General features: G+C 37.3%; 53 protein-coding genes, 3 pseudogenes and 1 other annotated feature (1 of these 57 only partly in view). Of the genes and pseudogenes, 44 read left to right on the top strand and 12 right to left on the bottom strand.

The genetic code is table 11. The features are described from left to right. The 11 genes from uvrA to AC1RNS_RS14015 form a co-directional block, all read left to right on the top strand. Nucleotides 1-2,301, top strand: the 3' portion of a protein-coding gene (uvrA, locus tag AC1RNS_RS13965) for an excinuclease ABC subunit UvrA (protein ID WP_492993489.1). The gene continues 564 nt to the left of window position 1, outside the view; the window shows 2,301 of its 2,865 coding nt (coding positions 565-2,865); its start codon lies beyond the left edge, outside the window; it ends in the stop codon at nt 2,299-2,301. Nucleotides 2,302-2,479: 178 nt separating this feature from the next. Continuing rightward, nucleotides 2,480-3,667, top strand: a complete 1,188-nt coding sequence (locus AC1RNS_RS13970; RefSeq protein ID WP_492993491.1) for a DUF4097 family beta strand repeat-containing protein — start codon at nt 2,480-2,482, stop codon at nt 3,665-3,667. A 260-nt stretch (nt 3,668-3,927) separates the two neighbouring features. Continuing rightward, entirely contained in the window at nt 3,928-4,614 is a 687-nt protein-coding gene (gene ftsE / locus AC1RNS_RS13975) for a cell division ATP-binding protein FtsE (protein WP_492993493.1), read from the top strand. Then, nucleotides 4,604-5,488 carry a permease-like cell division protein FtsX gene (ftsX, locus tag AC1RNS_RS13980; RefSeq protein WP_492993494.1) on the top strand — a complete coding sequence of 295 codons (885 nt, stop codon included), beginning with the start codon at nt 4,604-4,606 and terminating at the stop codon, nt 5,486-5,488. The genes ftsE and ftsX overlap by 11 nt, the downstream gene beginning before the upstream one ends. 69 nt (nt 5,489-5,557) lie before the next feature. Beyond that, on the top strand, nt 5,558-6,856 hold the full coding sequence (locus AC1RNS_RS13985; protein WP_492993495.1) for a murein hydrolase activator EnvC family protein: 1,299 nt from the start codon (nt 5,558-5,560) through the stop codon (nt 6,854-6,856). A 266-nt stretch (nt 6,857-7,122) separates the two neighbouring features. Next, nucleotides 7,123-7,755, top strand: coding sequence for a hypothetical protein (locus AC1RNS_RS13990; protein ID WP_492993497.1), 633 nt, complete (start codon nt 7,123-7,125; stop codon nt 7,753-7,755). A gap of 37 nt (nt 7,756-7,792) precedes the next feature. Next, nucleotides 7,793-8,383 (top strand): peroxiredoxin family protein, encoded by a 591-nt coding sequence (locus AC1RNS_RS13995; RefSeq protein WP_492993498.1) that lies wholly within the window; start codon nt 7,793-7,795, stop codon nt 8,381-8,383. A 50-nt stretch (nt 8,384-8,433) separates the two neighbouring features. Then, complete coding sequence (locus AC1RNS_RS14000; protein WP_492993499.1) at nt 8,434-8,583, top strand: hypothetical protein; 150 nt, start codon at nt 8,434-8,436, stop codon at nt 8,581-8,583. Then, nucleotides 8,546-9,997, top strand: coding sequence for a S41 family peptidase (locus tag AC1RNS_RS14005; protein ID WP_492993500.1), 1,452 nt, complete (start codon nt 8,546-8,548; stop codon nt 9,995-9,997). Before AC1RNS_RS14000 ends, AC1RNS_RS14005 begins: the two co-directional genes overlap by 38 nt. A gap of 142 nt (nt 9,998-10,139) precedes the next feature. Next, entirely contained in the window at nt 10,140-11,321 is a 1,182-nt protein-coding gene (locus tag AC1RNS_RS14010; protein WP_492993501.1) for a PDZ domain-containing protein, read from the top strand. Continuing rightward, on the top strand, nt 11,321-11,557 hold the full coding sequence (locus tag AC1RNS_RS14015) for a DUF2198 family protein (protein ID WP_492993503.1): 237 nt from the start codon (nt 11,321-11,323) through the stop codon (nt 11,555-11,557). The genes AC1RNS_RS14010 and AC1RNS_RS14015 overlap by 1 nt, the downstream gene beginning before the upstream one ends. A gap of 53 nt (nt 11,558-11,610) precedes the next feature. Here the strand turns inward: AC1RNS_RS14015 and AC1RNS_RS14020 are convergent, their stop codons facing one another. Next, on the bottom strand, nt 11,611-11,937 hold the full coding sequence (locus tag AC1RNS_RS14020; protein WP_492993505.1) for an AzlD domain-containing protein: 327 nt from the start codon (nt 11,935-11,937) through the stop codon (nt 11,611-11,613). Then, nucleotides 11,934-12,665, bottom strand: coding sequence for an AzlC family ABC transporter permease (locus tag AC1RNS_RS14025; protein WP_492993507.1), 732 nt, complete (start codon nt 12,663-12,665; stop codon nt 11,934-11,936). Before AC1RNS_RS14025 ends, AC1RNS_RS14020 begins: the two co-directional genes overlap by 4 nt. Before the next feature lie 124 nt (nt 12,666-12,789). Between AC1RNS_RS14025 and AC1RNS_RS14030 the strand changes: the two genes are divergently transcribed. From AC1RNS_RS14030 to AC1RNS_RS14080, 11 genes and pseudogenes are all read left to right on the top strand, one after another. Then, nucleotides 12,790-13,341, top strand: a complete 552-nt coding sequence (locus AC1RNS_RS14030; RefSeq protein WP_492993509.1) for a helix-turn-helix domain-containing protein — start codon at nt 12,790-12,792, stop codon at nt 13,339-13,341. Between the two features lie 11 nt (nt 13,342-13,352). Then, nucleotides 13,353-13,976, top strand: coding sequence for a TVP38/TMEM64 family protein (locus AC1RNS_RS14035; protein ID WP_492993511.1), 624 nt, complete (start codon nt 13,353-13,355; stop codon nt 13,974-13,976). A 580-nt stretch (nt 13,977-14,556) separates the two neighbouring features. Further along, nucleotides 14,557-14,730, top strand: coding sequence for a hypothetical protein (locus tag AC1RNS_RS14040; protein ID WP_492993512.1), 174 nt, complete (start codon nt 14,557-14,559; stop codon nt 14,728-14,730). Nucleotides 14,731-14,813: 83 nt separating this feature from the next. After that, nucleotides 14,814-18,323, top strand: coding sequence for a helicase-exonuclease AddAB subunit AddB (addB, locus tag AC1RNS_RS14045; RefSeq protein WP_492993514.1), 3,510 nt, complete (start codon nt 14,814-14,816; stop codon nt 18,321-18,323). A gap of 1 nt (nt 18,324) precedes the next feature. Beyond that, nucleotides 18,325-19,587 (top strand): annotated as a pseudogene (locus AC1RNS_RS14050) (UvrD-helicase domain-containing protein); the annotation flags it as partial. A 789-nt stretch (nt 19,588-20,376) separates the two neighbouring features. Further along, nucleotides 20,377-22,176: pseudogene (gene ltrA, locus AC1RNS_RS14055) on the top strand (group II intron reverse transcriptase/maturase). Between the two features lie 100 nt (nt 22,177-22,276). Beyond that, nucleotides 22,277-24,736, top strand: a pseudogene (gene addA / locus AC1RNS_RS14060) (helicase-exonuclease AddAB subunit AddA); the annotation flags it as partial. 73 nt (nt 24,737-24,809) lie between these two features. Then, a complete protein-coding gene (locus AC1RNS_RS14065) occupies nt 24,810-25,976 on the top strand; it encodes a DUF418 domain-containing protein (protein WP_492993515.1) in 1,167 nt (388 codons plus the stop codon). Between the two features lie 125 nt (nt 25,977-26,101). After that, nucleotides 26,102-27,004 (top strand): fumarylacetoacetate hydrolase family protein, encoded by a 903-nt coding sequence (locus AC1RNS_RS14070; RefSeq protein ID WP_492993517.1) that lies wholly within the window; start codon nt 26,102-26,104, stop codon nt 27,002-27,004. 136 nt (nt 27,005-27,140) lie between these two features. Continuing rightward, entirely contained in the window at nt 27,141-27,506 is a 366-nt protein-coding gene (locus AC1RNS_RS14075) for a YisL family protein (RefSeq protein ID WP_427538623.1), read from the top strand. Between the two features lie 458 nt (nt 27,507-27,964). After that, complete coding sequence (locus tag AC1RNS_RS14080) at nt 27,965-29,434, top strand: alpha-amylase family glycosyl hydrolase (protein ID WP_492993557.1); 1,470 nt, start codon at nt 27,965-27,967, stop codon at nt 29,432-29,434. 53 nt (nt 29,435-29,487) lie between these two features. On the opposite strand, the gene AC1RNS_RS14085 is transcribed toward AC1RNS_RS14080, so the two are convergent. Both AC1RNS_RS14085 and AC1RNS_RS14090 read right to left on the bottom strand, forming a co-directional pair. Beyond that, complete coding sequence (locus AC1RNS_RS14085) at nt 29,488-30,345, bottom strand: DegV family protein (protein WP_492993519.1); 858 nt, start codon at nt 30,343-30,345, stop codon at nt 29,488-29,490. A 138-nt stretch (nt 30,346-30,483) separates the two neighbouring features. Beyond that, nucleotides 30,484-31,293, bottom strand: coding sequence for a Cof-type HAD-IIB family hydrolase (locus AC1RNS_RS14090; protein ID WP_492993520.1), 810 nt, complete (start codon nt 31,291-31,293; stop codon nt 30,484-30,486). A gap of 121 nt (nt 31,294-31,414) precedes the next feature. On the opposite strand from AC1RNS_RS14090, the gene AC1RNS_RS14095 reads away from it, so the two are divergent. Continuing rightward, nucleotides 31,415-32,179, top strand: a complete 765-nt coding sequence (locus tag AC1RNS_RS14095; RefSeq protein ID WP_492993522.1) for a prolyl oligopeptidase family serine peptidase — start codon at nt 31,415-31,417, stop codon at nt 32,177-32,179. 52 nt (nt 32,180-32,231) lie between these two features. After that, nucleotides 32,232-32,540, top strand: coding sequence for a metal-sulfur cluster assembly factor (locus AC1RNS_RS14100; RefSeq protein WP_427538611.1), 309 nt, complete (start codon nt 32,232-32,234; stop codon nt 32,538-32,540). A gap of 52 nt (nt 32,541-32,592) precedes the next feature. On the opposite strand, the gene AC1RNS_RS14105 is transcribed toward AC1RNS_RS14100, so the two are convergent. After that, nucleotides 32,593-33,279 carry a Crp/Fnr family transcriptional regulator gene (locus AC1RNS_RS14105; protein WP_492993558.1) on the bottom strand — a complete coding sequence of 229 codons (687 nt, stop codon included), beginning with the start codon at nt 33,277-33,279 and terminating at the stop codon, nt 32,593-32,595. Between the two features lie 253 nt (nt 33,280-33,532). Here AC1RNS_RS14105 and AC1RNS_RS14110 point away from each other — a divergent pair, with 253 nt between their 5' ends. Further along, nucleotides 33,533-35,656 carry an ATP-dependent Clp protease ATP-binding subunit gene (locus AC1RNS_RS14110; protein WP_492993523.1) on the top strand — a complete coding sequence of 708 codons (2,124 nt, stop codon included), beginning with the start codon at nt 33,533-33,535 and terminating at the stop codon, nt 35,654-35,656. Nucleotides 35,657-35,707: 51 nt separating this feature from the next. On the opposite strand, the gene AC1RNS_RS14115 is transcribed toward AC1RNS_RS14110, so the two are convergent. Then, on the bottom strand, nt 35,708-35,902 hold the full coding sequence (locus AC1RNS_RS14115; protein ID WP_427538605.1) for a YjzD family protein: 195 nt from the start codon (nt 35,900-35,902) through the stop codon (nt 35,708-35,710). 516 nt (nt 35,903-36,418) lie between these two features. Between AC1RNS_RS14115 and AC1RNS_RS14120 the strand changes: the two genes are divergently transcribed. The 3 genes from AC1RNS_RS14120 (at nt 36,419) to AC1RNS_RS14130 (ending at nt 38,966) form a co-directional block, all read left to right on the top strand. Continuing rightward, entirely contained in the window at nt 36,419-37,357 is a 939-nt protein-coding gene (locus AC1RNS_RS14120) for a beta-ketoacyl-ACP synthase III (protein ID WP_492993524.1), read from the top strand. Nucleotides 37,358-37,387: 30 nt separating this feature from the next. Beyond that, the gene (fabF, locus tag AC1RNS_RS14125; RefSeq protein WP_492993526.1) at nt 37,388-38,629 is read left to right on the top strand and encodes a beta-ketoacyl-ACP synthase II; all 1,242 of its coding nucleotides are present in this window, start codon (nt 37,388-37,390) and stop codon (nt 38,627-38,629) included. 106 nt (nt 38,630-38,735) lie between these two features. Beyond that, nucleotides 38,736-38,966 carry a YuzI family membrane protein gene (locus AC1RNS_RS14130; protein ID WP_492993527.1) on the top strand — a complete coding sequence of 77 codons (231 nt, stop codon included), beginning with the start codon at nt 38,736-38,738 and terminating at the stop codon, nt 38,964-38,966. 44 nt (nt 38,967-39,010) lie between these two features. On the opposite strand, the gene trpS is transcribed toward AC1RNS_RS14130, so the two are convergent. Continuing rightward, nucleotides 39,011-40,000, bottom strand: a complete 990-nt coding sequence (trpS, locus tag AC1RNS_RS14135; protein WP_492993528.1) for a tryptophan--tRNA ligase — start codon at nt 39,998-40,000, stop codon at nt 39,011-39,013. Between the two features lie 117 nt (nt 40,001-40,117). Then, nucleotides 40,118-40,342: a binding site (T-box leader), on the bottom strand. Between the two features lie 498 nt (nt 40,343-40,840). Between trpS and spxA the strand changes: the two genes are divergently transcribed. From spxA to pepF, 4 genes are all read left to right on the top strand, one after another. After that, complete coding sequence (spxA, locus tag AC1RNS_RS14140) at nt 40,841-41,236, top strand: transcriptional regulator SpxA (RefSeq protein WP_427538889.1); 396 nt, start codon at nt 40,841-40,843, stop codon at nt 41,234-41,236. 424 nt (nt 41,237-41,660) lie between these two features. Continuing rightward, entirely contained in the window at nt 41,661-42,329 is a 669-nt protein-coding gene (gene mecA / locus AC1RNS_RS14145; protein WP_492993529.1) for an adaptor protein MecA, read from the top strand. A 153-nt stretch (nt 42,330-42,482) separates the two neighbouring features. Next, a complete protein-coding gene (locus AC1RNS_RS14150; RefSeq protein ID WP_492993530.1) occupies nt 42,483-43,604 on the top strand; it encodes a competence protein CoiA in 1,122 nt (373 codons plus the stop codon). Between the two features lie 50 nt (nt 43,605-43,654). Beyond that, nucleotides 43,655-45,466 (top strand): oligoendopeptidase F, encoded by a 1,812-nt coding sequence (pepF, locus tag AC1RNS_RS14155; protein ID WP_492993531.1) that lies wholly within the window; start codon nt 43,655-43,657, stop codon nt 45,464-45,466. Nucleotides 45,467-45,877: 411 nt separating this feature from the next. Here the strand turns inward: pepF and AC1RNS_RS14160 are convergent, their stop codons facing one another. The 4 genes from AC1RNS_RS14160 to AC1RNS_RS14175 form a co-directional block, all read right to left on the bottom strand. Beyond that, entirely contained in the window at nt 45,878-46,687 is an 810-nt protein-coding gene (locus AC1RNS_RS14160) for a DsbA family protein (RefSeq protein ID WP_492993532.1), read from the bottom strand. Next, a complete protein-coding gene (locus tag AC1RNS_RS14165; RefSeq protein ID WP_492993534.1) occupies nt 46,680-47,087 on the bottom strand; it encodes a globin domain-containing protein in 408 nt (135 codons plus the stop codon). Before AC1RNS_RS14165 ends, AC1RNS_RS14160 begins: the two co-directional genes overlap by 8 nt. Nucleotides 47,088-47,392: 305 nt before the next feature. Further along, entirely contained in the window at nt 47,393-48,142 is a 750-nt protein-coding gene (locus tag AC1RNS_RS14170) for a lytic transglycosylase domain-containing protein (protein ID WP_492993535.1), read from the bottom strand. 31 nt (nt 48,143-48,173) lie between these two features. Then, nucleotides 48,174-48,773, bottom strand: coding sequence for a CYTH domain-containing protein (locus tag AC1RNS_RS14175; protein ID WP_492993537.1), 600 nt, complete (start codon nt 48,771-48,773; stop codon nt 48,174-48,176). Nucleotides 48,774-48,965: 192 nt separating this feature from the next. Between AC1RNS_RS14175 and AC1RNS_RS14180 the strand changes: the two genes are divergently transcribed. The 6 genes from AC1RNS_RS14180 to AC1RNS_RS14205 all read left to right on the top strand — a co-directional run bounded on the left by AC1RNS_RS14180 (nt 48,966) and on the right by AC1RNS_RS14205 (nt 53,980). Further along, nucleotides 48,966-49,349: a UPF0738 family protein gene (locus AC1RNS_RS14180; RefSeq protein ID WP_492993538.1), complete on the top strand. Its 384-nt coding sequence runs from the start codon at nt 48,966-48,968 to the stop codon at nt 49,347-49,349. A gap of 62 nt (nt 49,350-49,411) precedes the next feature. Continuing rightward, complete coding sequence (gene yjbM, locus AC1RNS_RS14185) at nt 49,412-50,083, top strand: GTP diphosphokinase (protein ID WP_492993539.1); 672 nt, start codon at nt 49,412-49,414, stop codon at nt 50,081-50,083. Further along, nucleotides 50,080-50,874 carry an NAD kinase gene (locus AC1RNS_RS14190; RefSeq protein WP_427538567.1) on the top strand — a complete coding sequence of 265 codons (795 nt, stop codon included), beginning with the start codon at nt 50,080-50,082 and terminating at the stop codon, nt 50,872-50,874. The genes yjbM and AC1RNS_RS14190 overlap by 4 nt, the downstream gene beginning before the upstream one ends. Nucleotide 50,875: 1 nt before the next feature. After that, nucleotides 50,876-51,784, top strand: a complete 909-nt coding sequence (locus AC1RNS_RS14195) for an RluA family pseudouridine synthase (RefSeq protein ID WP_492993559.1) — start codon at nt 50,876-50,878, stop codon at nt 51,782-51,784. A gap of 364 nt (nt 51,785-52,148) precedes the next feature. Then, a complete protein-coding gene (gene mgtE / locus AC1RNS_RS14200) occupies nt 52,149-53,525 on the top strand; it encodes a magnesium transporter (RefSeq protein WP_492993541.1) in 1,377 nt (458 codons plus the stop codon). A gap of 53 nt (nt 53,526-53,578) precedes the next feature. After that, nucleotides 53,579-53,980, top strand: coding sequence for a hypothetical protein (locus AC1RNS_RS14205; RefSeq protein WP_492993543.1), 402 nt, complete (start codon nt 53,579-53,581; stop codon nt 53,978-53,980). A 64-nt stretch (nt 53,981-54,044) separates the two neighbouring features. Here the strand turns inward: AC1RNS_RS14205 and AC1RNS_RS14210 are convergent, their stop codons facing one another. After that, nucleotides 54,045-54,569 (bottom strand): CotY/CotZ family spore coat protein, encoded by a 525-nt coding sequence (locus tag AC1RNS_RS14210; RefSeq protein WP_427538558.1) that lies wholly within the window; start codon nt 54,567-54,569, stop codon nt 54,045-54,047. Between the two features lie 133 nt (nt 54,570-54,702). Between AC1RNS_RS14210 and AC1RNS_RS14215 the strand changes: the two genes are divergently transcribed. From AC1RNS_RS14215 to AC1RNS_RS14240, 6 genes are all read left to right on the top strand, one after another. After that, nucleotides 54,703-55,104: a YhcN/YlaJ family sporulation lipoprotein gene (locus AC1RNS_RS14215; RefSeq protein ID WP_492993545.1), complete on the top strand. Its 402-nt coding sequence runs from the start codon at nt 54,703-54,705 to the stop codon at nt 55,102-55,104. Further along, complete coding sequence (gene spoVAC, locus AC1RNS_RS14220; protein ID WP_492993546.1) at nt 55,105-55,560, top strand: stage V sporulation protein AC; 456 nt, start codon at nt 55,105-55,107, stop codon at nt 55,558-55,560. Then, nucleotides 55,554-56,549: a stage V sporulation protein AD gene (locus tag AC1RNS_RS14225; RefSeq protein WP_492993547.1), complete on the top strand. Its 996-nt coding sequence runs from the start codon at nt 55,554-55,556 to the stop codon at nt 56,547-56,549. Before spoVAC ends, AC1RNS_RS14225 begins: the two co-directional genes overlap by 7 nt. A gap of 16 nt (nt 56,550-56,565) precedes the next feature. Next, a complete protein-coding gene (spoVAE, locus tag AC1RNS_RS14230; RefSeq protein ID WP_492444422.1) occupies nt 56,566-56,925 on the top strand; it encodes a stage V sporulation protein AE in 360 nt (119 codons plus the stop codon). Nucleotides 56,926-56,990: 65 nt separating this feature from the next. Next, nucleotides 56,991-57,182 (top strand): YjcZ family sporulation protein, encoded by a 192-nt coding sequence (locus tag AC1RNS_RS14235; RefSeq protein WP_427538546.1) that lies wholly within the window; start codon nt 56,991-56,993, stop codon nt 57,180-57,182. 133 nt (nt 57,183-57,315) lie between these two features. Then, nucleotides 57,316-57,564 carry a stage VI sporulation protein F gene (locus AC1RNS_RS14240; protein WP_492993549.1) on the top strand — a complete coding sequence of 83 codons (249 nt, stop codon included), beginning with the start codon at nt 57,316-57,318 and terminating at the stop codon, nt 57,562-57,564. The last annotated feature ends 107 nt before the right edge of the window (nt 57,565-57,671 follow it).

A 57,671-nucleotide genomic window follows, 5' to 3' on the forward strand; every position in this document is an offset into this window, starting at 1 on the left:
GATGATGCCATCGAACTTGATAAAAACAAGAAGCATTCCATTGAAGTTGTAGTGGATCGTGTTGTGATGAAAGAAGGCATTGCAGCACGTCTTAGTGATTCCTTAGAAACAGCGTTACGTTTAGCGGATGGACGTGTTCTTGTTGATGTCATGAAGCATGAGGAGCTATTATTCAGTGAGCATCATGCCTGTCCATTATGTGGGTTTTCTATTGGGGAGCTAGAGCCACGCATGTTTTCATTTAATAGTCCTTTTGGTGCCTGTCCAAGCTGTGATGGGCTAGGTTCAACACAAGAGGTCGATTTAGATTTAATAGTACCAGATTGGGATCGTACATTATTAGGACATGCCATAGCTTCATGGGAACCAACAAGCTCTCAGTATTATCCACAGCTGCTAAAGGCAGTATGTGATCACTATGATATTCCGATGGATGTTCCTGTAAAGGATATTCCAAAAGAAAAAATGGATAAAATTTTATATGGTTCTGGTAAAGATAAAATTCATTTTCATTATGAAAATGAGTTTGGTAATGTCCGAGATCAAATGATTGAATTTGAGGGCGTTGTACGCAATGTGGAACGACGCTTTAAAGAGACAACATCTGATTATGTCCGTGAACAAATGGAGAAATATATGGCTCAGCAGGCTTGTCCTTCTTGTAAAGGCTATCGCCTAAAGCCAGAAACATTAGCTGTGAAAATTGCTGGTCAGCATATTGGAGAAGTGACACAGTATTCTATTCAGGAGGCAGATACATTTTTCAAAGAGTTGGATTTATCAGAAAAGGATATGAAAATTGCTCGACTTGTCTTACGTGAAATTGAAGAACGTCTTGGCTTCCTTGTAAATGTGGGTTTAGATTATTTAACATTAAGTCGAGCAGCAGGTACACTTTCAGGAGGAGAAGCTCAACGTATTCGACTTGCGACACAAATCGGCTCTCGATTAACAGGCGTTCTCTATATTTTAGATGAGCCATCTATCGGCTTGCATCAACGAGACAATGATCGTCTTATCAGTACATTGCATAACATGCGTGATATTGGTAATACGCTTATTGTAGTGGAACATGATGAAGACACAATGCTAGCAGCAGACTATCTTATTGATGTTGGGCCTGGTGCGGGAGTTCATGGAGGTCAAATTGTGGCGGCAGGTACCCCACAGGAGGTCATGGATAATGACAAATCTTTGACTGGACAATACTTAAGCGGCAAAAAGTTCATTCCATTACCAATTGAGCGACGTCAGCCAAATGGTCGTAAACTATCCATTAAAGGTGCCAAGGAAAATAATCTGCGCAATGTAAAAATTGATGTACCACTTGGCCTGTTCGTAGCAGTGACAGGGGTTTCTGGCTCTGGGAAATCGACGCTTATTAACGAAATTTTATATAAATCATTGGCACAAAAGCTAAATCGATCAAAGGTTAAGCCTGGTGAGCATAAAGAAGTGACAGGAATGGAGGAGCTTGAAAAGGTTATTGATATTGACCAATCTCCAATCGGTCGTACACCTCGTTCTAACCCTGCGACTTATACAGGTGTCTTTGATGATATTCGTGATGTTTTTGCGACAACAAATGAGGCAAAGGTACGTGGATATAAAAAAGGGCGTTTTAGCTTTAATGTTAAAGGTGGCCGCTGTGAGGCGTGTCGCGGTGATGGGATTATTAAAATAGAGATGCATTTCCTACCAGATGTTTACGTACCTTGTGAAGTCTGTCATGGTAAACGTTACAATCGTGAAACATTAGAAGTGAAGTATAAAGATAAGAGTATTGCAGATATTTTAGATATGACTATTGAAAATGCAGTAGTATTCTTCGAAAATATTCCAAAAATCCAACGTAAGCTACAAACAATTGTGGATGTTGGATTAGGCTATATGAAATTAGGACAGCCTGCTACGACCTTATCTGGTGGTGAGGCACAGCGTGTGAAATTAGCTTCTGAATTGCATCGTCGTTCTACAGGGAAATCGTTCTACATTTTAGATGAACCCACAACAGGTTTACATGCAGATGATATTGCACGCCTGCTTGTTGTTTTACAGCGTTTGGTAGAAAATGGTGATTCAGTTTTAGTGATTGAACATAATTTGGACGTTATTAAAACAGCAGATTACATTATCGATTTAGGACCAGAGGGTGGTGACAAAGGTGGCACAATTGTAGCAACAGGAACACCTGAAGAGGTCGTAGAGGTAAATGGTTCTTATACTGGTAAATACTTAAAACCAATATTAGAGCGTGATCGTATGCGTATGGAAGCTGCTTTAGCAAAGGCTTCCCAATAAAGTAAAATCCAAAAATCGCAACTTTCCTTTCTAAGTGATCGTTGCGATTTTTTTCTTATAAGTGTGCTTCAAAAAGTTCCTAGAAGCTTTAGCCCCAATTTTTTCATTTCTCTGGTGAAACTTTTCACAAAATGAATCGTATAAATAATATAACGAACTGAGGGAGGCTATTTTATTTATGCAAAATGAACGTCAACGAATTTTAGAACTTGTGGAAAAAGGAACAATTTCAGCGCAAGAGGCGATTACATTATTAGAAGCATTGGAGCAACCTAGCAAGTCTACTCAAAATGTTATGAATGATGTATCAAAAGAGGGGCAGCAATCCTCAACAGAAAAAGAGTCACTTTTCAATGAACAAACTAAAGAACAGCAGAAAAAAGATACTGATTTTACGAAATATTTCCAAGATGAGATGCAGGATTTCCGTAAGGATTTAACACAGATTGGCTCACTCTTTATGGATATGATGAATACAGCCGTGAAAAAAGTAAAGGAATTTGATGTATCTTCTCCGTTTGGTGATAAAGTAGAATTTACGCATACGGAAGAAGTGACAGCTGAACATGTGGACAGTGTAATTGCTGAATTACCGAATGGTAATTTTTCTTTAGAAGCTACTGAAGGAGACAGCTTCCAAGTCATATGTAAGGTGAAGGCACCACTTATTAATGATAGTGAAGAAGAAACACGTAACCATTTCTTAGAGCAATTCGTAGTAAAAGAAGATGAAGGTTCGTTAAGAATTTTAAGTCAATTAAAGCTTGTTCAAGTGAATGTTAAAGTCCTTGTACCGAAGGAGCAGTTGGAAAAATTATCAGTTCGTTTAATGAACGGTAGTGTATCTTTACAAGATATAGGTTTTGACCATTTAAAAGTGAAAACATTAAACGGTGCCATTAAGGGCTCTAAGTTTAATTTTGAAAAAGCTAAAGTAGATTCTTCGAATGGATCGATTGAATTGACGAATGTTCGTGGTAAAGATTTAGAGGCTGAAACATTAAATGGTCGTGTCTATTTAGATGGGGCATTGGATGAGATTGAAGCAAAATCGGTCAATGGACATGTAGTTGTAACAACTTGCTCTACAAACTCATCGAAAATCAAAGCACAAACAGTTGCAGGTTCTGTGGAATTGTATATACCACGTACCATTTCATTAAGCGGCAAAATTGTAACAAATTTTGGGAAAGTAGATGTAGGCATTCAAGATGCATCAAAGATTGAATCTCAGGATCAATTCTTATCAAAAGTAATACGATTTGATAAAGAAGTAGAGAATGCGAATCGTCTCTTTATCGAAGGTGAATCTAAAACAGGTTCGGTTTTAGTACGCTATACAACAACTGACGAGCAGCATATTTAAGCTTAAAAAAGCATTCAAGCTATGCACAAACATACGCTTGCATGCTTTTTTTGTCTCATTTTCTGGCAATCGAAGGTCGATTTTCTGCTTTCTTTGATGTCGAGTTTTACAATAAATACGAGATGACAATGGTAATGAAAGAACGAAATAGTAGGAACTGGCACGGAATGAAATGAAACTGTAATAAAAAAACAGAAATAGAGTGCTATAATAGTAAGAGAATACTTCTTACATAGGTAAGAGATTTAGGTGGTTTAAATATGATAGAAATGAAGAATGTGACAAAGAAGTACCCAAATGGCGTTGTAGCGACAAATGGGATTTCCGTTAACATAAAGCAGGGAGAATTTGTTTATGTTGTTGGCCCAAGTGGTGCTGGTAAATCAACATTTATAAAATTAATGTATCGTGAAGAAAAAGCAACTTCCGGTGAAATTACGGTGAATGGTATAGATTTAGCAAGTTTGAAAAATAAGAAGGTACCCTTTTTGCGCAGACAACTTGGTGTTGTTTTCCAAGATTTCAAGCTTTTACCTCGATTGAATGTCTATGAGAACGTTGCGTTTGCTTTAGAGGTAATTGAAGAAGAGCCAGTGGAAATTCGTCGTCGGGTGATGGAAGTATTAGAGCTTGTCGGGCTAAAACATAAGGCAAGAATGTTTCCGAATGAACTATCAGGGGGCGAGCAGCAACGTGTTTCAATTGCACGCTCAATCGTCAATGTTCCGAAGGTTGTAATTGCAGATGAACCTACTGGAAATCTTGATCCAGAAACTTCATGGGAGATTATGAATTTATTTGAGGAAATTAATGCACGTGGTACAACGATTGTAATGGCAACCCATAACCGTGAAATCGTGAATACGATTCGACGTCGAGTGATAGCGATTGAGGGCGGCATGATTGTCCGTGATGAGCACGGAGGTGAATACGGTTATGAAATTTAATACGGTAAAACGTCACTTCCGAGAAAGTATTAAGTCGCTTGGCCGTAATAGCTGGATGACCATTGCTTCTGTGAGTGCAGTAACTGTTACATTAATTTTAGTAGGCGTTTTTGCGCTTATTATGATGAATTTGAATAAAGTCGCATCTGATTTAGAGAATGATGTTGAAATTAAAGTATTGATTGATGAAACGGCAGATGAGGCTGCTGAAAAGGCGCTAATTGAAAAAATAAAAAAATTGCCAGATATTGCTGAAATGACCTATTCCACGAAGGAAGAAGAGTTAACCAAATTAGTAAAGGATTTTGGGGAAGATTTTAAACTATTTGAGCAAAGTAATCCTTTACGAAATGTTGTTTACGTGAAAGCTTCAAATCCGCAGCAAACAGCTACTGTTGCAAAAAAAATTGATAAATTTGAGTATACATACGACGTTATGTATGGAGAGGGCAAGGTAGAAAAGCTTTTCAACTTCTTAAATATTAGCCGTAATGTTGGACTAGTGTTGATTTTAGGATTATTATTTACAGCTATTTTCTTAATTTCTAATACGATCCGTATTACCATTATAGCCCGTCGTGATGAAATAGAAATTATGAAGCTTGTTGGTGCAACGAATTCATTCGTTCGTATCCCATTTTTACTGGAAGGAATGTGGCTCGGGATTTTAGGTTCTATTATTCCGATTGCGGTTGTCGCAACCCTTTATCACAATGTATATAAAATTATAGCGCCTCGTTTAAAAGGCGAGCTTGTACAAGTACTTGATTTTTCACCTCTTGTGTACCAAGTAAGCGGTCTACTATTACTAATTGGTGTACTAATCGGTATTTGGGGAAGCTTCATGTCAGTGCGTAAGTTTTTGAAAATATAGGTAGATGATTGATAGCTCAAACGACATCAATCTACATTACAAAAAAATAGTCGAAGGGGAGTTCAGTCGGTGAAAAGTAAGGCGAAAAACTCAATGAAAACACTTGCGGTAGTATCTGCACTATTTCTTTTTATCCAAACTCCATCAGCGTATGCAACTAGTTTATCGGATTTAAAAGATGAAAAAAAACAAGTGGAAACAAAGAAAAATGAATTAAATTCATCCATTAAAAACAAGACAAATGCAATTACTGCAAATGAAGACAAGCAACAAAAGCTATTAGATCAAATTCAAACGTTGAACGCTGAAATCGACAAAACAAATAGTAATATCAAAAATGTACTTGCAGACGTGCACGCTACTAATGAAGAAATAAAAGCATTAGAGGATTCAATAGCAGAGCTTCTGCGTAAAATTGAAGAGCGTGATTTATTGTTGCAGGACCGTGCTCGTGCAATTCAAGCGGGTGGATCTGTTAGCTATTTAGACGTACTACTAGGTTCTAATAGCTTCGTAGATTTTATCGATCGATTCTCTGCTGTTAATGCTTTACTCGATGCGGATCGTCAAATTATTCGTGATCAAAAAGAGGACAAGCAAACTTTAGAGGAGCAAAAGAAGGTGTTAGAAAATAAACGCCAAAAGCTTGAGGAAAAACAAGCTGAACTTGAACGTTTAAAAGCATCTTTAGATGGACAAAAAACAGAGAAAAATAAATTAGTAGATCAATTAGAAAAAGAGCAGGAAAAGCTCAAATCTGAAAAAGTATTGCTAGAAAAAGAATATTCTGAAGCACTAGAAATTAGTGACGAATTACAACAAAAAATTATTGATGAACAAAATCGTTTAGCGGAAATTGCCCGTCAGCAGGAAGCAAAACGCAAGGCAGCCGCTGCAGCAGCAGCGAATGCAGGCAATCATGGGGGTGGCTCATCAACTGTTAATGCGCCACAATCTGATGGTACATGGATTACACCTACAAATGGTCGTTTAACATCACCATATGGCTGGCGTAATATTGGCGCAGGTCCTGAATTCCACTATGGTGTGGATCTTGCTAATAAGACAGGAACACCAATATGGGCAGCGGCTGATGGTGTTGTATCCTATGCGGCACCACTTAGCACATATGGCAATGTAGTCATTATTACACACTCTATTGACGGTCAAATTTATACGACAGTATATGCACACTTAAATTCCTTCAATGTAAGTGTGGGTGCAGAGGTCTCTCAAGGTCAGCAAATTGCGACGATGGGTAGCACTGGTCGCGTAACAGGACCACATTTACACTTTGAGGTGCATATTGGTGCTTGGCGTGGACAAGCAGTTGGTAGTGTCAATCCATTGAAATATATTCCACTTTAAAAAATAGTGAAGCTATACATTAGCATAGTCTAATGTATAGCTTTTTTTATGTTTCAACAAAGGTGAGGAAGTGCTAGTTATTATACAAATTGATTATTTAATGTTACAATTTATGAATACCTATAGGGGTATATCGTGAGTTCATTTACAGAAAGTCCATGATTTAAATAGGCTTTCTGAAGATTTTCTGAAAACAGTGTGAAATAACGGTTCACATTAAGAATATATGCTATGCTAAAAATATCTTTTTTTGTGGAGGATTTTGGGTGATTAATACGGAGTGGTTCTCTATTCGGACTTTAACATTGCCAGCAACCGCTGTTGCTCTTCTAATGGCTTTTGTCATTGTATGGCTAGTATTACGAATGCAATTCCCGAAAAAGTGGTCTGGGGTATATGGAGATGTCATTTTGACCTTTATACTTGTTTGGAAGTTTAGTGTCATTGTCACTGATACTAAAACTGTTATAGCTCAACCGTTTGCATTGCTCTATTTCAATGGAGGTACAATAGGTCTCTTTTTAGCTGTTATAGCAGTATCATTTCAGCTTCTTTGGAAGAAACAAAAAATACAGTTTGATGTAACAGGAGCAAGTGCCTATAGCTGGGCAATTATCTTAACACAATCCATTTATCAATGGCTAGTCGTATTACTGAATGATAATCCGACTAATAGCGAAATTATTACTTTAACTGTGCTAAGTGCACTAACAATCCTCATATTATGGAAAGTATCTACTATCAATTATGCTTTACTCGTCTATACAAGTGGATTGATTATTGTAGCTAACTTTCAGCCACTTGGGTTATGGCAACCGGCTGTAGGGATCAGCGTTATATTACTTATAATAGGTTTACTATTGCAACGCTTTGTAAAGAATTTTGAAACGAAAGATTGATATTAAAAGAGAAAGAGAAGATTATTGGAGGGAAATAATGAAGAAGAAAAATGTTGGGCTACTAATTGTCGTATTGTTAGTAGTTGCCATGGTTGGTACATATGTTAGACAGCAAATTGATAAGGAGCGAGAAATTGAAACGGCTTCACTAGGAAAGGAGATGGAGGAGCGTAATATTGGGTTGAAAAATGGAGACACGCCACCAGATTTTACACTCACAAGTCTAGATGGAGAAGATGTCACCTTGAGTAGTCTTCGTGGAAAAAAGGTTGTATTAAATTTTTGGGCGACTTGGTGTCCGCCATGTAAGGCTGAAATGCCACATATGCAAAGCTATTATGAACAATATGCCAAAGAAGATAATGTAGAAATTGTAGCTGTCAATTTAACCTCGGCTGAACGTGATGTGACGGCTGACGCTAAAATTGATACGGTAATGACCTTTAGAGATAGCTTCGAATTAACTTTTCCAATTGTTCTTGACCCAGAAAATTCAGTTGGCTCAGAATATCAAATATTAACAATACCTACAACATATTTTATTGATTCTAACGGCTATATTCAACGAGCTATAAGAGGCCCGATGGATGCTGATATGTTAAAAACTTATGTGGATGCATTAGACTAAATCTACGCAAAAATCTGCTCGTTTTCTATTAAAAGCGCAGCAGTTTTTTTATGGAAACTATTGCAATGAAAGTATCAGGCATTCAATTAATTATTTTGAAGCGTAATCTTGTATGTTTGAAAATTAAAAGTCATACAGTAAAAGAGACGGAGGAGGGAAGATTTGCGCAAAATAATGGCTGGTGTCGGAGTACTGGCTAGTAGCTTATTGCTAGGTAGTGGATTTTATTTTGACTGGTTTAATTTAGGGGCAGGGAATAAAAAGGAGCCAGTCGTCACAGAGGTTGAATCAATCAATGAAGCCATGAACTTGATTGAGGAGAAATCTGTATACAATACAAAAAAGGAATCGTTGGTGGAGGGGGCACTGCGTGGTATGGCAGATGCAATTAAGGACCCTTATAGTACCTATTATTCGAAGGAAGAGGCAGAGCAGCATCGACAAATGTTAGCTGAAGAAAGAGTGGGTATTGGTATTGAGCTAACTGAAAATAACGGAAAGTTTATTGTTGTATCTCCTGTTCGTTCATCCCCAGCGGAGAAGGCAGGCATGCGATCACTCGACGAAATTGTACAAGTTGATGGAGTTCGAGTAGATGGGAAAAAGATGAGTGAATTAATGCAATTAATTCAAGGGGAAAAGGGCACGAAAGTTACCATTGTCGTTTATCGACCTAGTGAGGATAAGCATATAAAAATGACAATGGAACGAGCTGCAATATCGAATAAAACGGTATCAAGTGAAATAATCAAGGTAGAAGATACGTCGATTGGCTATGTGGAAATCTCTATCTTCGGTGAAAAAACAGCAAATGAATGGGTTGCTGAAACGAGTAAATTACTGAGAAAAGACATCGAGGGACTTGTTATTGATGTAAGGGATAATCCAGGTGGTTATTTACATAGCGTCGCAGCGCTACTGAGCACGGTATTAGAGAATGGCAAAGTATTTGCGTATATGCAAAATGCTGAAGGTGCTATGGAACCATTAAAAACAGAAGCAAAAAGCTTTGACGAGAAATATTTACAAACGATGTATAAAATTCCGATTGTAATTTTACAAAATGAAGGCAGTGCATCAGCTAGTGAGGTACTTAGTGGTGCATTAAAAGGATGGGGGCGTGCATCCATCGTTGGAGTTAAGAGCTTTGGTAAAGGAACTGTACAGGAATCCTGGGCTTTATCAAATGGTGGAGAACTAAAACTATCTACAAATAAATGGCTGACACCAAAGCGTGAATGGATTCATGGGCAAGGAATAGAAGCGAATTTAGTGATTGAGCAAAATGAATTATTCGCCTTCCAGATGCACCCATTGTCTGGCAAATTTAAAGTTGGTGATATGAGTGAGGAAATTTCGTATACCCAAAATGCTTTAAAAAAGCTTGGTTATAAAATTGATAGACTAGATGGTTATTTGGATGAAAAGACAGAGGAAGCTGTTATGCAATACCGAGATGAGAAAAAATTGAAGCAGGCAGAAGATAATATTTATCTAGATTCAACATTCTTTAATAGCTTAAATGACACATTGAAGCAATATAAACAAGATCGTCAAAATGATTTACAGTTCCAAATGGCGACAAGCTTTTTATTGCACAATATAGAACAGTAGATAATAGAAATTTGATTTGTAAAAATGACATCCGCTGAATATAGTTAAGTAATGACAATATCTTTAGTTTGTACTACGCAAGTGTGTAGTCGTTTGATACAATAAATTCATAGTATTTAAGACAGAAACGGCGGGTGTTCGTATGGTTAGTGATATATTAATAGAAATTGTAACAGCGATTGGCCGCTTTTTACTCAACCCATTACTGTATATTGCTATTATTTTTGCAATTTTTTTAGGGTATCGTCGCGTAAAGCAGGAACGTAAATTTTTTAATAGACGCATTATTTGGGGATGGACAGAACTAGTTGGGCAGTGGAAGCATGGTTGGCTATATGCCCTTATAATTTCACTATTAAGTGTTGGTGCAGGTTTAACAGTACCTAAAGATTTTTTATTATTGCTAATAGCTATTTCAGCTTTGGCACTAATCCTGTTTTTCATAAACGCACTTTCTCCTATTTATACGATGGGTCTTGCTGCTTTCATGATATGGGGAATGTTTCATTATCATTGGACTTTTGCATGGTGGAAGTTTTCAGTGGAAGGTGTAAATTTATTAGAAGGTTCTATTGTAACCATTACTATTTTAGCAGGTCTATGTGTAATTGCTGAGGGTATATTAATTCGTCGAACAGCTCTAAAGGTAACAACGCCTTGTGTGGAAAAAACCAAGCGTGGTATGCAGGCCATTGTATATCGTTCAAGAAATGTTTGGCTATTACCAATCTTCTTTGTAATGCCTGGTGATATTATTCCATCAGCATTGCCCTATTGGCCACAATTCACATTAGGTGACAATCATTTTGCACTTGTCCTATTTCCGATAGTCATAGGATTTTCAAAGCTTGCAAGAAAAGAATTACCAGCCTTGAAGCTACCCAAAATAGGGAAATCAGTGCTTATACTAGGACAGCTTATTTTAATCGGTGGACTGGCAGCATATTTGGAGCCACTAATCGGTTTTATAACCTTAGCAGTAGGTGTAGTCATCCGTGTCATTATTTCTATTTTTTATGCAATGCAAGATAAAACTGATATTTATGCAGTTGCACAAAGCACGAAAGGAGCCATTATTGCAGCAGTACTACCGGATTCGCCTGCTGAAAAAATGGGTTTGCTTGTAGGAGAGTGTATTCGTAAAGTAAATGGACGCCCCGTTTTTACTGAGGCTGAATTATATGAAGCATTACAATTAAACGCAGCGCATTGTCGTTTAGAGGTATTAGACCTTAATAACGAGATACGCCTAACACAGCATGTAATTTATAGCAATGACCATTATCGAATTGGTTTATTGCTAGCTGAGCAGAGGGATATCTAATGGATGTTTTCGGGAAAATGGTGTTAGCGTTATTTGTACCTGCATTACTTGTATTATTGTTTACTAGAATTACGTTTAATCGCTATGTTGCTTTGATTTTGGCAATTGCACTTATTGCGGCATCTGTCTATGCAGGGTATACTTCTCCACCTCTTATCTTTGTAATTGATGCATTTTCGTTAACAGTGGGTTTTTGGTTAGCCAGTAAAATGAAGCATAAAAAAGAATCCATTTAAACCTTAATCCAATAAAAGGTCAGTCCAAAGTGTATCGCTTTGGACTGACCTTTTTACATGAAAAATCGTACAGCTGCCATAATAATCACGCCAGCTACAACTGTAATAGATAAGCTTTTTGTGAGAAGCGCTATGATTAAAGTTGGCACAAATGTAAGAAATACGGGCCAATCCAGTGTAACAACTTTCCCACTGTCAGTATCCAATAAATTTTCAATAACAAGAGCACTCAAAATACAAACGGGAATAAAACTTAACCATTTTAGGACAACTTCTGGAAGCTTTACATTGCGAACAAAAATAAATGGAATAACACGTGGTAACCAAGTTACAAGTGCGCAGCCAATGATTAGCCATACCATATAAGCAGTTGTTGTCATTTATCCGTCACCACCCCAATTGTCGCCACAATAACTGTTGCAAGAAGAACAGCCACATGTGAAGGGACAAAATAAGAAAGACCATACATGATGACAATCATATAGCCGATCAACATGAGATAATGCATAATTTTATTTTTCCCAACACTGCTAAGCTGAAGGACAAGCAAGGCAACGAACATAGCTATTAAGGCAAAATCTAAACCCCATTTCTCTGGATTTGCCACCCATTTGCCTAAAAATGCGCCAGCAACACAGGAGAGAATCCAAAACAAATAGGCAGTGATGTTTAATCCGTCCATCCATTTTCCATACAACTTTCCTGTCTGCATTTGCTTTGTTACAGCTACACCAAAAGTTTCATCTGTTAGCAATGTACCAAAACCAACATTACGGAGCATGGAATAGTGCGTAAAATGTGGAGCTATTGTTAAACTCATTAATAAATGACGTAAATTTACGACGAAAATGGTTACAATGATAGCAGAAGCTGGGCTATTTGTTAAAAGGAGTGCACAAAAGATAAATTGTGCAGAGCCTGCATAAATCAAAATAGTTAAAAGTGCAATTTCGAGTACTGATAAGCCAGAAGCGGAACCTACAACTCCGAAAGCAAGTCCTATACTAATATAACCGAGTAATGTTGGGATACAATCTTTTACGCCTTGTATAAAGCTGTCATTTGGTGAGTGAGTTGCTTCATTTCGAAGCTCTGTTGTACTTGTCATAAATAGGTCATCCCTTCTGAAAAATTTCCATGTATACTAATGATGGAATAGTTTGATAGTTCTTGATGTTTATTAAAGTATACATATGTCTGATAAAATAAACAATAGAAAATGGTGAATAATAATGGAACAAATGAGCCGAAATTTAGCATTTCAATTAAAGAAGATTCGTCAGCAGCGTCATTTAAGCTTAGATGATGTTTCCAAAGCTACAGGTGTAAGTAAGGCGCAACTTGCACAGATTGAAAAGGGAGAAGCGAATCCAACTGTATCAACCATTTGGAAAATTGCTGCAGGGATGCGCATTTCTTTTTCCTCTTTATTACAGCCACCAACAGCTCATTTCATGAAATATAGCAGTGATGATGCACCACATGTAGATGAAGATGAGGGGCGCTATCGCGTATATTCGATTATTCCTTATAATCCGGAGCGTGGTTGGGAGTTTTACAAGATCGAAATGGAGCCAGGAGCCTTCAGTAGGAGTGAAGCACATACAGAAGGGGTAGAAGAAACTGTAATTGTTATACAGGGACAAGCTGTTATTTCTGCTGGTGATATGCATGAATTGATTAAGGAAGGGGATACATTGGTATTCTCAGGTCATCAGCCTCATGAATATAAAAATACTTCGGAAACATTAACGATTTTACATTTAATTTTGCAGTATAAATAGAGGTGTCGAATTTGAATGAATGGTTTACTGTAGAAAATATTGAACATGTGGCAGCACAATATCGAACGCTTGGCCCAGTCATTGGATTGCTATTACCTTTTATAGAAGCATTTTTACCATTTTTACCTTTGGTTGTTTTCGTTGTGGCCAATGCAAGCGCTTTTGGATTATGGCTTGGTTTCTTACTATCATGGCTAGGCTCTGTAGCTGGGTCATATGCAGTGTTTTTACTAGTTCGACATTTTGGCAAGCACCCGAAGCTGCGATTTGTCACAGGGAGTAGCAAGGTCAAGAAGCTAATTAAATGGGTAGATATGAATGGTATTAGCCCACTGTTTGTGTTACTTTGTTTTCCATTTACACCTTCTGTAATTGTCAACATAGTAGCCGGGCTCTCCCATATTCATAAAAAATTTTATTTAGTGGTGTTGTTAGCGGGTAAGTTTGTCATGATTTTAGGAATGAGCGTGCTTGGCTATGATTTAAAATCGTTACTGACAAGCCCTGTAAGACTAATTATTGCAGCAATTGCCATTGTCTTACTTTGGTGGATCGGCAAGCTTATAGAGAAGCGATTAAACGCACGTGTGGAGAGAGATCTAAAGCAAGCGCGAAAATTGACGAAACATCATTAAGTATGGAAGTTGAATATACACATCTAGCCCCTTGTATCATGTAAAATGAGAGAAGGGGTTTTTAACTTGTTCTAAGGAAAGGAAGTCAATGCTCAGATAGAATGGAAAAGTGCTTTGGGACAACTGTGAGTGCTCGGGTTATGTAGAAAAGTGCTCCGATTTCAGTGAGAAGTGCCAGGGTTAAAGAGGAAACTGCTCTGCCCCAAGTGAGAAGAGCTCAGGTTGAGGGGAAAACTGCTCCGATTCTAGTGCGAAGAGCTCGGGTTGTGTAGGAAACTGCTCTGCCCCAAGAGGAAAGTGCTCCGCTCCAAAAGGAAACTGCTCGGGTTGCGTAGAAAAGTGCTCCGCTCCAAGTGAGAAGCGCTCGGGTTGAAAAGGAAACTGCTCCGCTCCAAGTGAGAAGAACTCGGGTTGAAGAGGAAAGTGCTCTGCTCCAAGTGAGAAGCGCTCGGGTTGAAGAGAAAACTGCTCCATTTCAAATGGAAAGTGTTCGGGTGAAGAGAAAAGTGCTCCGCTCCAAGTAAGAAAAGCTCGGGTTGAAGAGGAAACTGCTCCGCTCCAAGTGAGAAGAGCTCGGGTTGTGAAGAAAAGTGCTCCGCCCCAAGAGAAAACTGCTCGGGTTGTGAAGAAAAGTGCTCCGTTCCAAGTGAGAAGAGCTCGGGTTGAAAAGGAAACTGCTCCGCTCCAAGAGGAAAGTGCTCGGGTTGAAGAGAAAAGTGCTCCGTCCCGAGTGGGAATCGCTCAGGTAGAATAGAAAAGTGCCCAGGTTTAATTGACATAAAACATTCAAAATACATGTTTATCAAAAAAATTATAGACATAGGAGGGGAACCGTATATGACATTGCGTATTGTTTCAGGGCGATCAGGAACTGGTAAATCAACATTTATCCATCAAGAAATTGTTGAACAATTAAAATCAGAGCCATTAGGTCATCCGATTTTTGTGATTGTACCTGACCAAATGTCTTATTCAACAGAGTATGAGCTAACGAATAAACATGGCTTACAAGGCTTAATCCGTGCACAGGTTATGACATTTAAACGATTAGCATGGCTTGTATTACAGGAAACTGGCGGTATTGCACGAAAAGAAGTAAATGGTTATGGCTATCGAATGCTTATTCGTAAACTATTAGAGGAACAAAAAGATGAATTTTCATTATTCCGCCAAGCTGCTGGAAAAAGAGGCTTTACGGAGGAAATTGAGACACTCTTACGCGAGTTTAGTCGTTATAGTGTCAATAGCTCAGTGCTAGCAGAAGTAACCTCATCTTTAAAGGCCATTGATGCTCCACATACATTACAAGCTAAAACCAATGACTTACAAGTAGTTTTACAAGCTTTGGAGGCTCGACTTGGGACGACATATGTCGATAGTGAGGGCTATTATCCAATCTTAACTGAGCATTTGAAAGACTCTGAGACGATGAAGCAAGCAACTATTTATATAGATGGATTTACAGCTTTTACTGTTCGAGAGTTGGAGTTAGTTAAAGAGCTATTAAAGGTGACGAAACAAGTTACAGTTGTGCTGCCCTTTGATCATATTGATGAAGCTTATGATGAGCAGTCTTTATTTCATGAAGCTGCATTAACAAATCAACGCTTACACGATATTGCAAATGAAGAGGGCATTGAAGTAGATGCACCATTACATTTTTACTATACGTACCGTTTTCAATCTAAAGATTTACAGCATGTGGAAGAGGGATTTTCGAAAATGGTATCACAATCAAAAGAAACTTCTGGTGATGTTAAGGTACTTGAAGCATCCAATCGACGTGCTGAGATACATGCCATTGCCCGGGAAATAACAAAGCTGACAAAGGAGGATGAATATCGTTATCAAGATATTGTACTTCTTTATAGACAACCAGATGTTTATGACCCGCTTATTTCAACAATTTTTCAGCAGTATGAAATTCCTACTTTTACAAATTCAAAAAAGACCATGCTCCATCACCCATTAATAGAGCTTAGTCGTTCGGTTTTAGAAGTAGTCACTTCGAATTGGAAGTATGAGCCTATTTTCCGTAGTGTCAAAACAGATTTATTTTTCCCATTACACGCTGAGCTAAATGTTTGGCGTGAGCGTGCAGATCGTTTAGAGAATTATTGCTTAGCACAGGGTATTTATGGTGAGCGGTGGTTTGAGGAATCTCGATGGTTTTTCAAAAAATATCGAGGTCTTGAATTCCATTCTAAGGTACAAACAGATGAGGAACGTGCTATGCAAGCGGAAATCGAGGCTATTCGAGATGAAATTCGACAACCACTAAAAGTGTTACAAGACAAGCTAGAAGTAGCGAAAACAGGTAGAGATGTAGCGACTGCATTATTTGAAATGATTGAGGATTTAAAGGTCTATGAAAAGCTGCAGACTTTGAAAGATCGTGAACTGGATCGAGGAGATGCCTTATCAGCTAGCGAGCATGACCAAGCATGGAAAGAATGGATCGCTGTACTCGATCAGTTTGTGTATATGTTTGGAGAACAACAAATGACTGTAGAGGAAGCAGCAAAAATTCTAGATGAGGGCTTTGATACATTAGAATTTTCCCGCATTCCACCTACCTTAGATGAAGTAATGGTAGCGACGGTTGATTTAGCTCGTTTATCAAATATAAAAGTTGCTTTCGTTTTAGGCATCAATGATGGGATCTATCCAACACGTATGGAGTATGAGGGATTATTGTCAGATGTTGAACGTGAATGGTTTAACCAAATCGGATATGAGCTTGCACCGACATCTAAAAATCGTTTACTCCAAGAAAATTTCTTAATATATAGAGCTTTAACGACGCCTTCTGATAAATTGTATTTGTCGTATCCTACAGCTGATGAAGAAGGGAAGCCGTTACTATCTTCACTTTATATAAAGAAAATAATTGGCAATGAAAATACGCCAGGTTTATTAAGTGGAGTAGCTGTTGAGCGGGTTGTGATGGATCCAATTGAATTACTAGAAAATAATCCACTACCGTATTTACGTCATCCGCGCACAGCTTTAGCCCATCTTATGATGCAGCTACGCCAAGCTGAACATAGTCGTGAGCTTACGCCAGAATGGCTAGCGTTACAAAAATTTTATGAGCAGGATCCTTATTGGGCACTGATTTTTGAACGTGTCCTCCAACCTATTACACATAAAAATGAAGCACAACCTCTTGAAACATATATTACACAGGAGTTATACGGTCAAAAACTGACATCCAGCGTTTCTCGAATTGAAAAATATTTTAGATGTCCGTTTTCGCATTTTACAACATATGGGCTGCGTTTAGAGGAACGTGCAGAGTATAGATTAGAAACCTTTGCAATGGGTGATTTATTCCATGAAGCACTGAAATGGATTACAGAAGAAACGCATCGTCAACAGCTGTCATGGGTACGTTTAACGAAACAGCAGATTAAACAATTGGCACGACAAGCTGTGGAGCAAATTGTGCCAGTCTTTTCCCATCAAATCTTACTATCCAGTGCACGCTATCGTTATATTCAACGTAAGCTTATCCGTATTGTTGAACGAACAATGACAGCATTGACCCAGCATGCCAATGTTTCTCACTTTAAGCCAATTGCTATTGAGGCATCGTTTGGACCAGGTCAACATGAACAGCTCCCGCCTCTTGAAATCGATTTAACTGGCGGAAAGAAAATGTTTATGCGTGGTCGTATTGATCGGGTGGATAGCGCATCTATAGATGATCGCTCATATTTACGTATCGTCGATTATAAATCCTCAGCTCGTGATTTAGATTTAAATGAAGTCTACTATGGACTTTCTTTACAGGTCCTTACTTATTTAGATGTAGCAATGGAAAATAGCTCTTATTGGCTACCAGGAGAAACAGAGCCGGCAGGGGTACTGTATGTACATGTTCATAACCCAATGCTAAAGCTTGACAAGGATTTAAGTGATAGTGAGATTGAAGAAGATCGTTTAAAGCAATATAAAATGAAGGGACTGCTATCAGAGAATGCAGAAGCCATTTTATCGATGGATGAGCAGTTGGAAGAATCAAGCGGCCATTCGAAAATTATTCCTGTGTATATGAAAAAGGATGGGACACCTTCAGAATCTCAGTCACGGATAGTACCTGTTAACGATATGAAAAATTTGCAGCATTTTGTGCGCCGAAAGCATCAAGAGGCTGGCAATGGTATTTTATCTGGAGATACGTCTATTAGTCCGTATAAATTAAAGTCAAAAACAGCCTGTGATTATTGTCAGTTTTCTGCTGTTTGTCAGTTTGATCCCTCTGATGGCAAGCAAAGCTATCGACAATTAATGCAAGCAAAGCCAAACGAAATTGTTGAAAAAATACGGAAGGAGATGAAGTAACTTGGTACAAGCAATACCTGAAAAACCATCGAATGTTACATGGACTGATGACCAATGGAAGGCTATCTATGCATGTGGTCAGGATACACTTGTTTCTGCGGCTGCGGGTTCTGGGAAAACAGCTGTACTGATTAATCGTATGATTGAAAAGGTCATAGCCACAGAGAATCCGATTAACGTAGATGAGCTGCTAGTTGTAACCTTTACTAATGCTTCTGCAGCAGAGATGCGTCATCGAATGGCTGAGGCGCTTGAAAAAGCAATTGCAGAAAACCCTACTTCCAATCATTTAAGACGTCAACTAAGCCTAGTTAATAAAGCGCAGATTTCAACATTACATTCGTTCTGCTTAGCCATTGTAAAACAGTATGCCTATTTATTAGACATTGATCCAGGCTTTCGTATTGCTAATGAGGCAGAGGTTGCCTTGTTAAGAGATGATATTTTATCAGACGTACTTGAAACTGCTTACGATTCTGAGGATGAGGAACAAGTTCAAGCAATCTTTCGTTTAGTTGATAGTTTTACGTCAGATCGTGATGATCAAGCCATTGAAACATTAATTAGCAAGCTTTATGATACATCTCGTGTTCATGCAGAGCCGAAAAAATGGTTGGACAGCCTTCCTAAAACATATGAGTTAGCGGAAGATGTGACCATTGATGATTTAGAGTTGTCGAAATATGTGAAATTAACAGTAAAGCATAGTCTTGAAGAAGCATTTGTGTTAATTTCGGAAATGCGAACAATAACGTTACAGCCAACAGGACCAGCACCCTATGCTGAAACGGCAGAAATTGATTTTGCGATGGTTCAAGAGGGCATACGTATTAGTCGAGAGGGAGCATGGCAGGAGCTCTTTAATTATTTTGCCACCATCAAATGGTCAACGTTAAAGCGAGTGTCCAAGGATGCTTTAGTAGATGTGGAGTTACAGGAGCTTGCGAAGAAAAAAAGAGAGGCTGCCAAAAAAATTGTTAATAACATAAAAGAAACCTATTTTGTTAGAACGCCCGCTCGCTTGTTAGAGGAAATTCGTCTGATGGCTCCAACAATTGGCACATTAGTTGGACTGACAAATGTGTTTAGTGAACAGTTTCGTCTAGCAAAATTAGAACGAGGAATTATAGATTTCTCGGATTTAGAGCATTTTGCACTCCAAATTTTAACAGAGGAAATAAATGGAGATTTACAACCATCACCTGTTGCATTGGATTTAAAAAAGCGCTTTAAAGAAGTACTTGTGGATGAATATCAAGATAGTGCGACACGTTGCTAATTGAAAAGATTAGCCACTAGCATCATTTCGCTAGGAGAACTAAGAAATCAGATGAGTCGAATGATGAGGTAACGCTCTGAAAGGCTCGACCTAATCCTCCGAATAGCATTGTCGCGTGCAATCGTGATGATGTTATAAGCTCGGTGAAGTCAGTTGAACATCCTCCTAATCGAAAGAAGGAAAGCGGGATAGAGGTATTCTGTGGGATGGATAGACTGGGGTTCTATAAAAATACTCATGGTTAGAATGTAGGGAACAAAACTTCCTACTGACGAAATTCCGAATGTACGGCTCTAGAGGTATAGGTATTCGAAAGGGTACACCAACTTATTGTTGGGTTAGTGAGGTGGAGTAAAATTTGTCTTTATGAAACACCTTATAGTGTTACAGGCACTATCCAGCTAACAGGGTTAGAGGAATGACCTAAAAGTATTATATGTACAGATATGATTTCTTGGAACGTGGTAAGCTGGCTACGTGGAGAGATTGCACTCGTTGAAGCGGTATGAGGGAAAGCGTCTATAGTATAACCTCATTTTAAGCACAGTGAAAGTGATGGCACAGTACCAGTGAAGCTGTGATAATAAGCGGTGGAGGGATAGCCATTAGTCAATTTATGAATAACTAAAACATTACTTTATACTATCAGGTTCTCGTATGACTAAAAGAAATGCAATCGCCAAAAGAAGTAATAAAGTGGTGAGAGTTTTGACTGAAACAGCAAACAAGAAAGTTTTAAAACGACAGTCCTTACGAAACAATGAATATTACGATATGCAACAAACCTTAGATGACCTTTACAAAGCAAGTCAAATGAACAAACGCTTTAAAAATCTGTATGAATTGATTATTAGAAGAGAAAATATTTTACTGGCATATCGAAACATCAAGAAAAACAAGGGTTCTTTCACCAAAGGTATTAATGAATCTACAATCGTTACTATCGGAGAAAAAGACCCGATCGCCTTAATTGATTATGTCAGAAAAAGACTTGAAAACTTCATACCACACAAAATAAGAAGAAAAGAAATACCAAAAGCTAATGGAGGAATTCGACCACTCGGTATCCCGACAATCGAAGACCGAATCATTCAACAATGTATCAAACAAATTCTAGAACCAATATGCGAAGCGAAATTCCATAATCACAGTTACGGTTTTCGACCGAACAGAGGAACTTTACATGCATATTCTAGAGCAGTAACATTAGCAAACATCAACAAACTGCACTATGTGGTTGATATTGACATCAAAGGTTTCTTCGATAACGTCAATCATGGCAAACTTCTTAAACAAATGTAATCAATGGGTATCCAGGATAAAAAGGTTCTCTCAATCATAAGTAAACTACTGAAAGCAGAAATTGTAGGAGTAGGAACACCTAATAAAGGGACTCCTCAAGGTGGTATTTTATCACCGCTACTATCTAATATTGTGCTAAACGAATTAGATTGGTGGATAAGCAATCAGTGGGAAACGTTTGAAACACAGAAAAACTATGAGCGTAAAAGAATTATTGGTGGCAAGGTTAGACTTGATAGGTCAGTGAAATATAGTACCTTAAAAAGAGCCACAAGCTTGAAAGAAATGTTCATTGTGCGATATGCAGATGATTTTAAAATCTTTTGTAGAGACCATAAAAGTGCCTTCAAGATTTTCCAAGGTGTGAAAAAATGGTTAAAAGAAAGATTACATCTCGACATTAGTAAAGAAAAATCAAAGGTCATTAATTTAAGGAAAAACTTCTCGGAATTTCTAGGCTTTAAAATGAAAGTGGCTAGAAATAAAAAGAAGCATACCGTAAAATCATTCATGACAAATAAGGCGAAGAAAAACGCAATTAGCAAAATCAAAGAAAACATCAAACGAATTAAAAAGAAATCTAATGCTTCAGAAGTGTCTAAGCTCAATGCAACAATTCTAGGACTTCATAACTTCTATCAGCAAGCAACGATGGTAACGAAAGATTTTAGTGAAATTGCATTTTCAGTCAAACGAACCTTATATAACAGCTTGAAGAAAGTTTCATCGGATAAAGGTGAGCCAAGTACGTACTACAAGAAACATTTCAAAGATTATCTTGGCAAGAAAAAGATATTCGTTGCGAAAGTAGCGATATTCCCTATCGATGGAATCAAACACAAAAGTCCAACAAACTTTACGCAAGAAATCAATAATTATACAGTTGAAGGTAGAAGTCTGATTCATAAAAAGCAAAAATCAGTATCAGAAGAAGTTGTGAAGTATCTCATGAAAAATCCTGTAATCAATCGTAGTATTGAATACAACGACAATCGTATTTCTAAATACATTGCTCAAAAAGGGGTTTGCTTTATCACAGGAGAAGCACTCATTCTGAAAAATATGGAATTACATCACATCGTTCCAAAGGCAAGAAGTGGTAACGATAAGTATGACAACTTAGTTTTTATAACGAAAGAAGCCCATAAACTGATTCATGCCACAACAGAAGACATCATTAATAAATACTTTCAAATGTTAGAGTTAACAAAACAAAGTTTGGACAAAGTAAATAAACTTCGTGGTAAAGCTGGAAATAAAGCATTAGTTTAAAGATTCATAATTGATGGAACGCCGTATGAGGGGAAACCCTCACGTACGGTGTGAATGGGGGGAAAAGCTGGAGATGATTTCAAAGGCTTACCTATCCATATCAAATATGCTCCAAGAAACAATTTTACAGCTTGTGAAAACAGGTGAAGAACTAGATGGAAATCTCTTTATGGTAGGAGACGTTAAGCAAAGTATCTATCGCTTCCGTTTAGCAGAGCCTAAGCTCTTTATGCGCAAATATGGGGAATTTATGGAGACGCCTGATACGACTGGTATGCGCATTGATTTAAATGCAAACTTCCGAAGTCGGAAAGAGGTATTAAACGCTACAAACTATATTTTTGCACAGATTATGGGTGAGCGTGTTGGGGAAATTTTGTATGATGAAAAGGCTTCATTAAAACCAGCGGCACCTTATGATGATAGAGAGATGCCTGTAGAGCTTGTTATTATGCATCCCCCTTTGGAAGAGGAGCTGGAAGAAGAGTCAGAGAATAGTACAACGGAAGAAGCCTCAGAGCTAGAAGAATTAAAAAATTCACAGTATGAGGCTCGATTTATTATTGATCGTATTCGTCAGATGAAGGAGGATGGAACGACTGTTTTCGATACCAAAACAAAGACTGAACGTCCGTTAAAATATAGTGATATTGTGATTTTAATGCGCTCTATGACTTGGTCAACTGATTTGGTGGAGGAATTTAAGCTTGCTGGAATTCCACTCTATGCAGAGTCCTCTAAAGGTTATTTTGATGCGTTAGAGGTTATGATTATGCTGAATGTACTGAAGGTCGTCGATAATCCCTATCAGGATATTCCATTAGCCTCTGTACTCCGTGCTCCTTTTGTTGGCTTAACCGAAAATGAGTTGGCGAAAATTCGATTAGCGGATACAAAGGCTCCATTTTATGATGCATTAAGGCAATTTATTCGTAGTGAAGGGCATGGTGTACAATCTGTCACATTTGAGAAGCTTCAACGTTTTATGCTGGCATTTGAAAACTGGCGAGATTTAGCACGACGTGGCTCACTATCTGATTTAATTTGGAAGATTTACTTAGATACGCATTATTATGAGATGGTTGGTGCTATGCCGAATGGCAAACAACGTCAGGCTAATCTACGAATTTTACATGATCGTGCTTTAATGTATGAGAAAACTGCTTTTAGAGGGTTATTTCGTTTTTTACGCTTTATTGATCGAATGCGTACACGTGGCGATGACTTAGGAACAGCCAAATCGATTGGAGAAAAAGATGATGTTGTGCGTCTCGTTACGATTCACTCTTCAAAGGGATTAGAGTATCCAGTAGTGTTCGTTGCTGGGATGGGCAGACCATTTAATAAAATGGATTTCCATCTTCCTTATTTATTCGATCAAGATTTTGGTCTTGCTGTAAAAGCAATTGATCCAGACAATCGTATTATGTATACATCCTTACCATTTTTAGCGTTGAAGGAGAAAAAGGAGCTTGAAATGCGTGCGGAGGAAATGCGCGTATTATACGTAGCGATGACACGTGCAAAGGAGCGGTTAATCTTAATAGGCTCAGTTAAAAATTGGCGTAAAACATGTGACAATTGGCAGGATGCACAAAGTCTATCCTTGGATGCCCCATTGCAGGAGTATTTACGCGCAAGGGCAAATAGCTACTTTGATTGGGTAGGCCCTGCTGTTGCAAGACATGCTAATTTTGCATCCATTACTACAACATCGTATCAACCATTGGATGATGTCTCTCATTGGTGGATACGTCCGATTAAAACTAGTCATTATATGTACGATATACATGCGATAGAAAATGAGGGGCAACAATTATTTGAAACGCCAGAAGATGAAGCCATGCTGACAACAATTACGACACGCTTTCAAGCACAGTATCCTTTTCAAAAATCCACACGGAAGCGTTCGAAAACATCTGTCAGTGAAATAAAACGTTTGGAAAATTTACAACGGCAAGATGAGCCTGAATATTATTTTACTTTACCTTCTAAGCAGCAATCGACATCTGTTGCACCAAGACCGTCCTTTTTACAGCACCAACAGCTCACAGGTGCAGAAATAGGAACAGCCATTCATACGGTTATGCAGCACATACCTCAAAATGGTTTTCTGAATATCCAAGAGGTACAGGAGTTTGTTGCTGATTTAGTAACAAGACAGCTGCTGACGGAGCCTGAGGGTCAAGTGGTTTCGGCAGAAAAAATATTTAATTTCTTTACAACTGAGATTGGACAGCGCTTTAAAAAAGCACGACAACTCAGAAGAGAAATGCCGTTTACCATTAGTAGAGTAGATGAAGATGGGGATGCCCAAATTGTACAAGGTATAATTGATTGCTTATTTGAGGATGAGAATGGTAATTGGGTGTTACTAGATTATAAGACAGACCGTATTCAATCACATTTTGCAAAGGAGCCTGCGTTATCAAAGGAATTATTAGGACGATATGGTGTTCAGCTTAAAGTTTATAGTGAAGCGATTGAATCCATTCTTCAGATCCGAATCAGTGATAAGGTATTATACTTATTTGATATTGAACGATCCATACATGCATAAACAAGTCCATTGTAGTGAACAGAGCTAGCGGCTCTGTCTCACTACAGTGTAAAAAGAAAGAGGAGGTTATGTTGTGGATTTCAAACCGACAATGTTGCAGGAACGTATTGCAACATTAGATATTTTACGTGGTATTAGCTTGTTAGGAATCTTACTAGTTAATATGTTTGCTTTTTATTTACCGATGCCCTATATTGACCTGGCATCATGGTTTACAACACCATCAGATATTGTTTGGCAGCAAAATCTAGATATATATGTACAAAGCAGCTTTTATCCCCTATTTGCAATGCTATTTGGCTATGGTCTGGCTATGCAATGGCAAAAAGCACAGAGTCGTCAGCAAAACTTTTATACGATAGGACTGCGACGACTTTCGGTCTTATTTTTATTTGGACTGTTTCATGCTTTGTTAATCTGGTGGGGTGATATTTTAATGATGTACGCTTTTTGTGGCGTGTTTTTATTACTATTACTGCGTTTTCAGTCAGTTTGGTTAGTGACAATTAGTGCGATCATTTTTGGTGTTTTCCAAGCTTTTATGTTATTCGTTGTTGGGTTCATTCATTTTGATACAAAAGTGGATGAGTATTTAGATATCACATCAGTTGAGCAGGCAATAACGGCTTATGGTACGGGGAATTGGGTAGATGCCTTTATGCAGCGTTTAACTGATTTATCGATTCAAGCAGGAATTGGGATGTGGTTTGTCTCCTTATTTACAATTTTACCATATATGTTATTAGGTGCGGCAGCGTCCAAATGGCGTTTAGTGGAAAGGGCAAGGGAACTTAAATGGCTATGGTTGACGTTAGCGATAAGTGGGTTGGCAATTGGTATTTTTGTGAAGAGTTTACCTGCTATGTTTACACGTACGTATCTTTTTGATTACTTAAAGGTATACATAGGTGGCCCGATTTTATCTATCGGTTATATAGGACTTATTGTATTACTTTGCTTACTTCCTGTTGTTCCAAAGCTACTGAGCCCTTTTGCAAAAATTGGGCGAATGTCGTTAACAATGTACATACTTCAATCGGTTATTGGAACGATATTATTTTATCAATTTGGATTTGGCTGGTATGGGAAGGTAAGTGTTGCTACGGGTGTGTTAATTGCATTAGGGATAATTATTGTGGAAATGATACTAGCAGAAATTTGGCTAACGAAATGGAAACAAGGTCCTTTAGAAGCGATTTGGCGTAAATTAACATATAAAATAAAATTGAATGAAAGTTAAGTATTTTCTGCTTCAATAGCATAAAGTATGAAGAATTAACAACAATAAAAATTGTTATCTCAAAAGTAAGGCAATTTCTATCATATTGTTGTATTATGTAGAAAAAAGAAGGAGCTCTTTAAATCATGAAAATTTTATCGTTTAAATTAGGTGGACATGTTAGTTTTGGACCGAAAGTAAAAAAAGAAGAAGCGGTATGGGATGTGCTCGCTATTCAAAATGAACTTCAAGTTCTCCCTTCTTTTTCAAGTTCAATCGTGGATGGCATTGCGTTAGGCTTTGATTTCGTTGAACAGATTCGTAAATTAGTAGAAGCGGCTGAAAAATCAGATCGTGCAGAAAGCTTTAAACGTGAATTTACAGTGATAGAATGGTTGTCGCCAATTCCACGTACACCAAAAAATATTATGTGTGTTGGTAAAAACTATGATGAACATGCAAAAGAAATGGGTGCAGAGGCAGCACCAACAGATCTAATGATATTTACAAAATCTCCAACGGCAATTGCGGCAGATGGTCAAACAATTTCAATTCATGCAGATCTTTCTTCAAAACTAGATTATGAAGGTGAGCTTGCAATTGTTATTGGTAAACGTGGTAAAAATATACCGAAAAACTTAGCGTATGATTATGTATTTGGCTACACAATTGCTAACGATATTACAGCTCGTGATTTACAAGAAAAACATAAGCAATTTTTCTTAGGAAAAAGCTTAGATGGAACTTGTCCACTTGGACCATACCTTGTGACAAAAGATGAAATTCCAAATCCACAAGATTTAACAGTTGTCACAAAAGTGAATGATGAAGTACGTCAAAATGGCTCGACAAAGGATATGATGTTCTCTGTAGAAGCACTAGTATCCATTTTATCTCAACATGTAACATTAGAGCCAGGCGATGTTATTTTAACAGGTACGCCAGCTGGTGTTGGTAAAGGCATGAATCCACCGCAATTTTTAAAAACAGGAGATACTGTAAAAGTATCAATTCAAGGCATTGGAACATTAGTAAATCATTTTGAATAAATTTTTCGAATCCGCGTGAGTTTTTGCTCCGCGGATTTTTAAGTATATTATGTGAACACTATTGTAATGTTTGAAACCCTTTCCATCACATGATAGGATAGAATTTGATAGAAAAAAGAATATGAGGTGAAAGAAAATGAGTTTTTTAATAAGAACAGATTTGCATATTACAACTTGGGTGGTTGCTATTGTCATTTTTTTAATTGCTTCATTTATGGGCAATAAGTCAAAGGGCTTACATATGACATTACGTTTATTCTACATTTTAATTATCATTACTGGACTCATACTATTTAATGAGGGAAGAAGTTTTGGCATGGGTATGCTTTATGGCTTTAAATTCCTTGGTGGTATTTTAGTAATTGGTATGATGGAAATGGTATTAGTTCGCCAAAAGAAAAATAAATCAACAGTTATGTTCTGGATTTTATTTGCTATATTCCTATTCATCACATTGTTCCTAGGCTTTAAGCTGCCAATGGGTCAAGATTTCTTAGCATAATCCTTGTAAAAGTCGTGAAGTTTTCGCTTCCCGGCTTTTATTTTTTGTAGAATGGTTATAGAGCATTGTAGCTGAGAAATTACTTGGATAGAGCGGTAGCCAACTCAGGTTGCCGAAAAATTACTCGTAATGAATGAACAGCTCAGATATATCGAAGAAATGCTCGGGTAGAGAGGAAAACAGCTCTGGTATGTTGAAGAAATGCTCGGGTAGAGTGGAAAACAGCTCTGGTATGTTGATGAAACGCTCGGGTAGAGAGGGAAACAGCTCAGGTATATCGAAGAAACGCTCGGGTAGAGAGGAAAACTGCTCAGCTTCCCCAATAATGGGCATCAAAAGGAAAAGTTGACACCTTTTTGCCGTAATTCATTTTGCATTTTCGGAAAATATTTTGAAATGATAGCGACTTGACTGTTTTATTTGGTAAAATGACGATGGATTGGTTTGAAAGAGAGGGAATGAAAGTGAGATTCAAAAAGTGGATAAGTGCAACAGCTGCAACGCTTTTACTAGCAACTTCATTCATAAGTGCAACACCAACTGCACATGCTGATGAAGTGTCGACAAGAACGATTGCAGAAGAAAGCATCTATGATTTACTCGTTGACCGTTTCTTTAATAGTTCGGGCACTAACGATTTTGATACAAATACGCAAGACCCTTCAAAGTTTGCAGGCGGTGATTTTGCAGGTCTACAAAATAAGCTGAATTTCATTGGCGAAATGGGCTATACGATTGTTTCTATTGGTCCTATTTTTTCTACAGAGAAATATGATGGCTCAATGCCAACAAGCTACTCGACTATCGAGCGTCATTTTGGGACATCTGAAGAATTTCAAAGTATTATAGAAGCCTATAAAGCTAAAAATATGGCTATTATGGTTGATTTTCCACTCAACAATGTAAGTCCAAATCATGAATGGGCAAAAGATTCTGCAAAACAAAATTGGATTGTTTCTACAAATAATGGGCAAGTACAGTGGGACTTAACCAACAAAGAGGTGCAAGATGCACTTATTAAATCAGCAACAGACTTTGTCTCTACATATGATATTGGCGGAATTCGTCTAACAAATATTGCAGACGCTGACACAGCATTTATCAATGATGTAATTAAAGCATTAAAAGATGCGAAAAAGTCTCTCTATGTTATTTCAAATGAAGCAAGCGATGCCAATTTTGATGCAAGCTTTTCACCAGAAACAGCCGATATCTACCGTAATATTTTTAAAAATGTTGATATGGATTCCTCCAAGCTGATGGAGCCTTTTACTGGTGAGAAACCAACACAAATTATGGTGGATGCGTTAGAAACACATCGTTTTACATTCGATTCTGCAAATGAAAATATGTTCCCACCGACTCGATTAAAAATGGCGATGGGTGCTCTATTTATGCTACCAGGAATTCCAGTTGTGCAGTATGGTACAGAAATTGCAATGAACGGTGAAGCGAAGCCAGATACACATCAAATCTTCAACTTTAAAACAGATGAAGAACTCATTGATTATATTAAAAATGTCCAATCATTACGCAATAAATCTGCTACTTTACGTAAAGGTGATTTTGAAATCATCACGAATGAAAATGGTTTACTAGTGTTCACACGTACATCTGATGAAGAGAAGTGGGTCATCATGGTCAACAATACGGGGAAAACACAGCGTGTGGATTTAACACCAGCCCAGCTAGGCGAAGGTAAAATGCTAAATGGTATTTTACATGAGGAAAAAGTCCGTATTAATGAAAAGGATGTTTATCCAGTTATTTTAGATCGTGAAATGGTGGAAATTTATCAGGTTAAAAATGATGAAGGATTCAATATACCTTATATGATAGCACTTGGATTAGTATGGGTAATATTTATAGGGTTTGTCTTCGTAATCATTAAACGAGGTAAAGTACGACGTCAGGAACAGGACGCATAATTATAAAAATGTAAGCCCCTCTACATATTTTTCAGTGTAGAGGGGTTTTTGTCTTAAGCACGATAGCTTTTATTCGTAAAGAAGATAGCGATTGTACCTGGCCCTACGTGGGAGCCAATAGCTGAACCAATCATTGTTACTTGTATTTCTTTAGGTGAAAATCTTTCTTGAATGGCGTCTTTTACGTCGCTTGCAAAGGCAGCATCATCACTATGGCTAATACCAACAACTTTCTCAGAGAATTTTTCACCCCGCTCTTGCATTAATTCTAACATGCGAGCAATTGCTTTTTTACGTCCACGCGATTTTTCAATGGGTACAAGCTTACCATCTTCTACATTTAAAATAGGCTTAATACTAAGGAGTCCCCCTAAAAATGCACTTGCCTTTGATACACGCCCACCTTTGGCTAGATAGTCTAAATCCTCAACTGTAAAAAGATGCTCTATTTGAGGGGCTAGGGCAGTAATTCTAGCTTCGATGTCCTCAAATGAAGCTCCTAAGTTTCGAAGACGAACCGCTTCTTCGACCACGAGCCCATGACCCAATGAAGCACATTTAGAATCAATGATTGCCAATTTAAGTGATGGATATTGCTCTAGTACTTGATTGCGAATCATGACAGCAGTACTATAGGTTCCAGATAGTTCTGATGAAAAGGCGATATAAATACCTTCCTCCTCATTTTTTGCTAGATTTTCAAAGTGCTTCAGAAAAAGCTCTGGTGATACTTGAGATGTTTTTGGGCGAGCACCTTGACGAATAGCATTGTAAATCTCTTTTGAATCAATTGACATGACATCATCATATTCATTGTTGTTCAAATGCACTCGTAATGGCAGAAGAACGATATCATTCTCTTCATAGTAAGACTTTGGCAGATCACATCCGCTGTCAGTAAATATCTTCATCATTTTGTCCCCCTACATTCATTTTTCACTTCTTTGATATAAGTTACACTAGTATTTTTATAAATAGACTAACATTGAGGTCTATACAGTACATGTTTGTGTGAAAAACTCTCTGAATAAAATTTTAAAACTTACTAACTATGATAATTTTAAGCGTTCAATGAGTATTTTAGCAATACCGTCATCATTATTGGATGTTGTGATTTCATTGGCGATATTTTTTAAAGATGCAATCCCATTACCCATTGCTACACCTATTCCAGCATATTCAATCATTTCTAAGTCATTATCTTCATCACCGAATGCGATAATCCGATCGCGTGGTATCCCTAAGTCCTTTGCGACGTGTGCAATTCCTACTGCTTTATTTAAGCCTCGTCGAACAATCTCAATAATATGAAGTGGCGCACCCCAGCGACGATGCTCAATAACCTCTGCATGTACAGCCTGCAAATGATCACGTATAATCATCGAGTTTACTTCATTTGCTTGAATCAGAAGGCTTGTTGGATTTTCCGATAAATGGATATAGAGATCGCCAAGCGTAATTTTTGGATTCCCCATATTAAATATATTTAATATCCGTTCATCCTCTGTATGCACGTAAATATCATCCTTCACTTCAGCAATAATATTTTCGTATTCATAGGTATTGATCGAATCAACGACATCATGTACAACTCCTAAATCGATTGGCGTATGCACAGTCTGCCATGCAGCATTTTTGGGATGATGGACGTAAGCACCATTAAAATTTACGATAGGTGTTGTCAGGCCAAGCTCATGATAGTAGATATCACTTGCTCGATATGGTCGACCTGTAGCAATCATAACCTGGTGACCCTGTTCCTTTGCCTGCAATAATGTTTTTTTCGTTTTTGCTGAAATTTGCTGTTGATCAGTTAATAAAGTACCGTCTAAATCTAAAACGATTAAATGAGGTTTCATAGCTCGTTGCCCCTTTCCTATAGTTTGAATAGTATCGCTTTGTTATCCATTCGTCAAAATTTTGTCACAGTGAAAAAAGTTTGCTAACATAAAGAAGAGACAAAAGTTGGGAGTGACAAAAATGATTGTAGAAAAAGAAGTGTGGGGGAATATTCCGTTATTGCATATACATAATGATCAAATGAATGAAGAAACCCCCGTCGTAATTTTCTTACATGGCTTTATGAGTGCGAAAGAACATAACTTACATTATGCATATCAGTTAGTAAATAAAGGGGTGCGTGTCCTCTTACCGGATGCTAAATTTCATGGTGATCGTAGTGAGGGTCTTAATGAGATGCAAATGAACAACCATTTTTGGGATATTGTTTTAAATTCTATTCATGAGATTGAACAATTATATAATGGATTAAAGAATAAACATTTATTAGTCCATGATAAAATTGGTATTGCTGGTACATCGATGGGGGGTATTGTCACTTCTGGCTGCTTAAAGCGATATGGGTGGATACAAACTGCAGCAGTATGTATGGGAGCACCAGGCTTTGTAAAATTAGGTGAATACCAGTTACAGCAGTTTGCTAAAAGTGGAGTGCAATGGCAAATGTCAGAGAAAGAAATACAGCAGGCTAATGAGCTTCTTGCCACTTATGATGTCACACTAACACCAGAAAAATTTGCGTGTCGTCCAGTGCTATTTTGGCATGGGGAAATGGATAAAACAGTCCCTTTTAAAGAAACGTATGATTTTTATTTATCTTTACGCAAATACTATGAAACGAACCCTGAAGACCTAAAATTTATTGCAGATAAAAAAGCAGGACATGCTGTGTCTCGAGAAGGTATGTTAGCAGCAACTGAATGGCTTGCACAGCATTTGGCATAATAAGATGCATCTGCTATGATAAAGTTAACACTATGATGAAAGGAGAAATAAAATGGATCAAGATATGAAAGATAGCATGTTAGGTGCATTAGAGAATGTAATTGACCCTGAGCTTGGTATTGATATTGTCAACTTAGGTTTAGTATATGATGTAGAATTAGATGATGAGGGTGCTGCAACTGTTACAATGACATTAACTTCTATGGGGTGTCCGCTTGGACCGGTCATTGTGGACCAAGTTAATACAGCCCTAGGTGAACTTCCAGAAGTAAAGTCAACAAATGTTAACATTGTATGGAATCCACCTTGGTCAAAAGATAAAATGTCACGCTATGCCAAAATGGCTTTAGGTGTCAGATAGTATTAATAAATCCCCGCTTATAACGGTAAGCGGGGATTTAACATGTAACGAATTAATCGATACGGCATATTTGCAATGGACAATTCTCACAGGCAATTTCATCCTTTAAAAATTGTAAATCGTGTATGGTTATATAGCCTTTATCAAAAGATAAAATATGATGCTTTTTTAAATCATTGAGCATACGATTAATCATTTCTCGGCTCGTGCCACACAAATTTGCAATTTCTGTATTGGTTAAAGGGCAATCGATAAAAATAGTGTCATCTTCTAAAGGTTTGCCATAGGTATTCGAAAGTCGAATTAGGGTTGAAAATAAAGCGCCTTTTTTACCATTTAACACTAAATCGCGTAAACGACTTTGATGCTTTAAATTTTCTGCCTGTAGCCACTTCATATATTCCACCATAAGGGTAGGTTGTTCTACTAATAGGAGCTCTAACGATTTGCGGCTTAAAACATATAGTGTAGAAGGCTCTAAAACCTTTGCCGTCATAGAATTATAGGATAGATTACAAAATAATGAACCCTCTCCAATAATACTGTCAGGACCACATATCCGAATGGTTAATTCCTTACCGCTTTCCGTTTCTTGGCTAATTGACACAACTCCTGTTTTAATATAGTAGATTTCCTTCGCACGTTCACCCTCTAAAAAAATTTTATTCCCTTTATTCACTTTGATAAATACTCCGTGCTTTTGAAAAAGCTCATGAATTTTCTCATGCATATTATCCATTAATACCATATCTTCAACACATCGCTTTCTTTTTGTAATAATTGGCTATTATCACAAAAGAATGGTGAATTTCGATACTAAAACTAAGAAACATACTATTATTATAACGTAAATTCCCATTTTTAAGTGTAAATTTTTAGTGCTTTTTCTTTGCCATGTTTTGTCGGGTCATGTAAAATAAAGTTAGTCAAAAAAGGTCAAACATTTTTAGAGTAAAAAGAAGGGTATAGAAATTTGAAAAGGAGTGCTAAATATGCAGTTTCAACAAACAGATAACAAAAAGCCATTAGAACAGTTTGGACGAAATTTAATTGAAGAAGTGAAAAACGGTAAAATGGATCCTGTTATTGGCCGTGATGAGGAAATTCGCAATGTTATTCGTATTTTAACGCGTAAAACCAAAAATAACCCTGTATTGATTGGAGAACCTGGCGTTGGTAAGACAGCTATTGTTGAGGGATTAGCTCAACGAATTGTAAAAGGAGATGTACCTGAGGGGTTAAAAGAATGCGTCTTATATGAGCTTGATATGAGTGCTCTTATAGCTGGGGCAAGTTATCGAGGCCAATTTGAAGAGCGTTTGAAGGGCGTTCTGAAGGAAGTAAAGGAATCAGAAGGACGGATTATTTTATTTATTGATGAAATTCATACCATTGTAGGTGCTGGGAAAACGGATGGGGCAATGGATGCTGGAAATATGCTGAAACCAATGCTTGCACGAGGTGAGCTTCATTGTATCGGTGCTACAACATTAGACGAATATCGAATGTATATTGAAAAAGATCCAGCTTTAGAGCGACGCTTCCAACAAGTACTTGTACGTGAGCCTTCGATAGAAGATACAGTTTCTATTTTACGTGGTCTTAAGGAGCGCTTTGAGCTACACCATGCGGTACGTATCCATGACCGTGCCATTGTAGCGGCGGCGGAGCTCTCAAATCGTTATATTACAGAGCGTTTCCTTCCTGATAAAGCCATTGATTTAATTGATGAAGCATGTGCCATGATTCGAACTGAAATAGATTCTATGCCTCAGGAATTGGATGCAGTGACACGTCGTATCATGCAGCTTGAGATTGAGGAGCAAGCACTGCGAAAAGAAAAAGATGAGGCAAGTAAAAAGCGCTTAGAGCAGTTGCGAGGGGAGTTAAAAAAGCTTAAGGAATCCTCAGAGGGTATGCGTAAACAATGGGAAGCAGAAAAAAAAGCTTTACATGGTATTCAAAAGAAACGTGAAACACTAGATAAATATCGCCGTGATTTAGATGAGGCGGAAAGCAAATATGATTTAAACAAAGCTGCTGAATTACGTCATGGGAAAATACCTACTTTGGAAAAAGAAATTCAAGAAATGGAAAAACAATTAGAGAGTGGTACGGAATCACGTATCTTACGTGAAGAAGTAACATCTGATGAAATTGCATCTATTGTTTCTCGGTGGACAGGTATACCCGTAACGAAATTAGTGGAGGGTGAGCGTGAAAAGTTATTGCGCTTAAAAGACACATTGCATGAGCGTGTCGTTGGACAAGATAATGCTGTTCAGCTTGTTACAGAAGCGGTATGGCGTGCTAGAGCAGGTATCAAGGACCCAAATCGTCCAATTGGTAGCTTTTTATTCCTTGGGCCAACAGGTGTTGGTAAAACCGAGCTTGCCAAAGCATTAGCGGCACAGTTGTTTGATTCGGAAGAACATTTTATTCGTATTGATATGAGTGAATATATGGAGAAACATAGTGTATCTCGACTTGTAGGTGCACCTCCAGGTTATGTTGGTTATGAGGAAGGAGGACAATTAACAGAGGCTGTTCGCCGTAACCCATATTCTGTTGTCCTACTAGATGAAATTGAAAAAGCACACCCAGATGTAGCAAATATTTTATTGCAAATTTTAGATGATGGTCGCATTACAGATAGCCAAGGTCGTATGGTCAACTTTACAAACACTGTAGTGATTTTAACATCTAATATTGGCTCTAGCTATTTAATGGAGGCGAGAGAGGGAGATACCGTTGAAGATTTAGTGATGACAGCATTGCATCAGCACTTTAAACCAGAGCTGTTAAATCGTATGGATGATATCATTATGTTCCACGTGCTTTCAGATGAACATTTCACTGCCATTGCTTGGAAATATGTGGAACAGCTAGTCAAACGAGTGGCAGAGCAGGAAATTACTTTACAGGTGGATCAAGAAGTAATTGACTGGGTTGTCCAACAGGGCGCAGATGCACAATTTGGTGCAAGACCATTAAAACGTTTCGTTCAACGTTATATCGAAACTGCTGTAGCGAAGGAATTACTGCGTGGTGAGGTACTACCAGGAGAAACATTGCATATTCGAATGCATGATGGCCAATGTGTCGTTGAAAAATAAACAAGAAAAAACCTGTTTCATTTTACGTGAAACAGGTTTTTTCTTGTTAAATTAATGATGGTCTGCTGCTTCTGGTACTGGATCGTTTGGCAAAATTGCACCAATAATGAAAACTAAGATAGAGAATACAACTGAAAGGATTGCACCTGTTTTAAAATCAAATGGTGCACCAAGTACAGAACTTACTACGTAGTTTAACATTGATACTAGTAGGAATGACCATATGAATGTTACGATATATTGCATTAATTTCACCTCAACCGAACTTTTTATATCATAAAGTTTTACTACATATTCATTATCATATCATAACATAAATCGAAAAAAAAAGAATCTTTTCTGTGAAACATGGCGAAATTGTCACAACAATTATTTGGAAATTTTTAGTAATAGTTATTCATTGTGTTCAAATAATAAAAGAGTTGCTTATTAAAAGCCTTCTTATCCTCTTTAATGTGGGAAAGTGCTCAATACAGAGGTCACTTAGCTCAAAAATATAGATGAACCACTCAATAAAGAGAGAAACACAATCAAAAATAAGGATTAAACGCTCAGAAAAGGGCTCACTGCGCTCCATAGAAAGGACAAGCCGTCCAATTAAATGCTAACCACATCAATCCATTCAAACTACCTTCCAGAACCTTTAAACACATAGGGGCAATGGACATTAATTTTAATTCATCTTGCACCTCTCCTTCATTATGAGTTATAATTATGACCAGTTACTAATAATTGATAGTAAGAAAGCTGAGGGGTTGCTAAATGAACGCTGGTATTATAGGAATAGGCAAATACGTTCCAGAGAAGGTTATGACAAATTTTGATTTAGAAAAAATTATGGATACTTCAGATGAATGGATTCGAACTCGAACAGGGATCGAAGAGCGTCATTTTGCCGCGGACAATCAGGAAACTTCAGATTTAGCAGTTGCTGCAGCAAAAGAGGCTATTGCGAATGCAGGTATTGCGCCTGAAGAGATCGGTTTAATCCTAGTAGCCACAGTAACACAAGATCAAACATTTCCAAGTGTAGCATGTATGGTTCAGGAGCAAATTGGTGCAGTGAATGCAGCAGCGATGGACCAGGCTGCAGCTTGTGCAGGATTTATATATAGTTTAGTGACAGCAAAGCACTTTGTAGAAGCAAATGCTTATAAATATGTCTTAGTAGTAGGTGTTGAGAAGCTGTCAAAGGTAATTGACTGGAATGATCGTAATACGGCCGTGTTATTCGGTGACGGAGCGAGTGCAGCAATAGTTGGACCAGTATCGGATGGCAGAGGTATCTTATCGTTTGAGCTTGGTGCAGATGGTACAGGTGGAAAGAATCTGTATTTAACACAGCAAGATACAATTGCTATGAATGGTCGAGAAGTGTTTAAATTCGCTGTGCGCCAGATGGGTGAATCTGCTGTCAATGTACTAGATAAAGCAGGCTTAACAAAAGAAGATGTGGACTTCTTAGTGCCGCATCAGGCAAATATTCGAATTATGGAATCTGCTCGAGAACGATTGGAGCTACCACCTGAAAAAATGTCAAAAACCATTCATAAATATGGTAATACTTCAGCAGCATCGATTGGCATTTCCTTGGTAGAAGAGCTTGAAGCAGGTAAGATTAAAGATGATGATTTATTAGTACTTGTTGGATTTGGCGGCGGCTTAACATGGGGCGCAGTTGCTATGCGATGGGGAAAATAATAACGAAAAATGCTTGAGGGGAGTAAGACAATGAGTAAACGACGAGTAGTAATTACAGGAATTGGCGCAGTTACACCACTAGGAAATAGCATCGAAGAAACATGGACTAACATTAAAGCTGGGAAATCAGGTATTGGCGAATTAACACGTTTAAATAAAGATCTATTCGCAGCCAAAATTGCCGCTGAAGTAAAAGACTTTGATATTGAAAAATATGTTGATCGTAAAGAAGCTCGTAAAATGGACCGCTTTACACATTATGCCCTTGCAGCGTCTATCATGGCAATGGAAGATGCACAATTAACAATCGATGAAGAGCTAGCACCACGTGCAGGTGTTTGGATTGGCTCTGGTATCGGCGGTATGGAGACATATGAACAACAATTTTTAATGTTCCAAGAGCGTGGTGCAAGACGTGTCAGCCCATTCTTTATTCCAATGATGATTCCAGACATGGCTTCAGGTCAAGTATCGATTCATTTAGGTGCAAAGGGTATTAACTCCTGCTCTGTGACTGCTTGTGCTTCTGGTACAAACTCAATTGGTGATGCATTTAAAGTAATTGAACGTGGTGACGCAGATGTAATGATTTCGGGTGGAGCTGAATCACCAATCGTGACGATGGCTGTTGCAGGTTTCTGTGCCAATACAGCACTATCTTTAAATACAGATCCAGAAGCAGCTTGCCGTCCATTCGATAAAAATCGAGATGGTTTTATTATTGGTGAGGGTGCAGGCATTGTTATTCTAGAGGAATATGAGCATGCTAAAGCCCGCGGTGCGAAAATTTATGCAGAAGTACTTGGCTACGGTGCAACAGGAGATGCTCATCATATTACTGCTCCTGCACCAGAAGGAGAGGGTGCTGCACGTGCGATGCTACAAGCGTTAGCGGACGGAGGCGTGGAACCTTCACAAGTTGACTACATTAATGCACATGGAACAAGCACACCTTATAATGATTTGTTTGAAACACAGGCAGTAAAAACAGCCTTTGGTGAGCATGCTTATCAACTAGCAATGAGTTCTACAAAATCGATGACAGGTCACTTATTAGGTGCCGCTGGTGGTGTTGAAGCTATTTTTACAGCGTTAGCACTGAAAGAAGGTATTTTACCGCCAACAATTAATTTACAGGAGCCAGACCCAGAGTGTGATTTGGATTATGTTCCAAATGAAGCTCGAGAAGCAGACATCGTTTATGCAATGAGCAACTCACTTGGCTTTGGTGGACATAATGCTAGTCTTCTATTTAAAAAATACGAGGGATAATTACTAAATTTGAAAAAACGTCAGCCTAATTTACGAGGCTGACGTCTTTTTTTATCTTTTTTCGAATAGATGATTAATAGAAATAAATCGAAAGGATGCTGTGATTATGTTCCGTCTCTTTTTATTTTTAATGAGCTATGGTTTAATAATTCTCTCTGTAGGGAATCTTATATTGTATTTAAATTATCGAACACTTGGGTATTCCTGGATCGTTGTCTTTAAATTTATGATGCATACAACAGAATTTTATATAGCTCTTGGATCAGCTATTGTGTTAGGAGCTATTGTTTTGGATCTCCGTTTTGAGAAGTCATCTAGCCAAGAAGATAAAGTATGAACTTTAGCATACCCTAAAATTGGTCAAGCATTAGATCCAGTTCTTTATTTACGTGTACGGCCAAGTCCCATTGCTTCTTCCATGCGTTTTAATGTAGCACTTGCAATAGCATTTGCCTTTTCAGCGCCTTCGTCTAAAATAATATCTAATTCGGAAGATTCTACCAAGTGATAGAACTTCTCTTGGATTGGTGTCAGGTGATCAATAATTGCTGAAGCAACACCTTGTTTGAACCCACCGTAGCCGACACCTTCATATTTTTGCACAAGCTCCTCAATAGAAACGCCAGAAATTGCTGATTCGATTGTTAGTAGGTTAGAAACACCAGGTTTATTTTCTACATCAAATGCCACAATACCATCAGAGTCAGTGACAGCCGATTTAATTTTCTTCTCAATATCTTTTGCTGGATCTAAAAGCTTGATGGTTGCTTTTGTATTTGGATCAGACTTACTCATTTTTTTTGTAGGCTCCTGCAACGATTTAATGCGGGCTCCTGCCTTCGGTAATTGGATTTCTGGAATCTTTAAAACCTCACCATAACGTTTGTTAAAGCGCTCTGCAAGATCACGAGTAAGCTCAATATGCTGCTTTTGATCATCGCCTACAGGTACAATATTTGTGTTATACAGAAGTATGTCAGCTGCCATTAATGGCGGGTATGTTAAAAGAGCTGCTGATACACTTTCCTTACCTTGAGATTTATCCTTGAACTGGGTCATACGCTCAAGTTCACCAATCGATGCGACACATTGTAACATCCAGCCTGCCTGTGCGTGAGCCGGCACTTCAGATTGAATAAATAATGTGGATTTTTTAGGGTCAATGCCTGTAGCAATATAGGTAGCTGCTAGGTTACGTATATTTTGACGTAATTCTTTTGGGTCCTGTGCTACTGTTATGGCATGTTGATCAACGATACAATAGATAGCTTCTCCTTCGTCTTGTAAAGCGGGAAATTGCTTGAATGCACCTAAATAGTTCCCTAAAGTTACAATACCCGTTGGTTGTACGCCAGAAAAAATAGTTGTCATGTCGTTTCCTCCTTGAATTCATTACCTCAGAGTGAATGTCTATTACATAATTACCTAGCTGAGGCTGCTGTTTATTATTCAATAAAAAAACATCATGCGTCCTCATTAGTTTACTAATGAAGGGACGAATGATGTTTGAATCCGCGGTACCACCCAGCTTGCCAAATAAAGGCCACTCTACTTCGTAACGTGAAGGGACGAGCATTGCTAATAGACACATTTAGTCGTTCACAAAGCTAACTCGGAAGTCCATTCCAGATGCTTACACGATCTGTTTACAGCAACCACAGACTCTCTAAACGTGTAAGATGCATATGTACTACTCTTCGTCAAAGTTTTTTCTTCATTCAAATACCAAAGACTTATTTGATGTATTGCAGAAAATTATATTATAAAGACTTAGTGAATTGCAAGTATGTAAAGTCAGACTTTTGGCGGTGTTTTTTTGCAGAAAAAAATTATATGCTTACTAAGCTATGTTTTTTATTAGAAAATGCAACCAAAATTATGCAATAAACGTCTAATTTGTACACACTGAATTGACAATATTCTCGTTTGAAAATTATAAATGAGAACAAAAATAAGAGGGAATTGAAGGTTTAAAATGCTTTGTAAATGGGAATATTAATAGTAGTTCATTAGACATGCAAAGAAGTTCTTATAGTGAAAGCTATATAAATAGACAGAATATTTCGAGATAAGGTTTGTCTTTTTTTTATTGGAACTATATTCAAACACCATAGAGTGCTGTATAATGATTATGTAGTTTTACATTACATTAATTCTAATTTAACACACTGGTTTATAGATAACGATTAAAAGGAAGGATGTGTCAATATGATCGTAACATTATTTACTTCACCAAGTTGTACGTCTTGTCGAAAAGCGAAAGCATGGTTAGAGGAGCATGAAATCCCATATACAGAACGGAATATATTTTCTGAACCGTTAAGCATTAGTGAAATTAAAAAAATTTTACGGATGACAGAGGATGGTACAGATGAAATTATTTCAACACGCTCTAAAATTTTCCAAAAATTAAATGTTGATGTTGAAAGCTTACCATTGCAACGTTTATATGAATTAATTCAAGAACATCCAGGTTTATTACGTCGTCCCATTATTTTAGACGAAAAGCGTTTACAGGTTGGTTACAATGAGGATGAAATTCGACGTTTCTTACCTCGTAAGGTTCGTGCTTATCAACTACAAGAAGCACAGCGCATGGTGAACTAATTTTTCCCTTTACTGCATAGAATAAATAGTAGATGTTACAAATCATTTGTGACATCTATTTTTTTTGTGTTTTACTTATGTAAAATCCTCTATATAAAGTATAATAAATAATAGGGAAAAGTCATATATTTCCGTTAAAGTATGTTAAACTTGATTTAAGATAAATAGTTTACTACAATTTCAATAATTCAAATATCTTCTGTGAAACGGTGTATATCCTTTTCATTTTATGACGGAACAGCATACAATAGAATTAGAGACAACTGTGAAATACAAATTGATCAACGGTTGCTCGACGTTTTACTGTAGTGTAGTCAAAGGTTGAAAAACAAATGGAGTATGAAGGTTAAAAAAGATGAATAAAAGCATACTAATGAAACAAAACTGTTTTTCGACAAATGACAGTGAAGGGAGATGAGGTCTAGTGGACATCGAACGTGTAAATGAAAATACACTCAAGCTCTTTATTACGTACAATGATATAGAGGATCGCGGCTATAGTCGTGAAGAAATTTGGTACAATCGAGCAAAGGGTGAACAACTTTTTTGGGATATGATTGATGAAGTAAACACGGATGATTATTTTGATGTAGAAGGTCCGATTTGGATTCATATCAATGCGTCTGAAGTAGGCTTGGAAATCATTGTCACACGTGCACACATATTAAAAGACGGTGAAACATTAGATGGTCATTCGCATTTTGATGAACAAAAAGATATGTATGCCCCTTTTGATGAAGTTGGAGAGGATCTTCTTAGCCAGCTAACTCAATTTGGTGACATAGATGAGTCAGAATTATTTATGGATACAGATATTTATGTTTATAAATTTAAAGATATTGATGAGTTAATCCCTGTCGCAAAACGTATGACAGACGAATTAGTGGATTCCTCATTATTCAAATATGAAGGTTGGTACTATCTAGTAGTTGATTTTGCAAACGCAGACGAAGATTTAAATCGTCACGACAGAAATGCTGTTATCAAAGAATTTTTAAGTCCATCGAATTTCACAATTCATCGCTTAGAGGAATATGGTGAAAAAATTATGGAGTTTAATTGCTTTGAAACAGTGCGCAAATACTTTCATTAAATAATTTAGCTTTTTAGGCTGTAAACCTCTTGATGTTTATCAAGTTTGTTTACAGTCTTTTTTGAGTCAATTTTTAAATTTCAAGAAAAAGCCGTTAATAAGTTGCTGCTAGAAAAGTACTCCCATACAATTAGGCAAAAAGGAGACGATTCTATGTTAATTGCCTATAATGAAGAGCGTCAGCTTTTTCTCCCATATCAATATACGAGGGAAGACTTACAAAGATATAGGCAACTTATGAAATTTTATTGTCCGCAATGTCAGCATCCTGTTCACCTAAAAATCGGTAAATATAATATTCCTCACTTTGCTCATCAATCAAAAAATAACTGTACCCAGTTATTTTCAGAGGGGGAGTCACAACTTCACTTGCAAGGAAAAATGCAATTATTCGAATGGCTAAAAAAGTTAGGGCATACAGTAATGCTGGAGCCTTATTTAAAAAAGCTTTCGCAGCGCCCAGATTTACTTGTAACGAGTGACCAAAGGCAAGTTGCCATCGAATTTCAATGCAGTACAATCTCACATGAAAAGTGGTTATTACGTACAGCTAGATACAATAAAAATACTATCCAAGTATTATGGCTTTTTCAGACACCTCTAAAAAAATCATCCTTACAAGGCATTCAAAAACTTTTCATTTCTCCTATTTTGCAAAAAAACATTGCTTATACAATGCTAGGTCAACCCTATTTAATGACCTACGATGCAATGACCTCTAGATTTAATTATTGGACGAATCTTTTGCATGTTCATGGGCATACTTTTATAGGCAAAGTTCAAGATATGTCAACTAACAACCAACACTTTCCATTTTATGAACCAGTAGTGATAACAATAGAAGAATTCCAGCTATATTGGCAGCTTTATAAAAAATACTGTCGGCAATTCGTCTATCAGCGGTTACTACATAATTATAAGGGTGTACAGGATTCATTTCTACGAAGCTGTTATGAATTAGGCTTTACTCTTACTGCTATGCCTGAGTACGTAGGTATACCAGTAAAAGCTAGTGAGGCAATACCAATGTTCTCTATCGAGTGGCAAACTATTTTGCATTATTTTTGCCGAGGTATTCAGCGATTACCTCATCAATTAAATACGAGCGAGATTCGATTGTTTTTAAGAGAACAAAATATTGATGTTACAGATCAAGCAATGGAGGCTACCCAAAATTACGTAGCCATCCTTGCGAAAATTTCTCAAAATTATTTTCCTCTAGATATATGTGAGTATGTGTATGCACATTTATTTGCAATTGCCACAATATACTGAGAAAATATGAGAGTATAGGAAAAACTCACATAATAAGGGGGCTGGCATACATGGCTAGTAACAAAGTTTTAGTAAGAAATGAAGTTCCAGAAGAGCTGACTTGGCGCTTGGAAGATATATTTGCAACTGATGCTCTATGGGAAGAAGAGTATAAGGAAGTCGCAGAAATTGCCAAGAAGGCATCTAGCTATGCAGGTACTTTAAAAAATGGAGCAGATGCTTTATTAGCAGTATTAACTTATCATGATCAGGTTTATGAACGCGCAATGAAGCTTTACACATATGCCCATATGCGCTATGACCAAGACACAACAAACAGCGTCTATCAGGATATGAATAGTCGTATTCAAACATTAGCAACTAGCATCTCAGCTGCCCTGTCGTTTTTAACACCAGAGATTTTATCATTAAGCGAAGAGACAATAGAACAATATTTAGAGGAAAATAAAGACCTACAACTATATAAACAATCTTTAAAAGAAATAACGATGGCTCGTCCTCATATTTTGCCAGCAGAACAGGAAGCATTACTGGCACAAATGTCTGAGGTAACAGGTACAGCTTCTAATACATTTGGCATGTTAAACAATGCTGATTTAGTTTTCCCTAAAGTGAAAAATGAAGAGGGAGAAGAAGTTCAGCTTACACATGGAAATTATATTAAGTTTTTAGAAAGTAAAGATCGTTCTGTTCGAGAAAACGCCTTTAAAGCAGTGTACGAAACGTATGGTAACTTTAAAAATACATTTTCCGCTACATTAACTGGTAATGTGAAAAAACACAATGTTAGTGCACGTATTCGAAATTATGATTCTGCACGGCAGGCAGCAATGTCCAATAACTTCATTCCAGAAAATGTTTATGATCAATTAGTAGAAACAATCCATAAACATTTGCCAGCTATGCAGCGTTATATTTCATTACGTAAAAAGCTATTAGGCGTAGATGAGCTGCATATGTGGGATTTATTTGTACCCCTTGTTAAGGAAGTTGAGATGAAAGTCACTTATGATGAAGCTAAGGATATTTTAGTGAAAGCATTAGCACCGCTTGGTGAGGAATATCAAAGCATTGTGCAAAGTGGTTTTGATAACCGCTGGGTAGACGTTCTTGAAAACAAAGGGAAGCGCAGTGGTGCCTATTCATCAGGTGCATATGGAACAAACCCATATATATTAATGAATTGGCAGGACAACGTGAATAACCTCTTCACACTTGCTCATGAATTTGGTCATAGTGTACACAGCTATTATTCACGTAACAATCAGCCGTTTGTCTATGGAGATTATTCCATATTTGTAGCTGAAGTGGCTTCAACGTGTAATGAAGAGTTGTTAAATGATTATTTACTGAAGACTATTGAAGATCCACAACAAAAAATATATTTATTAAATCATTGGTTAGATGGCTTTAGAAGCACTGTTTTCAGACAGACAATGTTTGCAGAGTTCGAACACCGAATCCATCAAATGGATAAAAATGGTGAATCTCTAACAGCAGAACGTTTAACAGAGGTTTACTATGATTTAAATAAACAATACTTTGGTGAGGACATTGTTTTAGATGAGGAAATAGGCTTAGAATGGGCACGTATTCCACATTTTTACTACAATTATTATGTTTATCAATATGCTACAGGTAAATCAGCAGCTACGGCATTAAGCAAACAAATTTTAGAAGAAGGGGCACCAGCTGTAGAACGTTATATCAATAATTTCTTAAAAGCAGGTTGCTCTGACTTCCCGATTGAGGTATTAAAGGCAGCAGGTGTTGACATGAACGTGGCACAACCAATTGATGATGCGTGTAAAGTATTTGAAGAACGTTTAGATGAGTTAGAAAAATTATTGTTGAATAATTAATTAGGGAGGCTGTAGGAAAAACACTACAGCCTTTTTTCTATCATAAGCCAATTAATAAAAAAGAAAAGAATAATGATTTTTTTTGATTTCTAAATGTTTGAAAGTGCACATCTTGGAAAAATACTGTCTGTAATCGCTTTCTATTTGACAAATTTGTGAATCTACTATCGGTATCATTGCTAAATTTATTATTCCATGATAAAGTGAATCATGTGAAATAAATCACAAAACAAACATACACCCCTTTGTTTGAACGTGAACATTTCTCCCATCCCCTTTGTGAAAAAGAAGCGTCTCTATCTGTCGAGGATAGAGACGCTTCTTTATATTTATATTAAAAATACTCATTAAAAAATAGGGACCCAACAAAAATGTCGAGTCCCTATTTTTTAAGATAATAGTATAATTGCATTATTTAATACGCCATAGTGTAGCGTGATCTGTCTGAATTCGTTCAATCTTTTGTTGTAGCATACGTTTCTTTAATTCACGTTCAGCTGCTTGCTCTGTTAATGAGTAGATGAAAGCTACTTCATTTGTTGAGATTGTATGAAATTTCGAAAATAACTCTTCTATTGTTGGTAATGGTTGACGTACTAGCTGTTGGTCTAGCATCTCTTGTAAAATATGTTCATAGACTTCATAGGAATAACTACCACTAACTTTAAGACCCTCATCTTCAATACATTCATTGAAAAATACAATACTGGGCACCTCTTCTACTTCCATTTCGCGTTTTATATATAAATCGCATTGGAAGGCACGTGCAGCTTCCTTTGAACCAAAATCCGCAGTGAATTCATTCATATCTAATTGAACATCCTCTGCAATTTTTAACAGCGTTGCATAGGAATTTACATCTTCATGGCTTAGTAATACATATTCTTGTAATTTCGACAAATAACGTGCACCAGAACGTTTGCCCTGTAACTCTGCTGCTTTAATAGCGATAGAAGGTAAAACAGGGTGATTTATGTCGAGTTCAATACCAGATACACATCCCTTTACACGTTTGCTGAGACAATTCAACGACGAAAGCTCTGTGCTAAGGACAAAGCGCCATGTAAAGTAATGGTGGTATTCCAGCTGTAATTTACGAAGCATGGCTTGCATACTGTAAGCTTCAGGACAAAGTGGATCTACGAAAATATACAATTCAATAGGCTTATTAGCAGTAGTAATCACTGGAGTTGGCTCTTGTAGCATTTGAATATTATTCACGTAACAATTCCCCCTCATCGTCATTTGGCGTATTAATCATGTGATGAGCTGTTAAAACTAAACGTTGATAATAAGTTTCGCGGAACTTCCCTTCCAAGCCAACTTCATCCATTGCTTCGGACATACATTCAAGCCAAGCTTGAGCACGATCAGGTGTAATTTGAAAATTCATATGACGTGCACGCATCATTGGATGTCCATGCTCCTCAGTAAAAAGATTCGGACCACCTAAATACTGTGTTTGAAATTGAATTTGTTTGCGGGCTGTCTCTGTCAAATCTTTAGGAAAGATTGGAATAAGATCAGGATGCTGTCCAACTCTTTTATAGAACGCATGAATAAGTTCTGACAGTTTTTCAGCTCCCAGCTCCTCATAAGGAACAGTGTATTTTCGAGTCATAAGTTAAATGCTCCTTTAATTCTTTATATCATAAAGTACAATTTTTGTATCTTCATTCACTAGAAGACTCTCAACTCTAACGGTGATGAGATGAAAGTTTGAACACAACACACTATCGCCAAGTCAGAAGTGATACTTTGTCATCAGGAAAAATGTGAAATTCTTGTGACTACCTTCATTCTATCAACGTCTTTTCGTTAACACAAACAAAGCGCTCTTTCGAATTGTTTTTTGCTAAAAAGCACAAATTTCACCATCATGGGTGAAATTTGTTGAAAAAGACCGTAATAACAGTGATTATGCATTTAAACTGTGAAGTAATTCATCACTTTTTTGACATAATTCTGTGTTTCTTTGAAAGGTGGAATACCACCATATTTTGTAACACGTGATGCTCCAGCATTATAAGCAGCTAAAGCTAGCGTTGGGTCATTATCGAATTTATCGAGCATTTGGCGTAAATATTTTGCCCCAGCCATAATATTTTGCTCAGGATCAAAAGCATCTGAAACGCCTAAATACTGAGCTGTTTTTGGCATTAATTGCATCAAACCTTGTGCTCCAGCATGACTTAGCGCTAAAGGATTAAAATTAGACTCTTGTTTGATAACCGCAGCGATAAGTTTTTCAGGTACATTATACGTTGCAGCTGCCTTTTCAATGATTGAAGCATATTTATTTGCTCCTGTTAATGAATTAGCATATGCTTGTGAACCGATAACATCATCTGAAACATAGGAATCAAGCTTTGTACTAGATTGTGAGTTTGCTAATGCAGCTTGCACATAGGCAGGTACGAAAACGGCATTAGAACCTTTATATAATAAAGCTTGTGCATTTTCAGATACGTCACTTGGAAGTGCAGAGGAACCATTTAATCCAAGTAGATTAGAAAATTTTGCATTACTAGCCGTTGTAGCGTCACCAAGCAATTCGCCAATCATATCAGAAAACATGGAACTGCTGTCTGTAATAGTGTTAGAAGAGTTTTCAGTCGTTCCTAGTGTTTGCAATGCTTGAATTTCAAGTAACGTTTTAATTGATTGGATATCCAAGAAGTTGGTCACCCTTTCTTATGATATTGTTTTAGCTATCCATATTATTATCTTCTGTTTGTAAAGCCTTCATAAAGCGTGCGATTTTCTTTTCTGTAACTTTTTTTTCGATATGATATTGCTGCAAAAAATCGTTGAAAATCACATTTCCTTTTGTTGCATCTTTTGATTCATATTCTACCTCATAATCGTCACACTGCAAATAGAAAGAATGATCAAAAACTAGAAGTCCATCTTTATATGGTATTTCAACACGATCAGTTGTCAGTGATCCAAAAACGGCTAGTTCATTAAGAGGAATATGATATAGAGCTAGTTTTTTTGCAACTTCCTGTGCATAAAAGCCTTGACCTTCTAGCATTTGTTGAGCCTGCTCAGCAGTTAATACATCAGTCGTTTCTATGTGTGTGTGCTCTGCACTTTTTTCTTTTAACGTACATTCATAATAATTGTCAATTTGTCTAATTCGTAGCCCGCTTTGTCTTTTTTTTATCGCTTGAGAAGGTGTGTCGAAATAATGATTTGTTTGACGATGAATAGCATTTTCTTGAATGCTAAATTCTTGCAGTAAATGCTCGTATTGTTGTTTCGTCAAAAGGTTTTTAAATTCAATTTCAAGTTGTTGTGTCATATTTTGCTCACCTATCTATATGTTATTTTTCCTGTTTTGTCTATGAGGCAATTAAAAAATGAATGTTAATTTGCTGATCAACATAGCCATTTTGAATAAAGTATAATTTCTTGATTTAACATTTACACACTGCAACTATTTACCCCGTATGATAAAATAAGAGGAAGAGTAAGACGAAAAGGGGAACCACATGTGCGTAAAATTTATACCATTGAAACATTGAATTTTGAAAACGATCAGCTTCATTTTAGTTTAAACGACAATGAAGTAAATTTACAGTTAAAACCTGCTGCACAATTAATAGCAGATTCTGATGACTTTGCGTTTATTTATTTACTTGATGCAGGAGAGGATTATCATTACTTGCGTTTTCCACCGAGTAGTTGGGAGAATCTTGTACATATTTTACAAAAAAAGCAAAATCCAAAGCTACAACTAGGTGAAAAAGTAATTGAACTTACAAATTTCTACGATGAATTAGAAATGCTCGTGTATAATATTGAAGGAAATTACAATTATGGAGCAGAATTTGTCCAAGCAGTGGAGCAGCACTTTAAGACAATTCTCGCGGAATAAAAAGACAAAACGAACAGACGGTGTTGGTTTTGTTCGATACCGAATGTCGGGAGGTTTTTGCGATGGGACAATGGGAAATATTTTTAAGTCCTTACAAACAAGCAGTAGATGAATTAAAAGTGAAGTTAAAGGGTATGCGTTCACAGTTTGGCATTGTTAATGCAAATTCACCAATTGAATTTGTCACTGGACGCGTAAAGCCTTTAGCTAGTATATATGATAAAACATTAGAAAAAGGACTATCCTTTGAGCCCTCTAAACAATTAGGCGATGAGCTAGGTGATATCGCTGGCCTTCGAATCATGTGTCAATTTGTGGATGATATTTCGACAGTGACGGAACTTATACGACAACGTAAAGATATGCGTGTAGTAGAAGAACGTGATTATATTACACATAATAAACCGAGTGGATATCGTTCCTATCATATGATTGTGGAGTATCCTGTAGAGACGATTCAGGGGAAAAAGGTAGTTTTGGCTGAAATTCAAATTAGAACACTAGCCATGAATTTCTGGGCATCTATTGAGCATTCATTAAATTATAAATACAAAGGCATGTTCCCAGAGGAAATAAAAAATCGTCTTCAAAGTGCTGCAGAGGCTGCTTTCCGTCTGGATGAGGAAATGTCATCTATCCGCAGTGAGATTCAGGAAGCACAGGCTTACTTTAGTGAATACAAAGAAGCATCGAATCCTAATTTACTATCAGAGAAGGAGCGTGACACACAATGAAATTTTCCATTCAATCACGTAGAGATGCACAATCGAACGAATTAATGGAGCTAGCCAAAACATATTTACAGGATTTTGGCCTAACTTATGATGAGGAATCACCAGAAATTGTTGTTTCTATAGGCGGAGACGGTACATTATTACATGCTTTCCACCGCTATTCACATTTATTAGATCAAGTTGCATTTGTGGGTATCCATACAGGGCATTTAGGTTTTTATGCAGACTGGAAGCCATCTGAATTAGAAAAGCTTGTTCTCTCTATTGCAAAAAAGGATTTTAATGTAGTGGAGTATCCTCTATTAGAAGTAAAAGTAGAGCATCATAATGCCGAATCAAACACATATTTAGCATTGAATGAAGCAACAGTAAAATCACCTGATGTTACACTAGTGATGGATGTAGAGTTAAATGGTAATCAATTTGAGCGTTTCCGTGGAGATGGTCTTTGTGTGTCAACACCTTCTGGTAGTACTGCCTATAATAAAGCCCTTGGAGGAGCTATTATCCATCCAACTTTAGCAGCGCTTCAAATCACTGAAATTGCATCCATTAATAATCGTGTTTTCCGTACAGTTGGTTCACCATTAATACTGCCAGCACATCATCACTGTATATTACGTCCTGTGAATGATCAAAACTTTAATATGACAGTAGATCATTTACAAGTCACACAAGGCGATGTGAAGTCAATAGCCTTTAATGTAGCAAATGAACGTGTACGTTTTGCCCGTTTCCGTCCATTTCCATTCTGGGAGCGAGTACATGAATCCTTTGTCGCAAATGAATAAGATGGATACAAGATTTACGCTGCGTTTTATTGCAGAAAAGGAAGGTCAAATATTGCGGGATGCCTTACAAGAGTGGCGTATTTCAAAGAGAGCATTAACAGCCATTAAATTTGAAGGCGGCCTATTAACAGTCAATAATGTGGAATGCAATGTCAGACATATCCTGCACATTGGCGATCAGGTTGAGGTAAAGTTTCCACCTGAAGAGAAAAGTGAAGGTCTTGCTGTTGAATATGGTAATCTTTCCATTGTTTATGAAGATGATGCTATTTTAGTACTCAATAAACCAGCATTTCAAAGTACGATTCCTTCAAGGGAGCATCCTTCTAACAGCATAGCCAATCTAGTATGCGGTCACTTTCAACAACAAGGTCTAGCATCTACTGCTCATATTGTGACGAGGCTTGATCGTGACACTTCTGGTTTGCTATGCATTGCTAAACATGCTCATATTCATCACTTAACAGGACTTGCACAGCGCAATAGAGAAATTTCACGACAATATGAAGCAATTGTGCATGGACATGTTGGTCAGGATAGACAATCCATTATCGCACCTATTGGACGGAAGGATACAAGTATTATTGAACGCGAGGTTCGTGAGGATGGTCAATTTGCCCATACAGATGTGACCGTTTTACAGCGTTTTAGTTTTGAAAATAAGCCTATGACTCATATAAGATTAAAGCTTCATACAGGTCGTACACATCAAATAAGGGTGCATATGGCGTATTTAGGACATCCACTTATTGGTGACGAACTTTATGGTGGTAGTCGAGAACTGTTAAATAGACAAGCCCTGCATTGCGTCTCCTTAGCTATGCTTCACCCGTTGTCAGGAGAAAATCTCCATTTTACAAGTGCATTAAAAGAAGATATGCAGCGATTAATTCATGACTCCTTGGCTTAACAAAATAATCAGCCGTTATGTCACGATATTTTCAATGAAACGATTGCTCAAACATGTTAAATAATCGAGGAGATGTTCGCGCAAATCGGGCATCTCCTTATCGTTTTTCTAACTGATGATATGGTGAATAATTTTTCTTAACGTTATGTTTACAGAAATGATAGTCATTGTAGGGTATAGTAAAATAGAAGTTCTACTATCTAAGTCGAATAGTAAGCAATATTGAAATTTTTGCTTGAAATTAGTTTCAATTGTTATCGAATAAAAAAAGGGTTTGCAGAAAAGGTATAATACACTCTATTATATAGAAGGTAGATTTATGGCAACCTATGAATGATTAAATGCTCGGAAGGAGGGGACAAGCATGATAGAGGAAAGAAATGAAAAGGATGATGTGCAATTCGACGAAGCACATTTACGGGAAATGCTGGAAGCGCATGATATTGACGCATTCCGTGAAGAGTTTTTAGAGCTTCATCCATATGATCAGGCAACGTTTTATGAGAAGGTGGAACCTGATATAAGGAAGATCATCTATTCATTCTTGGCTCCGACTGAAATGGCTGATATTTTTGAGGCAATTGATATAGATGATGATGAATATACAGCATATCTAGCTGAGATGGAACCTTCTTATGGTGCTGAAATGCTTTCGCATATGTATGCAGATGATGCAGCGGATGTATTAAATGAATTAGATACAGAGCAACGTGAAAGCTATTTAGGCATGATGGATGAGGAAACGGCTGAAGAAATTAATGAGCTTCTTAGCTATGATGAATATACAGCCGGTTCAATCATGACAACAGAGTATGTAGCAATTCCAGAAAATTCGACAGTTCGTTCAGCTATGGCCATCTTACGGAAAGAGGCGCCAGATGCAGAGACTATTTATTATATTTTTGTTGTTGATGAGGCACATCGCTTAACAGGTGTTATTTCTCTTCGTGACTTAATTATTGCTGACGAGGATACGCTAATACGTTCTATTATGAATGAACGTGTCGTGATGGTGCATGCGGAAGATGACCAAGAAGAGGTTGCTCAAATTATGAAGGATTATAATTTCTTAGCAACGCCAGTTATTGATGATAAGGGAGAATTACTTGGCATTATTACAGTCGATGATATTATTGATGTTATTGATGAAGAAGCATCAGAAGATTACTCGAAATTAGCGGGTATTTCCGATATGGATAAATTCGATACGACTTCCTTACAAGCTGCAAAGAAACGCTTGCCATGGCTAGTGATACTACTATTTTTAGGGATGCTTACAGCAAATTTAATGGGGCAATTTGAGGCAACTTTAGAAAAGGTTGCGTTACTTGCTGTGTTTATCCCTCTTATTTCAGGTACTTCTGGAAATAGTGGAACACAGGCTTTAGCAGTAGCAATACGAGGAATTGCTACAGGTGATGTAGAAGAACATAGCAAGCTAAAATTATTAGCACGTGAAGCAGGCACAGGTCTAATGTCTGGAGTAGTATGCGGAGTGATTGTTATTGGCATTATCTATATTTGGAAGCAAGAGCTCTTATTAGGAATGTTGGTAGGGGCAGCATTATGTGGTTCTATTTTAGTTGCAACACTTGCAGGCTCTTTTATCCCACTTCTTATGCATCGCTTAAAAATTGATCCAGCGGTTGCATCAGGTCCTTTTATTACAACATTAAATGATATTACAAGTATTTTAATTTACTTAGGTTTGGCAACAGTATTATTAAGTCAAATAGGCTAAGAACCAAATTACTCACTTTTGCATATTGTATGAAAAAAAGGGAAGTGAGTAAAGTGGATCGTGAGCCACGCTTATTTATAAAATCACCATCATATTTCCTGAATATTTCCAAGGTGTTACATGAACTTGAGTTGGATGAAAGTACATCTGTGTATGTAAAGGATGGCTATTTTAGTGAGCAACCTGTTGAAGAAAAAGAAGAAGTAATCGAAGAAGTACAAATAGATCCCTATTTACTAAAGCAACTTCAATTTTTAGAAAAGCCATTTCGACAAAAAGCGTATCAGCCATTATTAATTTGTTTAAAAGATGGCAGAAAATTAAGCGGTTCAGCATCAGAAGTACAGATCGATTCATTGAAGCTTACTTCTTTAGAATTGAAGACACAAGAGATTATATATTTTGAGGATATTGATCAAATATTTTGGCGAGGAAGAAAATTGCCAACCCTATGAAAAAAGTGTACAGCAGAGGATGCTGTACACTTTTTTATGTGTAGTGTGTCAAAGGAGAAAAGATTTAGTCACATATCCCTAAGTCAACATCGGCAATACATTGTACTGCGCAGAAGCAAGATAAATCTACAGTGATACAGCTCTCAGTAGAATTCCAATCATCTACTTTACAGATTTTTTTCATGTTGACACAGCAACCATCGCGGCTTAATAAATCTACTGTAGTTTCGCTAGAGTCAAAGGAACATAAAGGCTCTAACACACGTAAAGTAGCACAGCACTCATCAAACATATCTTCTACACGGAAGAAGACAGATGTACAAATACATGGATCTGCTGTTGGAGAATTAAAGAATGCTTTAAATGGAGTACCATCTTTTGTGATTAACATAAATACACGTGTATCTGCGTGAGAACGTGCAGGACTTACAATGCCTCCAAGTGGTTCTAAGAAGCAGTTAGCTGTACATGGTTGACACTCTTCTCTCACCGCTTGATTTTGAATATCTAATATAGCGCGAACTACGTCACAAACGCAGCCTGCTGATTGGATTGGTCCAATAGGATTTGTTGGCTTACCACAACCCATATTGTCACCTCCTTTCCTCGTTACTACTTCTACAATATGTCCTTATGAAAAATGGACTCGGGCTTTTGTATGCATCGGCAAATGAATAGTTTTTTTATGTATGGAGAAACTTTAAGCAAAAGGAGGGAGAGACTTGAAGCTACTCGGATTAATGTTACCTCTATTTGTCAGTTTGTCATTATTAAGTGGTTGTGGTGAAAAAGAAAAATTCGTTATCTACGGTTCGTCAGAAAACGAAAAAGATGTTGAATCCATTTTAAAAGAAGACTATGTGGACAAAACAACGGTTATTCAATATGACGATAGTATGCTTGTAGCAGTTCAAATTAAACCATGGGAAAAGTGGAGAAAGACTAAATTAGAGGAAAAATTACAAAAGAAATTTGATGAGAAATATCCAAATAAAGAAGTTTTTGTTTCAGCTGATTATAAAATTTATTATGAAGCCAATAAAATAAAAAAGGACAAAGTTGAAAATAATATACTTAACGATAAAATCACTGAACTGATAAAACTTGCGAAGGAGGAGACATAAGTGGAAAAAGAGCAATATAAGCAACTCGAACAAAATGTTACACCAAAGCCCCCTATTTTAAAGAATGTTGCAAAGGCATTTTTTGTTGGTGGCCTAATTTGTACGATTGGACAAGCTGTGTCACTGTTTTACATCATTTTCTTTAATTTCACGGAAGCAACAGCAGGAAATCCAACAGTTGCTACAATGGTCTTTTTTGCCATGATTTTAACAGGCTTTGGCTTATATAAAAGAATTGGTCAATTTGCTGGTGCAGGTTCAGCTGTGCCTGTCACAGGTTTTGGTAATGCTGTTATTTCAGCAGCAATTGAGCATCGATCAGAAGGATTAGTACTTGGTGTTGGTGGGAATTTATTTAAATTAGCTGGATCTGTCGTGTTATTTGGTGTAGTATCTGCCTTTTTTGTTGCACTTATTAAATATATTTTAGTGACGATAGGAGTGGTTTCATGGTAATTATTTTTCAGTCGAAGCCATCCTTAATAGCAGGTGGTGTAGTAGCAGGCCCACTTGAGAATCGAAGCATATTTAGCCAATATTTTGATGCAATTTATGATGACGAGCGATGGCAAATGAAGACTAATGAACAGGGACATCGGAAAATGGTGGAGGAGGCCTGTGAATTTGCCATAAAAAAAGCAGGGGTGCATAATCCTGATATTGATTATTTAATGGGGGGGGATTTAGTCAATCAAATGACACCAACCAATTTTGCTGCTAGAGATTTAGCCATCCCCTTTATTGGATTATTTTCTGCATGTGCAACCTCCATTTCTTCAGTTATTGTAGCGAGTCTTTTAACAGAGGTTGGTGCTGCCAATTTATCATTAGCTGGTGCATCGAGTCAGCATAATGCTATAGAGAGGCAATTCCGTTATCCGGTTAATTATGGCTCGCAAAAGCCCCAAACCGCACAATGGACAGTAACAGCTGCTGGATATGCCTTGATTGGTAAACATCGTGAGGAGTACCCTTCGATAGAGGCAGCAACTGTCGGAAAATCTATTGATTATGGTATGGACGATCCCTTTCATATGGGTGCTGCAATGGCGCCAGCTGCTTTTCAAACGATTCAATCTCATTTAGAGCAGCGAAATCAAAAGATATACAATTATGATTTAATTTTAACAGGTGACCTAGGTCAGCTTGGCTTGAAACTTCTAAAGGGAATGCTTGTAGATAGTGGCATAAAAAATGAAGAGCTAACAATTTTACGTGATGCAGGTGCGGAGTTTTATGGACAGGATGAATCATTCCAATCTGGTGCAAGTGGTGCAGGCTGTTCGGCAGCTATTTTCTTTAGTTATGTTATCCAGCAAATGCGAGCAGGGACCTATAAGCGAGTGCTTCTTGTCGCAACGGGGGCATTACTATCGCCTCTTTCATTTCAGCAAGGTGAAACAATTCCGTGTACGGCACATGCAGTTGAAATTACAATGAAATGAGGCAAAAATTATGGTAATGACATTTGTGTTTGCATTTATTGTCGGAGGTATTATTTGTGCTATCGGTCAATTAATGATGGATGTTGGTAAATTAACACCAGCTCATACATTAAGTACGTTAGTTGTAGTGGGTGCCATACTAGACGGTATGGGATTGTATGAACCCATTATTGATTTTGCAGGAGCTGGAGCAACTGTGCCAATTACATCCTTTGGAAACTCGTTAACACATGGTGCAATTGCAGAGGCAGAAAAACATGGGCTTGTAGGTGTATTAACGGGTATGTTTGAAGTGACAAGCTCAGGTATCAGTGCAGCAATAATCTTTGGCTTTATTGGAGCATTAATTTTTAAACCAAAAGGAAATATCGATTAGACGAATAACCCTCCCACTTCTACACCGAAAACATATTATAGGTTGTAGAAGGGAGGGTTGCTTTTATGGGATATCAAGGCTGGTGCGCTCAACCGTATGGAGGGAATGTTGGTAGCTGGAACAATAATTATTGCGGAGGCAATGACTATGGTGGCTATTGTTATGGAGGCTATAGCGGTGGCAATAGTTCAACATTTGTGCTAATTGTTGTTCTTTTCATTCTTTTAATTATCGTAGGCGCTACTTTTGTAAATTAATGTGACATTAGATAAAGGGCTTTAACTTTTCTTTGGAGTAACCTTTCTAAAACAAGTTAAAGCCTTCACTAGTTGTTTTGACATGCATACAATAGTGAGGATTAAACAGAATTGTAATGATAGGAGGGGAAACATGAATCGCTCGTTCTTTAATTCAATTGAACAAAAAACAGGAGTATCGATGGAGGAAATCTTCGCATTAGCAAATGCTATTCAACATGCAGATTTTACAAGCGAAAAACAAGTAAGAAAAATCGTACGACGTGTAGCTAAGGTGTCCAATAGACAAATAACTCAAGAGCTTGAGGATAAATTAGTACAATCTATTATTCAAGATGGAGCTTCACTAGATTTAGATAAAATTACTAGAATGATGAAATAGTATGAATTTACTATTATGCAAGGAACTATGTCAAATAAGACAGCATAAAGATTGGTTAAATGGATGTTCATTTATAAATCAATCTTTTAAACAGTGTAGAAAAATAA

The organism is Lysinibacillus sp. GW821-FHT14F06 (assembly GCF_058803665.1).

Coding starts and splice junctions, on each gene's coding strand:
- AC1RNS_RS14110 (WP_492993523.1), top strand. CDS start 33,533: ATGCAGTTTCAACAAACAGATAACAAAAAGCCATTAGAACAGTTTGGA.
- AC1RNS_RS14195 (WP_492993559.1), top strand. CDS start 50,876: ATGGATACAAGATTTACGCTGCGTTTTATTGCAGAAAAGGAAGGTCAA.
- AC1RNS_RS14000 (WP_492993499.1), top strand. CDS start 8,434: ATGGAAACTATTGCAATGAAAGTATCAGGCATTCAATTAATTATTTTG.
- AC1RNS_RS13995 (WP_492993498.1), top strand. CDS start 7,793: ATGAAGAAGAAAAATGTTGGGCTACTAATTGTCGTATTGTTAGTAGTT.
- AC1RNS_RS14190 (WP_427538567.1), top strand. CDS start 50,080: ATGAAATTTTCCATTCAATCACGTAGAGATGCACAATCGAACGAATTA.
- AC1RNS_RS14025 (WP_492993507.1), bottom strand. CDS start 12,665: ATGACAAGTACAACAGAGCTTCGAAATGAAGCAACTCACTCACCAAAT.
- trpS (WP_492993528.1), bottom strand. CDS start 40,000: ATGACAACTATTTTTTCTGGCGTACAACCAACGGGTATTGTAACTTTA.
- AC1RNS_RS14075 (WP_427538623.1), top strand. CDS start 27,141: ATGAGTTTTTTAATAAGAACAGATTTGCATATTACAACTTGGGTGGTT.
- AC1RNS_RS14120 (WP_492993524.1), top strand. CDS start 36,419: ATGAACGCTGGTATTATAGGAATAGGCAAATACGTTCCAGAGAAGGTT.
- AC1RNS_RS14240 (WP_492993549.1), top strand. CDS start 57,316: ATGAATCGCTCGTTCTTTAATTCAATTGAACAAAAAACAGGAGTATCG.
- mgtE (WP_492993541.1), top strand. CDS start 52,149: ATGATAGAGGAAAGAAATGAAAAGGATGATGTGCAATTCGACGAAGCA.
- addB (WP_492993514.1), top strand. CDS start 14,814: ATGACATTGCGTATTGTTTCAGGGCGATCAGGAACTGGTAAATCAACA.
- AC1RNS_RS14210 (WP_427538558.1), bottom strand. CDS start 54,569: ATGGGTTGTGGTAAGCCAACAAATCCTATTGGACCAATCCAATCAGCA.
- ftsX (WP_492993494.1), top strand. CDS start 4,604: ATGAAATTTAATACGGTAAAACGTCACTTCCGAGAAAGTATTAAGTCG.
- AC1RNS_RS14015 (WP_492993503.1), top strand. CDS start 11,321: ATGGATGTTTTCGGGAAAATGGTGTTAGCGTTATTTGTACCTGCATTA.
- AC1RNS_RS14100 (WP_427538611.1), top strand. CDS start 32,232: ATGGATCAAGATATGAAAGATAGCATGTTAGGTGCATTAGAGAATGTA.
- pepF (WP_492993531.1), top strand. CDS start 43,655: ATGGCTAGTAACAAAGTTTTAGTAAGAAATGAAGTTCCAGAAGAGCTG.
- AC1RNS_RS14175 (WP_492993537.1), bottom strand. CDS start 48,773: ATGACACAACAACTTGAAATTGAATTTAAAAACCTTTTGACGAAACAA.
- AC1RNS_RS14085 (WP_492993519.1), bottom strand. CDS start 30,345: ATGAAGATATTTACTGACAGCGGATGTGATCTGCCAAAGTCTTACTAT.
- AC1RNS_RS14020 (WP_492993505.1), bottom strand. CDS start 11,937: ATGACAACAACTGCTTATATGGTATGGCTAATCATTGGCTGCGCACTT.
- AC1RNS_RS14080 (WP_492993557.1), top strand. CDS start 27,965: ATGAAAGTGAGATTCAAAAAGTGGATAAGTGCAACAGCTGCAACGCTT.
- spoVAE (WP_492444422.1), top strand. CDS start 56,566: ATGACATTTGTGTTTGCATTTATTGTCGGAGGTATTATTTGTGCTATC.
- AC1RNS_RS14030 (WP_492993509.1), top strand. CDS start 12,790: ATGGAACAAATGAGCCGAAATTTAGCATTTCAATTAAAGAAGATTCGT.
- AC1RNS_RS13970 (WP_492993491.1), top strand. CDS start 2,480: ATGCAAAATGAACGTCAACGAATTTTAGAACTTGTGGAAAAAGGAACA.
- AC1RNS_RS14070 (WP_492993517.1), top strand. CDS start 26,102: ATGAAAATTTTATCGTTTAAATTAGGTGGACATGTTAGTTTTGGACCG.
- AC1RNS_RS14010 (WP_492993501.1), top strand. CDS start 10,140: ATGGTTAGTGATATATTAATAGAAATTGTAACAGCGATTGGCCGCTTT.
- AC1RNS_RS14095 (WP_492993522.1), top strand. CDS start 31,415: ATGATTGTAGAAAAAGAAGTGTGGGGGAATATTCCGTTATTGCATATA.
- fabF (WP_492993526.1), top strand. CDS start 37,388: ATGAGTAAACGACGAGTAGTAATTACAGGAATTGGCGCAGTTACACCA.
- AC1RNS_RS14115 (WP_427538605.1), bottom strand. CDS start 35,902: ATGCAATATATCGTAACATTCATATGGTCATTCCTACTAGTATCAATG.
- AC1RNS_RS14165 (WP_492993534.1), bottom strand. CDS start 47,087: ATGACTCGAAAATACACTGTTCCTTATGAGGAGCTGGGAGCTGAAAAA.
- AC1RNS_RS14130 (WP_492993527.1), top strand. CDS start 38,736: ATGTTCCGTCTCTTTTTATTTTTAATGAGCTATGGTTTAATAATTCTC.
- AC1RNS_RS14105 (WP_492993558.1), bottom strand. CDS start 33,279: ATGGATAATATGCATGAGAAAATTCATGAGCTTTTTCAAAAGCACGGA.
- AC1RNS_RS14150 (WP_492993530.1), top strand. CDS start 42,483: ATGTTAATTGCCTATAATGAAGAGCGTCAGCTTTTTCTCCCATATCAA.
- AC1RNS_RS14225 (WP_492993547.1), top strand. CDS start 55,554: ATGGTAATTATTTTTCAGTCGAAGCCATCCTTAATAGCAGGTGGTGTA.
- ftsE (WP_492993493.1), top strand. CDS start 3,928: ATGATAGAAATGAAGAATGTGACAAAGAAGTACCCAAATGGCGTTGTA.
- AC1RNS_RS14235 (WP_427538546.1), top strand. CDS start 56,991: ATGGGATATCAAGGCTGGTGCGCTCAACCGTATGGAGGGAATGTTGGT.
- AC1RNS_RS14090 (WP_492993520.1), bottom strand. CDS start 31,293: ATGAAACCTCATTTAATCGTTTTAGATTTAGACGGTACTTTATTAACT.
- yjbM (WP_492993539.1), top strand. CDS start 49,412: ATGGGACAATGGGAAATATTTTTAAGTCCTTACAAACAAGCAGTAGAT.